55 protein-coding genes (2 of these 55 only partly in view) are annotated in these 56,356 nt (G+C 73.7%); 50 read left to right on the forward strand and 5 right to left on the reverse strand.

Annotated features, from left to right (window positions below; all coding sequences use genetic code 11):
- From dhaM to ACIQLL_RS12985, 25 genes are all read left to right on the forward strand, one after another.
- A protein-coding gene (dhaM, locus tag ACIQLL_RS12865) for a dihydroxyacetone kinase phosphoryl donor subunit DhaM (RefSeq protein ID WP_402467706.1) crosses the window boundary here: on the forward strand, positions 1–358 show its 3' end. The gene continues 404 nt to the left of window position 1, outside the view; only the last 358 of its 762 coding nucleotides appear in the window; its start codon lies beyond the left edge, outside the window; the stop codon is at positions 356–358.
- Between the two features lie 61 nt (positions 359–419).
- Positions 420–1,013 (forward strand): TetR/AcrR family transcriptional regulator, encoded by a 594-nt coding sequence (locus ACIQLL_RS12870; protein ID WP_402468127.1) that lies wholly within the window; start codon positions 420–422, stop codon positions 1,011–1,013.
- 123 nt (positions 1,014–1,136) lie between these two features.
- A complete protein-coding gene (locus tag ACIQLL_RS12875) occupies positions 1,137–2,858 on the forward strand; it encodes an MDR family MFS transporter (protein ID WP_402467708.1) in 1,722 nt (573 codons plus the stop codon).
- Positions 2,855–3,298, forward strand: a complete 444-nt coding sequence (locus ACIQLL_RS12880) for a DUF4233 domain-containing protein (protein WP_402467711.1) — start codon at positions 2,855–2,857, stop codon at positions 3,296–3,298. Before ACIQLL_RS12875 ends, ACIQLL_RS12880 begins: the two co-directional genes overlap by 4 nt.
- A 95-nt stretch (positions 3,299–3,393) precedes the next feature.
- Complete coding sequence (gene ndk / locus ACIQLL_RS12885; RefSeq protein ID WP_402467714.1) at positions 3,394–3,834, forward strand: nucleoside-diphosphate kinase; 441 nt, start codon at positions 3,394–3,396, stop codon at positions 3,832–3,834.
- Positions 3,835–4,006: 172 nt separating this feature from the next.
- Complete coding sequence (smc, locus tag ACIQLL_RS12890) at positions 4,007–7,570, forward strand: chromosome segregation protein SMC (protein WP_402467717.1); 3,564 nt, start codon at positions 4,007–4,009, stop codon at positions 7,568–7,570.
- Positions 7,571–7,580: 10 nt separating this feature from the next.
- Positions 7,581–7,922: a hypothetical protein gene (locus ACIQLL_RS12895; RefSeq protein ID WP_402467720.1), complete on the forward strand. Its 342-nt coding sequence runs from the start codon at positions 7,581–7,583 to the stop codon at positions 7,920–7,922.
- 85 nt (positions 7,923–8,007) lie between these two features.
- Positions 8,008–9,162, forward strand: coding sequence for a signal recognition particle-docking protein FtsY (gene ftsY, locus ACIQLL_RS12900; protein WP_402467723.1), 1,155 nt, complete (start codon positions 8,008–8,010; stop codon positions 9,160–9,162).
- Positions 9,163–9,371: 209 nt separating this feature from the next.
- Positions 9,372–10,649 carry an ammonium transporter gene (locus ACIQLL_RS12905; protein ID WP_402467726.1) on the forward strand — a complete coding sequence of 426 codons (1,278 nt, stop codon included), beginning with the start codon at positions 9,372–9,374 and terminating at the stop codon, positions 10,647–10,649.
- Entirely contained in the window at positions 10,646–10,984 is a 339-nt protein-coding gene (locus ACIQLL_RS12910) for a P-II family nitrogen regulator (RefSeq protein WP_402467729.1), read from the forward strand. The genes ACIQLL_RS12905 and ACIQLL_RS12910 overlap by 4 nt, the downstream gene beginning before the upstream one ends.
- Positions 10,985–10,989: 5 nt before the next feature.
- Positions 10,990–12,849, forward strand: a complete 1,860-nt coding sequence (locus ACIQLL_RS12915; RefSeq protein ID WP_402467732.1) for a [protein-PII] uridylyltransferase family protein — start codon at positions 10,990–10,992, stop codon at positions 12,847–12,849.
- Positions 12,850–12,892: 43 nt separating this feature from the next.
- Positions 12,893–14,524 carry a signal recognition particle protein gene (ffh, locus tag ACIQLL_RS12920; RefSeq protein WP_402467735.1) on the forward strand — a complete coding sequence of 544 codons (1,632 nt, stop codon included), beginning with the start codon at positions 12,893–12,895 and terminating at the stop codon, positions 14,522–14,524.
- A 21-nt stretch (positions 14,525–14,545) separates the two neighbouring features.
- Positions 14,546–15,655 carry an amidohydrolase family protein gene (locus tag ACIQLL_RS12925; RefSeq protein ID WP_402467737.1) on the forward strand — a complete coding sequence of 370 codons (1,110 nt, stop codon included), beginning with the start codon at positions 14,546–14,548 and terminating at the stop codon, positions 15,653–15,655.
- 217 nt (positions 15,656–15,872) lie between these two features.
- Positions 15,873–16,280, forward strand: a complete 408-nt coding sequence (gene rpsP, locus ACIQLL_RS12930) for a 30S ribosomal protein S16 (protein ID WP_402467739.1) — start codon at positions 15,873–15,875, stop codon at positions 16,278–16,280.
- On the forward strand, positions 16,280–16,519 hold the full coding sequence (locus ACIQLL_RS12935; RefSeq protein WP_402467742.1) for an RNA-binding protein: 240 nt from the start codon (positions 16,280–16,282) through the stop codon (positions 16,517–16,519). The genes rpsP and ACIQLL_RS12935 overlap by 1 nt, the downstream gene beginning before the upstream one ends.
- Before the next feature lie 133 nt (positions 16,520–16,652).
- Entirely contained in the window at positions 16,653–17,195 is a 543-nt protein-coding gene (rimM, locus tag ACIQLL_RS12940; protein ID WP_402467745.1) for a ribosome maturation factor RimM, read from the forward strand.
- A 1-nt stretch (position 17,196) separates the two neighbouring features.
- Positions 17,197–18,048 carry a tRNA (guanosine(37)-N1)-methyltransferase TrmD gene (trmD, locus tag ACIQLL_RS12945; protein WP_402467747.1) on the forward strand — a complete coding sequence of 284 codons (852 nt, stop codon included), beginning with the start codon at positions 17,197–17,199 and terminating at the stop codon, positions 18,046–18,048.
- A 146-nt stretch (positions 18,049–18,194) separates the two neighbouring features.
- The gene (rplS, locus tag ACIQLL_RS12950; protein WP_402467749.1) at positions 18,195–18,551 is read left to right on the forward strand and encodes a 50S ribosomal protein L19; all 357 of its coding nucleotides are present in this window, start codon (positions 18,195–18,197) and stop codon (positions 18,549–18,551) included.
- 109 nt (positions 18,552–18,660) lie between these two features.
- On the forward strand, positions 18,661–19,479 hold the full coding sequence (gene lepB, locus ACIQLL_RS12955) for a signal peptidase I (protein ID WP_402467752.1): 819 nt from the start codon (positions 18,661–18,663) through the stop codon (positions 19,477–19,479).
- Positions 19,476–20,288: a ribonuclease HII gene (locus ACIQLL_RS12960; protein WP_402467754.1), complete on the forward strand. Its 813-nt coding sequence runs from the start codon at positions 19,476–19,478 to the stop codon at positions 20,286–20,288. Before lepB ends, ACIQLL_RS12960 begins: the two co-directional genes overlap by 4 nt.
- Before the next feature lie 7 nt (positions 20,289–20,295).
- Positions 20,296–20,595, forward strand: a complete 300-nt coding sequence (locus ACIQLL_RS12965) for a DUF2469 domain-containing protein (RefSeq protein ID WP_402467756.1) — start codon at positions 20,296–20,298, stop codon at positions 20,593–20,595.
- A gap of 134 nt (positions 20,596–20,729) precedes the next feature.
- On the forward strand, positions 20,730–21,086 hold the full coding sequence (locus tag ACIQLL_RS12970; protein WP_402467759.1) for a YraN family protein: 357 nt from the start codon (positions 20,730–20,732) through the stop codon (positions 21,084–21,086).
- Entirely contained in the window at positions 21,086–22,624 is a 1,539-nt protein-coding gene (locus ACIQLL_RS12975) for a YifB family Mg chelatase-like AAA ATPase (protein ID WP_402467762.1), read from the forward strand. Before ACIQLL_RS12970 ends, ACIQLL_RS12975 begins: the two co-directional genes overlap by 1 nt.
- A gap of 67 nt (positions 22,625–22,691) precedes the next feature.
- Positions 22,692–23,939 carry a DNA-processing protein DprA gene (gene dprA / locus ACIQLL_RS12980; protein ID WP_402467764.1) on the forward strand — a complete coding sequence of 416 codons (1,248 nt, stop codon included), beginning with the start codon at positions 22,692–22,694 and terminating at the stop codon, positions 23,937–23,939.
- A 131-nt stretch (positions 23,940–24,070) separates the two neighbouring features.
- A complete protein-coding gene (locus ACIQLL_RS12985) occupies positions 24,071–25,015 on the forward strand; it encodes a tyrosine-type recombinase/integrase (RefSeq protein ID WP_402467767.1) in 945 nt (314 codons plus the stop codon).
- 7 nt (positions 25,016–25,022) lie between these two features.
- On the opposite strand, the gene ACIQLL_RS12990 is transcribed toward ACIQLL_RS12985, so the two are convergent.
- Positions 25,023–25,610, reverse strand: a complete 588-nt coding sequence (locus ACIQLL_RS12990) for a peptidoglycan DD-metalloendopeptidase family protein (protein ID WP_402467770.1) — start codon at positions 25,608–25,610, stop codon at positions 25,023–25,025.
- A gap of 448 nt (positions 25,611–26,058) precedes the next feature.
- Between ACIQLL_RS12990 and rpsB the strand changes: the two genes are divergently transcribed.
- From rpsB to ACIQLL_RS13025, 7 genes are all read left to right on the forward strand, one after another.
- Positions 26,059–26,982, forward strand: coding sequence for a 30S ribosomal protein S2 (gene rpsB / locus ACIQLL_RS12995; RefSeq protein WP_402467773.1), 924 nt, complete (start codon positions 26,059–26,061; stop codon positions 26,980–26,982).
- Between the two features lie 81 nt (positions 26,983–27,063).
- Positions 27,064–27,903, forward strand: a complete 840-nt coding sequence (gene tsf / locus ACIQLL_RS13000) for a translation elongation factor Ts (protein WP_402467775.1) — start codon at positions 27,064–27,066, stop codon at positions 27,901–27,903.
- Between the two features lie 186 nt (positions 27,904–28,089).
- On the forward strand, positions 28,090–28,869 hold the full coding sequence (gene pyrH / locus ACIQLL_RS13005) for a UMP kinase (protein WP_402467778.1): 780 nt from the start codon (positions 28,090–28,092) through the stop codon (positions 28,867–28,869).
- A gap of 42 nt (positions 28,870–28,911) precedes the next feature.
- Positions 28,912–29,469, forward strand: a complete 558-nt coding sequence (gene frr / locus ACIQLL_RS13010) for a ribosome recycling factor (protein ID WP_402467780.1) — start codon at positions 28,912–28,914, stop codon at positions 29,467–29,469.
- Positions 29,469–30,302 carry a phosphatidate cytidylyltransferase gene (locus ACIQLL_RS13015; RefSeq protein WP_402467782.1) on the forward strand — a complete coding sequence of 278 codons (834 nt, stop codon included), beginning with the start codon at positions 29,469–29,471 and terminating at the stop codon, positions 30,300–30,302. Before frr ends, ACIQLL_RS13015 begins: the two co-directional genes overlap by 1 nt.
- 106 nt (positions 30,303–30,408) lie before the next feature.
- Positions 30,409–31,503 carry a 23S rRNA (adenine(2503)-C(2))-methyltransferase RlmN gene (gene rlmN / locus ACIQLL_RS13020; RefSeq protein ID WP_402468130.1) on the forward strand — a complete coding sequence of 365 codons (1,095 nt, stop codon included), beginning with the start codon at positions 30,409–30,411 and terminating at the stop codon, positions 31,501–31,503.
- A complete protein-coding gene (locus tag ACIQLL_RS13025) occupies positions 31,500–32,054 on the forward strand; it encodes a DivIVA domain-containing protein (protein ID WP_402467785.1) in 555 nt (184 codons plus the stop codon). Before rlmN ends, ACIQLL_RS13025 begins: the two co-directional genes overlap by 4 nt.
- On the opposite strand, the gene ACIQLL_RS13030 is transcribed toward ACIQLL_RS13025, so the two are convergent.
- Positions 31,988–32,446 carry a MerR family transcriptional regulator gene (locus ACIQLL_RS13030; RefSeq protein ID WP_402467788.1) on the reverse strand — a complete coding sequence of 153 codons (459 nt, stop codon included), beginning with the start codon at positions 32,444–32,446 and terminating at the stop codon, positions 31,988–31,990. The genes ACIQLL_RS13025 and ACIQLL_RS13030 overlap by 67 nt on opposite strands.
- Positions 32,447–32,518: 72 nt before the next feature.
- Between ACIQLL_RS13030 and ACIQLL_RS13035 the strand changes: the two genes are divergently transcribed.
- The 5 genes from ACIQLL_RS13035 to ACIQLL_RS13055 all read left to right on the forward strand — a co-directional run bounded on the left by ACIQLL_RS13035 (position 32,519) and on the right by ACIQLL_RS13055 (position 38,467).
- Positions 32,519–33,736: an MFS transporter gene (locus ACIQLL_RS13035; RefSeq protein WP_402467790.1), complete on the forward strand. Its 1,218-nt coding sequence runs from the start codon at positions 32,519–32,521 to the stop codon at positions 33,734–33,736.
- Between the two features lie 8 nt (positions 33,737–33,744).
- Complete coding sequence (gene dxr / locus ACIQLL_RS13040) at positions 33,745–34,926, forward strand: 1-deoxy-D-xylulose-5-phosphate reductoisomerase (protein ID WP_402467793.1); 1,182 nt, start codon at positions 33,745–33,747, stop codon at positions 34,924–34,926.
- A gap of 58 nt (positions 34,927–34,984) precedes the next feature.
- Positions 34,985–36,250, forward strand: a complete 1,266-nt coding sequence (locus ACIQLL_RS13045; protein WP_402467795.1) for a M50 family metallopeptidase — start codon at positions 34,985–34,987, stop codon at positions 36,248–36,250.
- A gap of 113 nt (positions 36,251–36,363) precedes the next feature.
- Entirely contained in the window at positions 36,364–37,506 is a 1,143-nt protein-coding gene (ispG, locus tag ACIQLL_RS13050) for a flavodoxin-dependent (E)-4-hydroxy-3-methylbut-2-enyl-diphosphate synthase (RefSeq protein WP_402468133.1), read from the forward strand.
- A 31-nt stretch (positions 37,507–37,537) separates the two neighbouring features.
- Positions 37,538–38,467: a GNAT family N-acetyltransferase gene (locus ACIQLL_RS13055; protein WP_402467798.1), complete on the forward strand. Its 930-nt coding sequence runs from the start codon at positions 37,538–37,540 to the stop codon at positions 38,465–38,467.
- A gap of 9 nt (positions 38,468–38,476) precedes the next feature.
- On the opposite strand, the gene ACIQLL_RS13060 is transcribed toward ACIQLL_RS13055, so the two are convergent.
- Positions 38,477–39,400 carry a DNA-formamidopyrimidine glycosylase family protein gene (locus tag ACIQLL_RS13060; RefSeq protein WP_402467801.1) on the reverse strand — a complete coding sequence of 308 codons (924 nt, stop codon included), beginning with the start codon at positions 39,398–39,400 and terminating at the stop codon, positions 38,477–38,479.
- 49 nt (positions 39,401–39,449) lie between these two features.
- On the opposite strand from ACIQLL_RS13060, the gene ACIQLL_RS13065 reads away from it, so the two are divergent.
- Positions 39,450–41,288, forward strand: a complete 1,839-nt coding sequence (locus tag ACIQLL_RS13065; protein WP_402467803.1) for a proline--tRNA ligase — start codon at positions 39,450–39,452, stop codon at positions 41,286–41,288.
- Between the two features lie 11 nt (positions 41,289–41,299).
- Here ACIQLL_RS13065 and ACIQLL_RS13070 read toward each other — a convergent pair whose 3' ends face one another.
- Positions 41,300–42,448: a DUF4439 domain-containing protein gene (locus ACIQLL_RS13070; RefSeq protein WP_402467806.1), complete on the reverse strand. Its 1,149-nt coding sequence runs from the start codon at positions 42,446–42,448 to the stop codon at positions 41,300–41,302.
- Positions 42,449–42,606: 158 nt separating this feature from the next.
- Here ACIQLL_RS13070 and ACIQLL_RS13075 point away from each other — a divergent pair, with 158 nt between their 5' ends.
- The 6 genes from ACIQLL_RS13075 (at position 42,607) to truB (ending at position 49,210) form a co-directional block, all read left to right on the forward strand.
- On the forward strand, positions 42,607–43,131 hold the full coding sequence (locus ACIQLL_RS13075; protein ID WP_402467808.1) for a ribosome maturation factor RimP: 525 nt from the start codon (positions 42,607–42,609) through the stop codon (positions 43,129–43,131).
- A 2-nt stretch (positions 43,132–43,133) separates the two neighbouring features.
- Positions 43,134–44,174, forward strand: a complete 1,041-nt coding sequence (nusA, locus tag ACIQLL_RS13080) for a transcription termination factor NusA (RefSeq protein ID WP_402467811.1) — start codon at positions 43,134–43,136, stop codon at positions 44,172–44,174.
- Positions 44,175–44,187: 13 nt separating this feature from the next.
- On the forward strand, positions 44,188–44,547 hold the full coding sequence (locus ACIQLL_RS13085) for a YlxR family protein (protein WP_402467813.1): 360 nt from the start codon (positions 44,188–44,190) through the stop codon (positions 44,545–44,547).
- Between the two features lie 186 nt (positions 44,548–44,733).
- Positions 44,734–47,628 carry a translation initiation factor IF-2 gene (gene infB / locus ACIQLL_RS13090; RefSeq protein ID WP_402467815.1) on the forward strand — a complete coding sequence of 965 codons (2,895 nt, stop codon included), beginning with the start codon at positions 44,734–44,736 and terminating at the stop codon, positions 47,626–47,628.
- Positions 47,629–47,714: 86 nt separating this feature from the next.
- Complete coding sequence (gene rbfA / locus ACIQLL_RS13095; protein ID WP_402467817.1) at positions 47,715–48,158, forward strand: 30S ribosome-binding factor RbfA; 444 nt, start codon at positions 47,715–47,717, stop codon at positions 48,156–48,158.
- 89 nt (positions 48,159–48,247) lie between these two features.
- Positions 48,248–49,210 carry a tRNA pseudouridine(55) synthase TruB gene (truB, locus tag ACIQLL_RS13100; RefSeq protein ID WP_402467820.1) on the forward strand — a complete coding sequence of 321 codons (963 nt, stop codon included), beginning with the start codon at positions 48,248–48,250 and terminating at the stop codon, positions 49,208–49,210.
- Here truB and ACIQLL_RS13105 read toward each other — a convergent pair whose 3' ends face one another.
- The gene (locus ACIQLL_RS13105) at positions 49,211–50,293 is read right to left on the reverse strand and encodes a hypothetical protein (RefSeq protein WP_402467822.1); all 1,083 of its coding nucleotides are present in this window, start codon (positions 50,291–50,293) and stop codon (positions 49,211–49,213) included.
- A 103-nt stretch (positions 50,294–50,396) separates the two neighbouring features.
- Between ACIQLL_RS13105 and ACIQLL_RS13110 the strand changes: the two genes are divergently transcribed.
- From ACIQLL_RS13110 to dapB, 6 genes are all read left to right on the forward strand, one after another.
- Positions 50,397–50,990, forward strand: coding sequence for a TetR/AcrR family transcriptional regulator (locus ACIQLL_RS13110; RefSeq protein ID WP_402467825.1), 594 nt, complete (start codon positions 50,397–50,399; stop codon positions 50,988–50,990).
- 70 nt (positions 50,991–51,060) lie between these two features.
- Positions 51,061–52,089, forward strand: coding sequence for a bifunctional riboflavin kinase/FAD synthetase (locus ACIQLL_RS13115; protein WP_402467828.1), 1,029 nt, complete (start codon positions 51,061–51,063; stop codon positions 52,087–52,089).
- A gap of 144 nt (positions 52,090–52,233) precedes the next feature.
- The gene (rpsO, locus tag ACIQLL_RS13120) at positions 52,234–52,503 is read left to right on the forward strand and encodes a 30S ribosomal protein S15 (protein ID WP_402467831.1); all 270 of its coding nucleotides are present in this window, start codon (positions 52,234–52,236) and stop codon (positions 52,501–52,503) included.
- A gap of 210 nt (positions 52,504–52,713) precedes the next feature.
- Positions 52,714–54,963: a polyribonucleotide nucleotidyltransferase gene (locus tag ACIQLL_RS13125; RefSeq protein ID WP_402467833.1), complete on the forward strand. Its 2,250-nt coding sequence runs from the start codon at positions 52,714–52,716 to the stop codon at positions 54,961–54,963.
- Positions 54,964–54,971: 8 nt separating this feature from the next.
- Positions 54,972–56,300 (forward strand): M16 family metallopeptidase, encoded by a 1,329-nt coding sequence (locus tag ACIQLL_RS13130; RefSeq protein WP_402467835.1) that lies wholly within the window; start codon positions 54,972–54,974, stop codon positions 56,298–56,300.
- Positions 56,301–56,313: 13 nt separating this feature from the next.
- On the forward strand, positions 56,314–56,356 hold the start of the coding sequence (dapB, locus tag ACIQLL_RS13135) for a 4-hydroxy-tetrahydrodipicolinate reductase (RefSeq protein ID WP_402468135.1). It continues 728 nt past the right edge of the window; the window shows 43 of its 771 coding nt (coding positions 1–43); it begins with the start codon at positions 56,314–56,316; its stop codon lies beyond the right edge, outside the window.

The following is a 56,356-nucleotide window of genomic DNA, read 5'->3' on the forward strand; positions in this document are numbered from 1 at the left end:
GCTGGTCGAGGCGGCCACGGCGGACAGCCCGCCGGTGTCCTCCACCACCGCGACGGGCGAGGTGGTGCCGCCACCGGGTGCGCCGTCGTCGGACGCCGCGGACGAGGCGAGCGCGCGGGTGCGCATCCGCAACGAGCTGGGGCTGCACGCCCGTCCGGCGGCCGTCCTGGCGCGCACGGTGGCCGGCCTGGACGTGCCCGTGACGATCGACGGGGCCGACGCCCGCAGCGTGCTGGCCCTGATGTCGCTGGGCACCGTGGCGGGGCAGACGGTGACGGTGACGGCCCGGGGGGACGACGCCGCGGGGGCGGTCGCCGTCGTCGTGGGCCTGATCGAGGGCGGGTTCGGCGAGGCGTGACGCGCGTCACCGAATTTCTGCGTTGACTGCATTATTGCAGTGAGTGCATGATTGGCGGGTGATGACGGAACCGGGCCTGCGCGAGCGCAAGAAGCGGGCGCGCACCGGTGCCATCGTGGACGCGGCGCAGCGGCTCGTGCGCGACCGCGGGCTCGACGCCGTCACCGTCGAGGGGATCGCCGAGGCCGCCGGCATCTCGCCGCGCACGTTCTTCAACTACTTCGACACCAAGGACGACGCGGTGCTCGGCCAGCAGTCGCTCGACGTGGACGACGACGCCGTGACGGCCTTCGTCGCCGGTGGTCCCACCGGCCGTCTGCTCGACGACGTCGAGGTCCTGGCCACGCAGATGCTCGCCACGATGGCCGGGTCCCACGACCGCGCCCGCCGGGCGTTCGCCCTGATGGAGGCCGAACCGCGCCTGCTCACCCGGCACGTCGCCTGGCTCGAGGAGCACCGCGCGGACCTCGCCGGGCTCTTCGCGCGGCGTGCCGAGCGAGCGCCGGCGGCGGTGGACCCCGACTTCGGCTCGATGGTGCTGTTCCTCGTCCTGCGGGCCGCCGGTGACGGGTGGGAACGCTCCGGGCGGGCCGGCGAGCTCACCGACCACGTGGGCCCCGCCGTCGCCGCGCTGCGGGCGGTCGCCCGCACCTGAACGCCCTGCGCCGGAGCGCCGCCCACCGGAACGACCGGCAGCGAGCCGGCCCGCACCGAGCCGGCGCGCCGCCGGTACGCCGTACGACCCTGACCCCTCCCGCACGACATCGAGGTTCTTCCCATGGCCCACGCGCCCACCGCCCCGGCGCCGGACAAGCCGCTCGTCGTCCTGACGAAGCGCACGATCTGGCTCATCTTCGGCGCCCTCATGGCGGCGATGTTCCTGTCCTCGCTCGACCAGACGATCGTCGGCACCGCGATGCCGACCATCGTGGGCGAGCTCCACGGCGTCGCCCACCAGGGGTGGGTCATCACGGCCTACATCCTGGCCGTCGCCGTCGGCATGCCGCTGTACGGCAAGTTCGGTGACCTGTACGGCCGCCGCTGGCCGTTCCTCGTCGCCATCGGGCTGTTCACCCTCGCCTCCGCCGGCGCCGGGATGGCGGACTCGATGCTGGCCCTCGTCCTGTGGCGGGCCGTCCAGGGCCTGGGCGGCGGCGGGCTGATGATCCTGTCGCAGTCGATCATCGCGGACATCGTCCCGGCCTCCGAGCGCGGCAAGTACATGGGTCCGCTCGGTGCGCTGTTCGGCATCTCCGCCGTCCTCGGCCCGCTCCTGGGCGGCTGGTTCACCGAGGGGCCCGGCTGGCGCTGGGCGTTCTGGCTCAACGTCCCCATCGGCCTGGCCGCGTTCGCCATCGCCTGGTTCGCGCTCAAGCTGCCCTCCCACCGCTCGTCGCGTCCGGTGGACCGGGCCGGCATCGTCACCATGGCGACGGCGACCACCGGCATCGTGCTCCTGACCAGCTGGGAGTCGCTCGCCTCGGACGGGTACGACTGGTCCGACTGGCGCCTGTCCGGGCTGGCCGTGCTCACTCTCGCCGCGATCGCCGCGTTCGTCGTCGTCGAGTCGCGCGCCACGGAGCCGCTGCTGCCGCTGCGCCTGTTCAAGAACCGCACGTTCACCCTGTCCACGCTCATCGGCCTGGTGCTGGGCATGGGCATGTTCTCCGCCATGGCCATGCTGCCCACGTTCCTGCAGATGTCCACCGGGGCCGGCATCACCGAGTCCGGGTGGCTGATGCTGCCGATGATGGCGGGCATGATGCTGACCTCCATCGGGTCCGGCCTGGCGATCGCCCGGACCGGCCGGTACAAGGTCTTCCCCGTGGCCGGACTGATCCTCGTCGGCCTGGCGATGGTCTGGCTCACGACGCTGTCCGGCGACATGTCGATGTGGACCTTCGGGGCGATGATCTTCGCCCTGGGCGCCGGCATGGGGCTGGTCATGCAGGTGGTGGTCCTGGCCGTGCAGAACGCGGTGGACCCCCACGAGCTCGGCACCGCCACCAGCGCCAACAACTTCTTCCGGGAGATCGGTGCCGCCGTGGGCTCGGCACTGTTCACCACGATCTTCACCACCCGGCTCACGGACAACCTCGCCGACGTGTTCGGCGGGGCGCCCGGGGCCGGGGACGGCGAGGCCAGCCTGACGCCGTCCGCGGTGCAGGCCCTGCCCGAGCCGGTGCGGACCGGTGTGATCGACGCCTACGCGGACTCCCTGGCGCCGTCGTTCTGGTACCTCGTCCCCCTCGTGGTCCTCGGGCTCGTCCTGGCGCTCTTCCTGCCGGTCCTGAAGCTCTCCGACGTCGCCGGCATGGTGGCGCGCGGCGAGGCCGTCAACGACCCGAGCGAGCTGCCGGGTGCCCGGGCGGCCGGCGCTGCCGCGGCATCGGCGTCGACGGCGCACCCGACGTCCGGTCCGGACGCCGACCCGACGCTCGACCCGGCAGTCGACCCGACACCGGCGGGCGACCGCGCGCCGGATACCCTGGGACGGTGAGCAAGAAGGACGACCGGCCCCGCCCCGGCGACAGGATCGCGCCCCGCAAGCCCGCCAAGGTGCAGTTCGCCTCGACGATGCTGCAGATCGAGGCGTTCGTGGTGCTCTTCGCCGGCCTGGCCCTGTACGGGCTGCGCGACTCCCGGTACGAGCGCGGGCTGCTGATGCTCGACTCGACCACCGCGACGTGGGTCGTGGTCGGCGTGCTCTTCGTGGTGCTGATCGTGCTGTCGCGCCTGGTCGGCCGCCCCGGCGGGTACCTCGCCGGGTCGGTCGCCCAGGTGCCGGTGCTGGCCCTGGGCCTCCTGCTGCCGATGATGTTCCTCGTCTCGGGGATCTTCGTGATCCTGTGGGTCGTGGCGCTGCGCCTCGGCGGGCGGATCGACGCCGAGCGCGCCGCCTACGACGCCGAGCACCCCGAGACGGCCCCGAACCTGTAGCCCCGGTCGGGCCGGCCCCAGGACGGGCGAGGCTGTTCGGCCCGTCGACACCGGCCGGACACGGACCGGGCGGACGGCGCCGATAGGGTGTCGCCATGACCGAAGCCACCACTCCTGCTCCCGAGCGCACCCTCGTCCTCGTCAAGCCCGACGGCGTCCGTCGCGGGCTGTCCGGGGAGATCCTGCGGCGCATCGAGGCCAAGGGCTACACGCTCACGGCCGTCGAGCTGAAGAACGCCACGCCCGAGGTGCTGGCGCAGCACTACGCCGAGCACGAGGGCAAGCCGTTCTACGCCCCCCTCGTCGAGTTCATGCTGTCCGGACCGATCCTCGCCGTGGTCGCCGAGGGCCAGGGCGTCATCCCCGGCTTCCGCGCGCTCGCCGGTGCCACGGACCCGACGGCGGCCGCGCCCGGCACGATCCGCGGCGACCTGGGCCGCGACTGGGGGCTGAAGGTCCAGCAGAACCTCGTGCACGGCTCGGACTCGCCGGAGTCGGCCGCCCGCGAGATCGGCCTCTGGTTCCCGACCCTCTGAGGTCCCCCGGACCGACGTCGGAGCGCCGCTCCCGCACCCGCGGGGGCGGCGCTCGTCGCGTCGTGCACCGTGCGCGGGCCTCACCCGCCCCGCGGCGGCGCGCGGAGGCGGGTCGGCGCCGACTCCCGCGAGGCTGCACGGATCCGCGCCCGACGGCGGATACCCTCGGCGGGTGCACCTCAAGACGCTGACGCTCCGGGGCTTCAAGTCGTTCGCCTCGGCGACGACGCTGAGCTTCGAGCCCGGCATCACGTGCGTCGTCGGACCCAACGGCTCGGGCAAGTCGAACGTGGTCGACGCCCTGGCCTGGGTCATGGGCGAGCAGGGCGCCAAGTCGCTGCGCGGCGGCAAGATGGAGGACGTCATCTTCGCGGGCACCGCGGGCCGCCCACCGCTGGGCCGCGCCGAGGTGGCACTGACCATCGACAACACCGACGGCGCCCTGCCGATCGAGTACACCGAGGTGACGATCTCCCGCACGCTGTTCCGCAGCGGCGGGTCCGAGTACGCCATCAACGGCAGCTCCTGCCGGCTGCTCGACATCCAGGAGCTGCTCAGCGACTCGGGGATCGGCCGCGAGATGCACGTCGTCGTCGGCCAGGGCCAGCTCGACCAGGTCCTGCGCGCCACGCCCGAGGACCGCCGCGGGTTCGTCGAGGAGGCCGCCGGCGTCCTCAAGCACCGCAAGCGCAAGGAGAAGGCGCTGCGCAAGCTGGATGCGATGGCGGGCAACCTGGCGCGGCTGACCGACCTGACCACCGAGCTGCGCCGCCAGCTCGGTCCGCTGGGGCGCCAGGCCGAGGCCGCGCGCCAGGCCCGGACCGTCCAGGTCGAGCTGCGCGACTCCCGGGCCCGGCTGCTGGCCGACGACCTGGCCCAGCTCGGCGCGCAGCTCGACCAGGAGCGCGCCGACGAGGCGGCGCTCGCCGAACGACGCCAGGTCACCGAGAGCGCGCTGGACCAGGCCCGCGGCCGGCTCGCACGGCTCGAGGTCGCGGCGTCGACGGCCTCGCGCACGGCGTCCGCGGCCAACGACACGTTCCACGGACTCGGCGCCGTCCGGGAGCGGCTGCGGGGGCTCGCCTCCCTGGCCGACGAGCGGGTCCGGCTGCTGGGGACCGCCGAGCCGGAGCAGCGCGGGCAGGACCCGGAGGAGCTGGAGGCGCAGGCCGAGCGGGCGCGTGCCGCGGAGGCGGAGCTGACCAGCGAGGTCGAGATCGCCCGGCGCCGGCTGTCCGAGGCGGAGGAGGTACGGTCCGGGGCCGAGCAGGCGGCTCAGGTCGCCGAGCGCGAGCTCGCCGACCTGCTGCGCGGGGCCGCCGACCGACGCGAGGGGCTGGCCCGGCTCTCCGGCCAGGTCGCCGCGCGCCGCAGCCGGGTCGAGGCCGCCGACGCCGAGATCGAGCGGGTGCGCGAGGGGTTGGCCGAGGCCGAGCGTCGCGCGCAGGACGCCGCCCGGGAGTTCTCCGCGCTCGAGTCCCAGGTGGTGGGCGCCGAGGAGGGCGAGGAGGGCCTCGACGCCGACCACGAGGCCGCCGAGGAGGCCGTGACCGGCGCGCGGGCCGCCGTCGCCGACCTCACCGAGCGCCTGGGCGCGGCCGAGAAGGACCACGCGACCTGGTCGGCGCGGGTGGAGGCGTTGGAGCTCAGCCTGGACCGCAAGGACGGCGCCGGCGCCCTGCTCGCGGCCGACGCGCCGGGTGTGCTGGGGTCGGTGGCGGCGCTCCTCGGCGTCGAGGCGGGGTATGAGGAGGCTGTCGCGGCCGCGCTCGGTCCGTTCGCCGACGCCGTCGCCGTCGAGAGCCTCGGTGCCGCCGTCGACGCCCTGCGCCTCCTGCGCGACGACGACGGCGGCCGGGCCGGGCTGGTCGTGGGAGGGGCCGACGACGGCGCACCGGTCGCCCCGGAGGCCCCGGCCGGCGGGCGTGCCGCCCTCGACGTGGTGACCGCGACCGGACCGGCGGCCGGGGCGCTGCGCACCCTGCTGGCCGACGTCGTCGTCGTCGACGACCTGGCCCAGGCCCGTGCCCTGGTGGCGGACCGCCCCGAGCTGGTGGCCGTCACGCGGTCCGGCGACCTGCTCGCGACCGCCCGGGCGTCGGGCGGGTCGGCGGGTTCGCCGAGCGTGCTGCACCTGACCAGCGCGCTCGACGAGGCGCGAGCGGGCCTTCAGGACGCCGCGGGTCGTGGCACGCGGTGCCGCGAGGAGCTGGTGGGTGCTCGCGCCACCCTGGAGTCGGCGCAGGCCCGGTACGACGAGACCCTGGAGCGGCTGCACGAGTCGGACGCGGCGCTGGCGGCCGTCGCCGAGCAGCTCGGCACTCTCGGGTCGGCGCGCCGGGCGGCGCAGACGGAGGCCGAACGCCACCGTGCGACGCTCACGCAGGCCGAGGAACGCCGCCGCGCGGACGCCGAGGCGCTCGACGACCTGGTGCGTCGTCTGGAGGTGGCCGAGGCCGAGCCGACCCGCACCGAGGCCGACGCCGAGGAGGCGACGGCGGCGCGGGACGCGGCGTCGGCGGCGGCCTCGACCGCCCGGCAGTCCGAGACCGAGGTGCGCCTGGCCCTGCGGACCGCCGAGGAGCGTGCCCGGGCCGTCGCCGGCCGGGCGCACGGGCTGGCGAGGGCCGCCGAGCAGGAGCGGCGGGCACGGGACGAGGCCGCCGCGCGGGCGCGCCGGCGGTCGCTCCAGGCGCAGCAGGCCGCCGCGGTGCGCTCCGCCGCGGCTGCTGCGCTGGACACCCTGGCCCGCTCGGTCGAGCGGGCCGGCGCCGAGCGGGCCGCGGCCCAGGAGGAACGCGACGCCCACCGCGCCGGGCTGGACGAGGTGCGGCGCGACGTCGACCGCCTCACGGGCGAGCTGCGCGACCTCACCGACGTGGCCCACCGCGACGAGGTGGCGCGCGCCCAGCAGGTCGCGCGCCTGGAACAGTTCCGCGCCCGCGCCGTCGACGAGCTCGGGACCGATCCGGACGCGCTCGTCGAGGAGTTCGGTCCCCATCAGCCGGTGCCCGTGGCACGTCCGGCCGACGCCGCCGAGGACGAGCCCGACCCGGAGCCCGTGCCGTACGTGCGCGCGGAGCAGGAGAAGCGGCTCGCGGCCGCGGAACGGGCGCTGAAGCGCATCGGCACCGTCAACCCGTTGGCGCTGGAGGAGTTCGCGGCGCTGGAGGAGCGCCACCAGTTCCTGACCACGCAGCTCGCGGACCTCAAGAGCTCGCGCGAGGACCTGCTGCAGATCGTCGCGGAGATCGACGAGCGCGTGCAGCAGGTGTTCGCCGAGGCCTACCAGGACACGGCGGCCCAGTTCGAGCGGGTGTTCGCGCGGCTCTTCCCGGGCGGGGAGGGTCGGCTCGTGCTGACGGACCCGGCAGACCTGCTCACCACGGGCATCGAGGTCGAGGCCCGCCCGGCCGGCAAGAAGGTCAAGCGGCTCTCCCTGCTGTCCGGCGGCGAGCGCTCGCTGACGGCGGTCGCGTTCCTCGTGTCGATCTTCCGCGCCCGGCCGAGCCCGTTCTACGTGATGGACGAGGTCGAGGCCGCGCTGGACGACGTGAACCTGGGCCGGCTGCTGGACATCTTCCGCGAGCTCCGTGAGGACTCCCAGCTCATCGTCATCACCCACCAGAAGCGCACCATGGAGGTGGCCGACGCCCTGTACGGCGTCACGATGCGGGGCGACGGTGTGACCACCGTCATCTCGCAGCGGCTGCGCGAGACGGCCGAGGCGGGGTGACAATATCCCCATGCTCACGTACGTCGTCTGGATCGCGGTCTCCCTGGCCATCGCCGGGGCCGTCTTCCTCGTCGCCAGCGTGATGGAACGCGGCGACACGGCCGACGACGAGCACGGCCCGCGCTCGTTCCTGCGGGCCTTCCGCTCCGGGCTGCGCCGCCACCACGAACCACGTCAGTCGCGTCCGGTGGACACCGACATGGACGCCTTCTTCGCGGCGAACCTCGAGCAGGCGCCCGGCTACGTGGACGCCGAGGAGATCTCGACCGCCCTGCACCTGGCGCAGGTGCGGGTGAGCACCCCCGGCCGGGGCTCGCCCTCCGCGGCGGGTCGCGCCCGGCGCGAGCGCTGACGTCGCGCGGTCACCCGACCCTCGCCCCGGCGGTCCGGCCGTGCCGGCCCGCCGGTAGCCCCGCCGTCTGGGACACTGGTGGACCGTGACTGACTCTCTGTGGCTCTGGATCGTCCTCGGCATCGTCCTCCTGGTGGGCTTCGGCTCCGCCCTCGTCGTCCCCCGGCTGCGTCGGGGCCGGCACGACGACGGCGCCCCGTCCGGCGGCACCACCACGGCGGCCCCTCCGGAGGCGGGGGCAGAGCCCGACGTCGCCGGCCCCCCGGAGCCCGCGGCCGCCACCGCCCCGCCGCTCGAGACCCCCGCGCCGGCCGCCGGCCGGATGGTGCGGCTGCGCGACCGACTGGCGCGGTCCGGCTCCCCGCTGGGCGCCCGTCTGCTGGGCGTCCTGTCCCGCGACCACCTCACCGAGGACGACTGGGACGAGCTGGAGGAGACGCTGCTGCTCGCCGACATCGGCACGGGCCCGGCCGAGGAGCTGCTCGAGGCGCTCCGGACCCGCGTGCGCGTGCTGGGCGTGCGGGAGCCCGACGCCGTGCGTGCCCTGCTCCGCGAGGAGCTGCTGAAGATCGTGGACCCGAGCCTCGACCGCTCCCTGGCCACCGCGCGTCCGGTCGTGGACGGCGTGGCCAAGCCCGCCGTCGTGCTCGTGGTGGGCGTGAACGGCACCGGCAAGACGACGACGGTCGGCAAGCTGGCCCGCGTCCTGGTCGCCCAGGACAAGTCGGTCGTGCTGGGCGCCGCGGACACGTTCCGTGCGGCGGCCGCCGACCAGCTGCAGACCTGGGGTGCGCGCGTCGGGGTCGCCACGGTGCGGGCGGACCGGGAGGGTGCCGACCCCGCGGCCGTCGCGTTCGACGCCGTGCGGACGGGCAGCGCCGAGGGTACCGACGTCGTGCTGGTCGACACCGCGGGCCGGCTGCAGAACAAGGCCGGCCTCATGGACGAGCTGGGCAAGATCTCGCGCGTCATCACCCGGGAGGCACCGCTGGGGGAGGTGCTGCTGGTGCTGGACGCGACCACGGGCCAGAACGGCATGCAGCAGGCCAAGGTCTTCGGCGAGGTGGCCGGCGTGACCGGCATCGTGCTGACCAAGCTGGACGGCACGGCCAAGGGTGGCATCGTCGTCGCGGTCCAGCGCGAGCTCGGGGTGCCGGTCAAGCTGGTCGGCCTCGGTGAGGGACCGGACGACCTGGCGCCGTTCGAGCCGGAGGAGTTCGTCGACGGCCTCCTGGGCTGACGGCGGCTCCGGTCTCGCCCCGGACACGGCGGGATCACGGTCAGGTCACGAACACCCGGTAGGTGTCTCGCAGTCCGGACAGAAACGGGATGTTTACGCCAAGGCGACGTTCGTCACACGGACGTAACACACCGTCACTCCCGATGAAACCCCGCCCCGCCACGGTGGTCACCGACCGGCCACAGGGGCTGGCGAGGGGAGTAAGACACATGGTGGAGCTGGATACCGGGGCAACCGCGTGGATGCTGACGTCAGCATCGCTCGTGCTCCTGATGACGCCTGGTCTGGCGTTGTTCTACGGAGGCATGGTCCGCGGCAAGTCCGTCCTGAACATGATGATGATGTCGTTCGGCGCGATCGCGCTGACGGCCGTCATCTACGTCCTGTGGGGCTGGTCGATGTCCTACGGCAGCGACGTCGGCGGGATCATCGGCAACCCGTTCGACCAGTTCGCGCTGCAGGGGGCGATCTACAACGACGCCGGTGAGTTCCTCATCGACGACTTCGGCGTGCCGAGCATCGTCGGCGTGGGCTTCCAGTCGACCTTCGCGATCATCACCGTCGCCCTCATCTCCGGTGCGATCGCCGACCGGGTCAAGTTCGGCACCTGGATGGTCTTCGTCGCCCTGTGGGTCACCTTCGCCTACTTCCCGATGGCGCACATGGTCTGGGGCGGCGGCCTGCTCTCGGGCGACGGTCCGTTCGCCGACATCGCGGCCCCGATCGACTTCGCCGGTGGCACCGTGGTCCACATCAACGCCGGTGCGGCCGCGCTCGTGCTGGCCCTGATCGTCGGCAAGCGCAAGGGCTTCGGCACCGAGCCGATGCGCCCGCACAACCTGACGCTCGTGATGCTCGGCGCCGCGCTCCTGTGGTTCGGCTGGTTCGGCTTCAACGCCGGCTCGGCCTTCACCTCGGACGGCTTCGCCGGTCTCGCCTGGGTCAACACCACCACCGCGACCGCTGCCGCCGTCATCGGCTGGCTCGTCGTGGAGAAGCTCCGTGACGGCTCCGCCACCTCCCTGGGTGCCGCCTCGGGTGTCGTCGCCGGTCTGGTCGCGATCACCCCGGCCGCCGGCTCGGTCAGCCCCTTCGGCGCGCTGTTCGTGGGCGTCATCGCCGGTGTGCTGAGCGCCTTCGCGGTCGGCCTGAAGTTCAAGCTGGGTTACGACGACTCGCTCGACGTCGTCGGCGTCCACCTGGTCGCCGGCCTCTGGGGCACGCTGTCGATCGGCCTCCTCGCCACGGAGACCGGCCTGTTCTACGGTGGCGGCGTCAACCAGCTCGCCGTGCAGGCGATCATCGCGGTCATCGCGGTCGTCTTCTCGGCTGTCGTCACCTACGTCCTGGCGATCATCCTCAAGGCCACCATGGGCTGGCGCGTCTCCGAGGAGGTCGAGGTCAGCGGTATCGACCTCGCCGTCCACAGCGAGTCCGCGTACGAGGGGATCCAGTCGGGTTCCGTCATCAAGGAGGTCCGCGCATGAAGCTCGTCACCGGAGTCATCCAGCCCCACCGTCTCGACGACGTGAAGTCGGCCCTCGAGGCCGCCGGCGTCCGCGGGATGACCGTCAGCGAGGCCAGCGGCTACGGCCGGCAGAAGGGCCACACCGAGGTCTACCGCGGTGCGGAGTACACCGTCGACCTGGTGCCCAAGGTCCGCATCGAGATCCTCGTCGGGGACGCCGACGCGCCGTCGATCGTCGACGTCGTGGTCAACGCGGCCCAGACGGGCAAGATCGGTGACGGCAAGGTCTGGACGGTGCCGGTCGACGACGTCGCCCGGGTCCGCACCGGCGAGCACGGCGACGCCGCGCTCTGACGCCGATGGCCGACCACCCGTCCACGGGCGGCGGCCCCGCGCAGCAGGCCCCGCACCCCGGTCCCGGGGTGCGGGGCCCTGTCGTGGGGCTGCGTGACGAGCTGCTCGCCGCCGCCAGGGAGCTCACCGGGCCGGGACGCTCCGGCGTCGCGCGCCGTGCCACGCTGCAGCAGATCGTCACCGAGCGGCTCGGCGCCCTGTACGCCGAGGCCACGGCCGACGTCGACCCGGCCGGCCTCGCGCTGGCCGCGGTGGGCTCGCTGGGGCGCGGCGAGCTGGGCCCGCTGTCCGACCTCGACCTCGTGCTCGTGCACGACGGCCGCACCCACAAGCCCGACGAGCTCGCCGTCGTCGCCGAGCGGCTCTGGTACCCGTTGTGGGACTCCGGGGTCGACATCGACCACGCGGTGCGCTCGCTGACCCAGACCCGCCAGCTCGCCATGCGCGACCTGCCGGCCGCCGTGGGATGGCTGGACGTGCGGCCGGTCGCCGGGGACGCCGTCGTCGTCCACCGGGCGGCGTCGGGCATCCTCACCGACTGGCGGTCAGCGTCCCGGCGTCGGCTGCCCGAGCTGCTCTCGAGCGTGCGCGAGCGCGCCGAGCGCTCCGGTGAGCTCGCCTACCTCATCGAGCCCGACCTCAAGGAGGCGCGCGGGGGCATCCGCGACGCCGTCGTGGTCTCGGCGCTGGCCGCGACCTGGCTCACCGACCGGCCCCACGGCCGGGTCGACTCCGCCTACGCGCACCTGCTCGACGTGCGCGACGCGCTGCAGGTGGTCACGCGGCGACGGGCGACCCGGCTCCTCCTGGCCGACCTCGAGCAGGTCGCCGGGCTGACCGGCTACGACGACCCCGACGAGCTGCTGGCGAGCCTCGCGGCGGCCGGCCGCGAGATCTCCTTCGCGCTCGACTCCACGGTCCGGCGTGCCCGGCAGGCCCTGCAGCGCCCGGCCCTGCGCAAGCCGGTGCTCGTGCGCGGCCGTCGGCAGCCGCCCCGGCTGCGGTCGGTGGGCGAGGGGCTCGTGGAGCACGACGGCGAGCTCGTGCTCGGGGTGGCGGCCGCACCGGCCCAGGACCCGCTGCTGTCCCTGCGCGCCGCGGCGACGGCGGCCCGCACGGGGCTCGTGCTCTCCCCGGTGACGATGCACTCGCTCGCCCTGTGCCCGCCCGTACCGGAGCCGTGGCCGGCCTCGGCGCGATCGAGCCTGCAGACGCTCCTGTCCTCCGGGCCGGCCCAGATCCACGTCTGGGAGGCGCTCGATCTGGCCGGCGTCGTCACGACCTGGATCCCCGAGTGGGCGGACGTGCGGAACAAGCCCCAGCGTGCCGCCATCCACCGGCACACCGTCGACCGGCACCTCGTCGAGACGGCCGCGCTCGCGCCCGCCGTGCGCAAGCGGCAGATCGCCCGCGGGGTGCCCGCCGCGCTCCTGCCGTCGGAGCTGCTGAGCGTCGCGGCGATCCTGCACGACCTCGGCAAACGTCGCCGGGCGCAGAGCACCGACCACTCGGTCGAGGGTGCTCGGGTGGTGGAGCCGGTCCTGCGGCGCATGGGGTACGACGACGACTTCGTCGCCGACGTGCAGCGGCTGGTGCGGCACCACCTGACGCTTTCGCAGCTCGCGACCGGCGCCGACCCGGACGACCCGGCGACGGTGAGCAGGCTGCTGGTCGCCGTCGACCACCGGCCCGACCTGCTCGAGGTGCTCCGCGCCCTGACGGAGTGCGACTCCACCTCCCTCGGCCCGGCGGGCTGGACCGGCTGGCGGGCGAGCCTGGTGGACCAGCTCACCGCCCGGGCACGGGACGCGCTGGCGGACGGACCCGCGCCGGGGGAGGCGGGGGCGGTGTCGTCGGGCCGGTAGGCTGGGGGACCGCACGCAACCTTCCCGCGAAGAGGACCACCTGGTGTTCAACTCCCTGTCGGACCGGCTCACGTCGACGTTCAAGAACCTGCGCGGCCGGGGACGGCTGTCCGAGGCGGACATCGACGCGACCGTGCGCGAGATCCGTCGTGCGCTGCTGGACGCGGACGTCGCCGTACCCGTGGTGCGGCAGTTCACCGCCGCCGTGCGCGAGCGTGCCCTGGGCTCCGAGGTCTCCGGTGCGCTGAACCCGGCCCAGCAGGTCGTCAAGATCGTCAACGACGAGCTCGTGACGATCCTCGGTGGGCAGACCCGCGCGCTGCAGCTCGCCAAGACCCCGCCGACGGTCATCATGCTCGCGGGTCTGCAGGGTGCCGGCAAGACGACCCTGGCGGGCAAGCTGGCGCTGGCGCTCAAGGAGCAGGGCCACACCCCGATCCTCGTCGCGGCAGACCTGCAGCGCCCCAACGCCGTCACCCAGCTCTCCGTGGTCGGCCAGCGGGCGGGCGTCCCGGTCTTCGCGCCGCACCCGGGCAACACCTCCGACCACGACCCGGCGGGGTCGGCCACCATCGGCGACCCGGTCGCCGTCGCGCGCGGCGGGGTCGACGAGGCGCGGGCCAAGCAGCACGACGTCGTCATCGTCGACACGGCCGGACGGCTCGGCGTCGACGAGGTCCTGATGCAGCAGGCCGCGGACATCCGCGCCGCGATCACGCCCGACGAGGTCCTGTTCGTCATCGACGCGATGATCGGCCAGGACGCGGTCACCACGGCGAACGCCTTCCTCGAGGGCGTGGACTTCACCGGTGTGGTGCTGTCCAAGCTCGACGGCGACGCCCGCGGCGGCGCGGCGCTGTCCGTCGCCCAGGTCACCGGCCGGCCGATCATGTTCGCCTCGACCGGTGAGAAGCTCACCGAGTTCGAGGTCTTCCACCCGGACCGGATGGCGTCGCGCATCCTGGACATGGGCGACGTCCTGACGCTGATCGAGCAGGCCGAGCGCGCGTTCGACGCCGACGAGGCCGAGCGGATGGCGGCCAAGGTCGCCGGCGGCGAGGACTTCACGCTCAGCGACTTCCTGGTGCAGATGCAGCAGATGAAGAAGCTCGGCTCCATGAAGAAGATGCTCGGCATGATGCCGGGCATGGCCCAGATGCGCGACCAGATCGAGAACTTCGACGAGCGCGAGGTCGACCGCGTCCAGGCCCTCATCCAGTCGATGACGCCCGCCGAGCGGGAGAACCCGAAGATCATCAACGGCTCGCGCCGTGCCCGCATCGCCCGGGGTGCCGGGCAGACGACGGCAGCGGTCAACGGTCTGCTCGACCGCTTCACCCAGGCGCAGAAGATGATGCGCCAGATGGCCAAGGGCGGCGGCGCCCCGGGGATGCCCGGTGGCATGCCGGGGATGCCCGGTCTGCCGGGCGGCGGCAAGAAGTCGCGCGGCAAGCAGCAGCCGAAGAAGAAGGTCAAGGGCAAGTCGGGCAACCCGGCCAAGCGGGCGCAGCAGGAGCGCGAGGCCATGCAGCGCGCCCTGGGTGGCGGGGCGAAGAAGCCGTCCGCCCCGGCGGGGTCGGCGTTCGGTGTCAAGGAGCCGGACCAGCAGGGCGCCGATCTCGACAACCTCGAGCTGCCCGGCGACCTGGGCAAGCTCCTCGGCGGCGGACGCTGATTCCCCGGTAGGCTGCGGCCCATGTCGGTGCCGCACGTCCCCCTGCACGTCACGGGTCGCATCCTGCTCGACGGCGACCGTGAGGTGGGCGAGATGTGGGTGCGCGACGGACGCATCAGTCTCCTGCGGCCCACCCCGCAGGGCAGCCCCGCCGCCGAGCTGACGGGCTGGGTGCTCCCCGGGCTGGTGGACGTGCACTGCCACGTCGGGCTCGACGCCGGGGGCGCCGTCGACCGTGACGCCGCGACCAAGCAGGCCGTCGCCGACCGCGACACCGGGGTGCTCCTCATCCGTGACGCGGGGTCCCCGCTGGACACCTCGTGGGTCTCCGGGCGCACGGACCTGCCACGGCTGGTGCGCGCGGGCAAGCACCTGGCGCGGCCGAAGCGCTACCTGCGCCACTACGGCCTCGAGCTCGACGACGTCGCCGACCTCCCGCGCGTCGTGGCGGAGCAGGCCCGGGCGGGCGGGGGCTGGGTCAAGCTGGTGGGCGACTGGATCGACCGTGACCTGGGGCCGGAGGCGGACCTGCGCCCTCTGTGGCCGCGCGACGTGCTGGTGGACGCCGTCGCGGCCGCGCACGCCGAGGCGGCACGGGTCACCGTGCACGCCTTCTCCCGGGAGGTCGTCGAGGACCTGCTCGAGGCCGGCGTGGACGGCATCGAGCACGGCACCGGGATCCCCGCCGACCTCATGGCGGAGGTGGCGCACCGCGGCGTGCGGGTCACCCCGACGCTGCTGCAGGTGGCCCAGTTCGAGAACATCGCGGCCCGAGCCGACGGCAAGTACCCGGTGTACGCGGCCCGGATGCGGGCCATGCACGCGCGGCGGTACGAGCAGGTGCGGGCGATGCACGACGCCGGCGTCCCGCTGCTCGTGGGCACGGACGCGGGCGGCACCATCGACCACGGCCGCATCGCCGACGAGTGCTCCGAGCTGGTCGCCGCCGGCATCCCCGACGCGGAGGTCGTGGCGATGGCCACCTGGCGGGCACGGTCGTTCCTCGGTCACGGGTCGATGGTGGAGGGCTCCAGCGCGGACTTCGTGGTGTACCCGTCCGACCCGCGCGAGGACGTCGAGGTGCTGCGGCACCCGACCGCCGTCGTCCTGCGTGGTCGCGTGGTGGCCTGACGGTCGGTCCGGCGGGTCCGACCGGTCGTCGGCGCGTCGACCGCGGGTGTGATGCAGCCCCCGCTTGGGGGCGGCGTCCGGGTCTGGCACAATGGCGGGGTACTCGGCGTGCCCAGGCCCCTCTCACCTGGGCATGTCCGGTCCTGACCCGTCCACGCGCTGGCCCCACCTGCGGCGTGCTCGGGTCGCCCTCACAGAACCAGGAGAGTCCACACCAGTGGCCGTCAAGATTCGTCTGAAGCGTCTCGGCAAGATCCGGGCCCCGTACTACCGTGTCGTCGTGGCCGACTCGCGCAAGAAGCGCGACGGCAGCGTCATCGAGGAGATCGGCAAGTACCACCCGACCGAGGAGCCCTCGCTCATCGAGATCCAGTCCGAGCGCGCCCAGTACTGGCTCGGAGTCGGCGCCCAGCCGACCGAGCAGGTCGCCGCCCTGCTGAAGGTCACGGGCGACTGGCAGAAGTTCAAGGGTCTGGACGGTGCCGAGGGCACCCTCAAGACCAAGCAGGCCTCCGGTGACAGCGCCGCCGCGATCGAGGCCGTCCACGCCGAGGCCGAGAAGGCCAAGGCGAAGGCCGCCGAGAAGTCGGCCAAGAAGTCCGACGAGGACGAGGCCGAGGCCTGATGCTCGCGGACGCCCTCGAGCACCTGGTGCGCGGCATCGTGGACAACCCGGACGACGTCCGGGTCACCGCGAGGACCCAGCGCCGGGGCGACCTGCTCGAGGTCCGGGTCCACCCGGACGACCTCGGACGGGTCATCGGGCGAGGGGGCCGCACCGCCAAGGCGCTGCGCACCGTCGTCGGTGCGCTCGCGACCGACGGTCCGGTCCGCGTCGACGTCGTGGACGTCGACGGCCGCTGAGCGTCCGCACACGCTGATCGACGAGGCCCGGTCCCTGCACGGGACCGGGCCTCGTCGTGTTCACTGGGCGTGGTCATGGTGCACAGGGTCCGGCCGGTCGGCGACGACGGCGGGCCCGGGACGAGGAGACGACATGGAGCTGGTGGTGGCCCGGGTGGGCCGGGCGCACGGACTGCGCGGCGAGGTGGTGCTCGAGCTGCGCACCGACGTGCCCGAGGAGCGTTTCGCCGTCGGGGCGGAGCTGGCGACGGACCCGGTGGAGCGGGGCCCGCTGACGGTGGAGACGGTGCGCGTGCACCAGGGCCGCTGGCTCGTGCGGTTCGCCGGGACGCCGGACCGCACGGCGGCCGAGTCGCTGCGCGGCGTCGAGCTCCTGGTCGAGCAGGACGCCTCCTCCGAGGAGGACGCCTGGTACCCCCACGAGCTCGCGGGACTGCGGGCCGAGCTGGCCGACGGGACCGTGGTGGGGGAGGTCGTGGGACTGGAGCACCTGCCGGCGCACGACGTGCTGGTGGTCCGCGAGACGGGGGGCGAGCGCACCCTGGTGCCGTTCGTCCACGCCGTCGTCCCGACGGTCGACGTACCCGGTGGGCGCGTGGTGCTCACGCCGCCCGGCGGGCTGCTCGCCCGCGACGCCGGGTCGCTCGCCGACGACCCCGAGCAGGACGGGTCCTGACGTGCGCATCGACATCGTGACGATCTTCCCCGACTACCTCGCCGCGCTCGACCTGTCGCTGGTGGGCAAGGCGCGCCGCGCCGGGCTGCTCGACCTGCGGGTGCACGACCTGCGGGACTGGACGCGCGACCGGCACCGCACCGTCGACGACACCCCGTTCGGCGGGGGAGCCGGGATGGTGATGCGACCGGACGTGTGGGGCAGCGCGCTGGACGACCTGCTCGTGCCGGCCGGCACGGCGTCGGGCGGGGGCGCCCGGCTGGTGATCCCCACGCCGTCGGGCGAGGTCTTCACGCAGCGGCACGCGGAGGCGCTCGCCGGCGAGGGGCACCTGGTGATCGCCTGCGGCCGCTACGAGGGCATCGACGCGCGGGTCGCCGAGCACTACCGCGGTGCGGGTCACCGGGTCAGCGAGCTGTCCATCGGGGACTACGTCCTCAACGGCGGCGAGGTCGCGGCGCTCGTCATGGTCGAGGCCGTCGGCCGGCTCCTGCCTGGGGTCGTGGGCAATCCCGAGTCGCTGGTGGAGGAGTCGCACGGGGCCGCCGGACTGCTCGAGTACCCCGTCTACACCAAGCCGCCCTCGTGGCAGGAGCACGAGGTGCCCGAGGTGCTGCTCTCGGGGCACCACGCCCGTATCGACCGGTGGCGGCGCGACCGTGCGCTGGAGCGCACGGCGCAGCGACGCCCGGACCTGCTGAGCGCCCTCGACGCCGGGGACCTCGACGCCCACGACCGTGCCGTCCTGGCCGACGCGGGCTGGGAGGTCGTGGCCGGGCCGGGTGACGGCGGGTCCGGTGGTGCGTCTCACGAGTCGCGACCCGCCGTCGTGCGGCGGGGTGTGGCAGAATAGGTCGGCGGTGTGCCGCTGCCCGGACTCTGCCACAGGGGAGACCATCGGGCTGCGAGCCGGCGCACCGACACCGACGACACGATCCCGGCCCGTCCACGCGCGGGCCCAGAGCTTGTTCTGACCTGTGGCAGGGCGGGGAGACAACCATGAAGACGCTCGACTCCGTCGAGGCAGCCTCGCTGCGCTCCGACATCCCGGACTTCCGCGCCGGCGACACCGTCAAGGTCAACGTGAAGGTCATCGAGGGCAACCGCTCCCGTGTGCAGGCCTTCCAGGGCATCGTCATCGCCCGCCGCAACGGCGGCGTGGGCGCGACGTTCACCGTGCGCAAGATCAGCTTCGGCGTCGGCGTGGAGCGCACCTTCCCGGTGCACGCCCCCACGATCGAGTCCGTCGAGCTCGTCACCCGCGGTGACGTGCGCCGCGCGAAGCTCTACTACCTGCGCGCGCTGCGCGGCAAGAAGGCCAAGATCCGCGAGAAGCGCGAGACCCCGGCGAAGTGAGCCGTGGCGGGCGCGTCCCGCCGCACGCCACCACGGGCGGTCCCTCCACGATGGAGGGGCCGCCCGTCGGCGTTTCGCGGTGCCCTGGTGCGTCTGGCAGGGTGTGGACGTGGCAGACTCCGATCCTGTGACCTCCGCGCCGCGCCCCTGGGGCCCCGACGAGTCCGACGAGAACGTCGGGCGTCCGACGGAGGGTGAGCTCGCCGCCCGTGCGGACGGTCCGCCGGCCCACGGCTCCACCCAGCGGTCCGGGGGACGCCGGAGCCTCGGGTTGCTGCGGGAGACGGCGATCATCGTGGTCAGCGCGCTGGTGCTGTCCTGGCTGATCAAGACCTTCCTCGTCCAGGCGTTCTACATCCCCAGCTCGTCGATGGAGGACACCCTCCAGGTCGGTGACCGTGTGATGGTCTCGCGGCTCGTCCCCGACGCCCTGGACGTCCACCGCGGGGACATCGTCGTCTTCAAGGACCCGGGTGGTTGGCTCCCGCCGTACGAGGCGCCCGACGACGGCCCCGTCGGCAACGCGGTGCGCGACGTCGCGACCTTCGTCGGCCTGCTGCCGCAGGACACCGGGGAACACCTCATCAAGCGCGTCATCGGCCTGCCGGGCGACACGGTGGAGTGCTGCGACGCCGAGGGCAGGCTGAGCGTCAACGGGGTGGCGATCGACGAGTCGGAGTACCTCGCCGCCGGGGCGGTGCCGAGCCAGGTGGCGTTCGACACCACGGTCCCGGCCGACATGCTGTTCGTCATGGGTGACAACCGGCAGAACTCCCAGGACTCGCGGTTCAACACCGGCAAGCCGGGCGGCGGTTTCGTCCCTCTCGACAACGTCGTGGGCAGCACGTTCGTCATCGTCTGGCCGTTCGCGGACGCCACCGTCCTGCGCAACCCGGGCGACGTCTTCGCCGAGGTGCCCGAGCCGTGACCGTCCGGACGCGACGCAGCCCGACCCTGCGGCAGGAACGTGCGCTGCTCGGGGACGGCGCCGTGCTGGTGGGCGGCATGGACGAGGTGGGCCGGGGTGCGCTGGCGGGGCCGGTGAGCGTGGGCCTGGTCGTGGTCGACGCCTCGACGCCGACGGCGCCGCGCGGCGTCACGGACTCCAAGCTGCTCTCACCTGCCGCGCGGGAGGCGATGGTCGGTCCGCTGCGTCGTTGGGCGGTCGCCTGGGCGGTGGGGCACGCCGGCCCCGCCGAGATCGACGCGCACGGCATCGTGGCCGCGTTGCGGCTGGCGGGCCGCCGAGCGCTGGCCCAGGTGCGCCGCAGCGTCGGCGACGTGGACGTGGTGCTGCTCGACGGCTCTCACGACTGGCTCAGCCGGCCGCACGCGGACCTGTTCGAGGCGGCCGACGCCGATCCTGCCGGTGGTCTGGACGCGCCGGAGCCCGGGGTGCGCACGCTCGTCAAGGCGGACCGCCTGTGCTCGTCGGTGGCGGCCGCGAGCGTCCTGGCCAAGGTCGAGCGCGACGGGCTGCTCACGCGGCTCGCCGCGCAGTATCCTCACTTCGCCTGGGACCAGAACAAGGGGTACGCCGCCCCGGCGCACCTGGACGGTCTGCGCAGGCTCGGGCCGACGCCGCAGCACCGTCGGTCGTGGAACCTGCGGGTGCTCGAGGACGACCCGTCACCCGCCGAGCCCGACGCCGGGCCCGAGGTCGCGGCGGGCTCCGTGGTGACGTTGCAGACCGCCGTCGACCCCTCCGGCTCGACGCCGCGCGCCCGGGTGGGATGATGTCCGGGTGAGCGCTGAGGACCTCGAGGACTACGAGACCGACATGGAGCTCGCGCTGTACCGCGAGTACCGCGACGTGGTGGGTCTGTTCTCCTACGTGGTGGAGACCGAACGCCGCTTCTACCTGGCCAACCAGGTCGACCTGCAGGTGCGGTCGGCCGCGGGTGAGGTGTACTTCGAGCTGCAGCTCGCCGATGCCTGGGTGTGGGACGTGTACCGCTCGGCGCGGTTCGTGAAGTCGGTGCGGGTGGTCACGTTCAAGGACGTGAACGTCGAGGAGCTCGCCAAGGCCGACATCGCCCTCTAGGTACTCCGAACGGCCGGACGGGTCCGCCGTCGGCCACCCCCAGGTGACGTCGACGGCTGGTCGTCCACAGGCACCGGCGCCTCGTGCGGTCCGGGCGCCCTCGTCCGGCCACGGTGGGTCGCGGAGGTGGTTCCGTGCGAGCCGAGGACGCCGTGGGGCGACATGGGGAAGAGGTGGCGGCGCGCCACCTGGTGGAGCGTGGCTACGAGCTGCTGGACCGCAACTGGCGGGGGACCGCCGGCGAGCTCGACCTGGTGGCGCTCGACGGCGGCACGCTCGTGGTCGTCGAGGTCAAGACGCGTCGGGGCACGGCCTACGGGCACCCGGCCGAGGCCGTCACACCCGCCAAGCTGCGCCGGATCCGGCGGCTGACCGCGCAGTGGCTGCACGAGCACCCGGGCCCGCGTCGAGCGGTGCGCGTCGACGTCGTCGCGATCGTCCTGCCACGACGCGGTGCCGCCCAGGTCGAGCACCTCACCGGGGTGCTCTGATGGCGCTGGGGACGACGGCGGCCGTCGCGCTGAGCGGCATGGAAGGACACCTCGTGGAGGTGCAGGCGCAGCTGGCGGCCTCCGTCCCGGGGTTCACCCTGGTCGGGCTGCCGGACGCGGCGCTCGCGGAGTCGCGGGACCGGGTGCGGGCCGCCGTGCTGTCGACAGGGATCGAGTGGCCGCACCGCAAGATCACCGTCAACCTGTCACCGGCCTCGCTGCGCAAGTCGGGATCCTCGTTCGACCTGGCGGTCGCGGTGGCCGTGCTGGCGGGGCACCGGGTCCTGCCGACGAGCGGCCTCGACCGTGTCGTGCACCTCGCCGAGCTCGGTCTGGACGGCCGGCTGCAGCCCGTGCGCGGGGTGCTGCCCGCCGTGGTGTCCGCCGTCGCCGCGGGTTGTCCCGACGTCGTGGTCGCGGCCGGGGACGCGGACGAGGCGGGCCTCGTGCCCGGCGCGCGCGTCCACGGTGCCGCCGACCTGGGCGACGTGGTGCGCCTGCACGGCGGCACGCTGCGGCACGAGCGGCGGGCGCAGCCGGTGGCGCCCGCACGGCCCGCCGTGCCCCGCCGGCCGGTGGGCGACCTGGCCGACGTCGTGGGCCAGGGCGAGGCGCGGATCGCGCTGGAGGTCGCGGCCGCGGGCGGGCACCACCTGCTCATGACCGGTCCGCCCGGTGCCGGCAAGACGATGCTCGCGGCCCGGTTGCCCGGGATCCTGCCGGACCTGACCGAGGCCGAGGCCGTCGAGGTCACCAGCGTCCATTCCGTGGCCGGCACGTTCGACCCGGGCGCCGGCCTGCTCCGGCGCCCCCCGTTCGAGGACCCGCACCACACGGCGACCCCCGCGGCGATCGTGGGTGGGGGCACGGGCATCGCCCGCCCCGGGGCGGTGTCCCGGGCGCACCGCGGCGTGCTCTTCCTCGACGAGGCACCGGAGTTCGCGCCGCGCGTGCTGCAGACCTTGCGTCAACCCCTGGAGGCCGGCGAGCTGGTGCTGCACCGGACCGGGGGAGCGACGCGGTACCCGGCCCGGTTCCAGCTCGTGCTGGCAGCGAACCCGTGCCCCTGCGGGATGTCGACCACGAACGCCGGCGCGGAGTGCACCTGTTCCCCGCTCGCCCGGCGGCGGTACCTGGCGCGACTGTCGGGGCCGCTCCTCGACCGCGTCGACCTCCAGGTGCACCTCGCAGGGCTCAGCCGCGCCGAACGCGTGCTCGCGACCAGCGGTGAGCCGTCCGCGACGGTCGCCGCCCGGGTCGAGGCCGCCCGGGAACGTGCCCGCGCACGCCTCGCGGGCACGCCCTGGCGCACGAACGTCGAGCTCCCGGGACCCTGGCTGCGCGAGCACCTGCGCGGGGAGCCGGGCGTGCTGACGCAGGTGGAGCGCCAGATCGACGCCGGTGAGCTGTCGATGCGCGGCGCGGACCGCGTCCTGCGCGTGGCCTGGACGCTGGCGGACCTGGACGCGCGTGACGTGCCGGGCGTGGACGACGTGGACGCCGCGATGCTGTTCCGCACCGGTGGTCGTCATGGATGAGCCGACGCTCGACAGCCGGTCCGGAGCCGATCCCGCCGCGCGCGGCGAGCGACGGCACGCTCCGCGCGTGCGGTTCGACGTCGACGACCCCTGGCTGGCGGCCGCCGCCTGGTCCCGGCTCGCCGAACCGGGGGACGTCGTCGCCGGGTCCCTCGTGGCGCACCTCGGAGCCGCGGGTGCGCTCGCCTGGCTCGTGGAGGCCGCGGCCGACCCGGTGGCGACGCTCCGGGCCCCCGTCCTCGACGGTCTGGACGTCCCACCGTCGGCGAGCCCGTCGGCGAGCGCGGCACCGAGCCGGGCCGCGACGGGTGAGCCGAGGCACCGGAACGCGGCGCTCCGACTGCTCGACGCGGTCGGACGGTGGGTGCCGCGGTTGGACAGCCTCGACCCGCGACGCGAGCTGCGCGTGCTCGAGAGGCTCGGCGGGGCGCTCCTCGTCCCGGGTGACCCGGACTGGCCCGGTCAGCTGGACGCCCTGGGGGCGGCCGCGCCCTTCGCCCTCTGGGTGCGCGGGCGTGCCGACGTCGCCGACTGGGCCCGGGGGTCGGTGGCCGTCGTCGGTGCGCGGGCCGCGACCGCCTACGGTGAGCGCGTCGCCGAGGACCTGGCGGCCGGGCTCGCCGACCAGGGGTTCACCGTCGTCTCCGGCGGCGCCTACGGCATCGACGCCGCGGCCCACCGAGGGGCGCTCGCGGCCGGGGGCAGGAGCGCCGCCGTCCTGGCCGGCGGGGTGGACCGCTACTACCCGCAGGGCAACGACGGCCTGCTGCGTCGCCTGGTGGAGCACGACGGCGCGGTCGTCGCCGAGGTCCCGCCCGGCAGCGCGCCGTTCCGTCAGCGCTTCCTCGCCCGCAACCGGGTCATCGCCGCCCTGACCAGCAGCACGGTGGTCGTCGAAGCGGCGCGACGTTCCGGGGCCCTGTCCACGGCCCGCCGGGCCGTCGAGCTGCTGCGCCCGGTGGGTGCGGTGCCCGGGCCGGTGACGTCGATGGCCTCGACCGGTTGCCACGGGTTGCTGCGGGACGGCGTCGCGGTGTGCATCACGAGCGCTGCGGACGCCGTCGAGCTCGCCGGACCCGTCGGGTCGTCCGTGCAGGGCCCCGAGGAGACCGCGCTGGTCGATCCGGTGGACGCCCTCGGGCCCGACGAGCGGCTGCTGCTCGACGCGCTGCCGGTCCGGCAGAGCGCGACGGTCGACTCGCTGGTGCGGTCGGCGGGGCTGCCGGCCCGACGCGTCGTGACACTGCTGGGCGCGCTGGAGCGGTGCGGGCTGGCCCGGCGCGACGGCGCTCGCTGGCGGCGGGCACCGTCCTGAGACGGCCTCGGGCTCGCTGTCGCGGATCTGCACGCTCGGAGGCCCTGCGCCGCGCGCCCGGCCCCGGCCGTGCCACGAAACGCCGCGCGACCTGCGCGGTCGTCCGTCCTGCCGGGGTCACACTGGCGACGATGACGGCCTCAGACGTCCTGCCGCTGCCCACCGACCTCGCCGAGGCGGTGGACGGCTTCTCGCGGTACCTGGCGGCCCGACGCGGCCACTCGGTGCACACGCGGCGTGCCTACCGGGCCGACGTGACGGGGCTCCTGCGCTACGCGGTGCGGCACGGTGCCGGGGGCCTCGGGGGCATCGACCTGGCCGTCCTGCGGGGCTGGTTGGCGGTGCAGGCCGACCGCGGGCTGAGTCAGGCCACGCTCGCGCGGCGCGGCGCGGCGGCGCGCGCGTTCCTGCGGTGGGCCCACCAGGAGGGCCTCGTGGCGACCGACCCGTCGGCGCGGCTCGCGAACCCCAAGGTGCGCAGGAGCCTGCCCACGGTCCTGTCGGAGCAGTCCGCCGCCCTGCTGCTGGACACCGCGCGGGCGACCGCTCAGGAGGCCGAGCCCGGGCAGCGGCCGGGCGCGCTGCGTGCCTGGGCGGCGGCGGAGCTGCTCTACGGGTCCGGAGTCCGGGTGGGCGAGCTCGTCGCCACGGACGTCGGCGACGTCGACCTCGCCGACCGGCTCGTGCGCGTGCTGGGCAAGGGAGGCAAGGAACGGGTCGTCCCGTTCGGACTCCCGGCTGCCCGAGCCCTGCAGGCCTGGACGGGGTCGGGTCGCGGGGAGCTGGTCAGGGCGGACTCTCCGCCGGCGCTGTTCCTCGGAGACCGGGGCGGCCGGTGGGGGCAGCGGCAGGCCCGGGAGGCGGTGCACCGCCTGGCGGCCACGGCCGAGGTGGACGACGTCGCCCCGCACGCCCTGAGACACTCGGCGGCGACCCACCTCCTCGCGGGTGGCTCCGACCTGCGCTCGGTCCAGGAGGTCCTGGGTCACGCGGACCTGGGTACGACCCAGCGATACACGCACGTCGACGCCGAGCGCCTGCGGCAGGTCTTCCAGCAGGCGTTCCCGCGAGCCTGAGGCCAGGTCAGCCCAGGGGCAGGAGCACGATCGGCCCGGCGGCGCCCAGCAGCAGCAGCGGGTCCAGGTAGGCCTCGCCGCGGCGCACGCCCCAGTGCAGGCAGCGCGTCGGCGCGCAGTGCGCGGCGCCGGCGTCGGACGCGACCCGAGCCACGGGCTCGCCGGCGCGGAGCGCCGTGCCGACGTCGAGCTCCGTGACCGCGGGCTCGAAGGTCGAGCGCAGCTCGCCGTGGGTCAGCACGACCACGGGCTTGCCGCCGACCTGCCCAGCGAAGGTGATCACACCGGGCGCCGGTGCGACGACGACGTCGTCGGTGACCGCCACCAGGTCGACCCCCCGGTGGCCGGGCAGCCAGGGCCGCCGCGGTCGGTCGAAACGAGCGACGACGTCGCCGGCCACCGGTGCGGTCCAGGACCGGGCCCCGGGCAAGCGATCGGCCGGATCAGGTGGCGCGGCCCGGAACGCGTCGGCCACGGAGCCTGTCGGCGCCACGAGGAGCGTCGACGCACTGAGCGCGGCGGCGACGACGAGCCGTGGCAGGGATCGGGTGCGCCGCCCGCGACGGCGGGGAGCGGTGCTGGTGCGGCCGGACATGCGGACATCGTGGCGCCGGTCCACCTGGGGGAAGGACCGCCGGGACGAGCCCTGTGGATGCCGCGGCATCCGGCCGCTCTGGGGGTGCGGGACGCCACGTCACGGGGCGGCACCGGAGCGCGATGCCGTCAGGTAGACTGTTCGCTGCGACCAGTGCTGTCCACCCCCTTCCTGCGCCCAGGCGTCACGCCTGCCCGGGTCCGGTGGTGCGGCGAGGTCGACATCGCGCGTCACGAACGTGCTCGCCACGGCCTCGGCCAGGTGGGCGCTGCCGTGTCGGCTGCGGTCCGCGCACAGGGTGCGCGGTGCCGGCCGGGGTGACGCCAGGGGTGCCGGGCCCGACGCCCGTCACCGACAACCGAAGCACTGCGACCGCCGCACTCGTGGGCGGTCGCCTGATGCGCACGGCACCGGGAGGATCCCGGACCGTGCGGCGAAAGGACCAGTCATGGCCGTCGTGACCATGCGCCAGCTCCTCGAGAGCGGTGTCCACTTCGGGCACCAGACCCGCCGTTGGAACCCGAAGATGAAGCGATTCATCTTCACCGAGCGCAACGGCATCTACATCGTCGACCTCCAGCAGTCGCTGTCGTACATCGACCGCGCGTTCGAGTTCGTCAGCCAGACCGTCGCCCACGGTGGCACGATCCTGTTCGTCGGCACCAAGAAGCAGGCGCAGGAGCCCGTCGCCGAGCAGGCCTCGCGCGTCGGCATGCCGTACGTGAACCACCGCTGGCTCGGTGGCATGCTCACCAACTTCTCCACGGTCCACAAGCGCCTGCAGCGCCTCAAGGAGCTCGAGGAGATCGACTTCGAGGACGTCGCCGCGTCCGGGCTCACGAAGAAGGAGCTGCTGGTCCTGCGTCGCGAGAAGGACAAGCTCTCGCGCACGCTGGGCGGCATCCGGGACATGGCCAAGACGCCGTCGGCGGTCTGGGTCGTGGACACCAACAAGGAGCACCTCGCCGTCAACGAGGCCCGCAAGCTGGGCATCCCCGTCGTGGCGATCCTCGACACCAACTGCGACCCCGACCTGGTCGACTACGCCATCCCGGGCAACGACGACGCGATCCGCTCCGTCACGCTGCTGACCCGCGTGGTCGCCGACGCCGTCGCCGAGGGCCTCATGCAGCGCGCCTCGGGCAAGAAGGGCGAGGTCGCGGAGTCCGAGGCCGAGCCGCTGGCCGAGTGGGAGCGCGAGCTCCTCGCCGGCGCCGAGGCCGACAAGGCAGCCGACGCCCCGGCCGCGGAGAAGCCCGCGACCGAGGACGCCGCGCCGGCCGAGGCCCCTGCCGAGGCGCCCGCCGCCACGGAGGAGCCGGCCGCGGAGACCGCGGAGCCGGCCGCCGAGAGCACCGAGAAGTCCGAGTGACGCGAGGCGGGCCGGTCCTCCACGGACCGGCCCGCCGTCGCCCGCCGCACACCGATCGAACAGCACGGAGGACATCCCCCCATGGCGAACTACACCGCCGCTGACATCAAAGCGCTGCGTGAGCGCACCGGCGCCGGCATGCTCGACGTCAAGAAGGCTCTCGACGAGTCCGACGGCAACACCGAGCAGGCCATCGAGATCATCCGCAAGAAGGGCCTGGCCAAGGCCGCCAAGCGCGAGGGCAACACGGCCTCCGAGGGTCTCGTCGCGGTGAAGATCGAGGACGGCGCCGCCGGCCAGGTCGCCACGATGATCGAGCTGAACGCCGAGACGGACTTCGTCGTCAAGAACGAGAACTTCATCGCGCTGGCCGAGACGGTCCTCGAGTCCGTCGCCGCTGCCGCGGCCACCGACGCCGAGTCCGGCCTGGCCGCCTCGGCGGGCGAGGGCACCGTCGCCGACACGATCGCCGCCCAGGGCGCCACCATGGGCGAGAAGGTCGTCCTGCGTCGCGTCGCGCGGGTCGAGGGCCCGAAGGTCACGGCGTACCTGCACAAGACCGCCAAGGACCTGCCGCCGTCGATCGGTGTCCTGGTCGTGACGGACGAGGCGGCCGAGCCGGTCGCCAAGGACGTCGCGCAGCACATCGCGGCGCTGGCCCCGCAGTACCTGACCCGCGACGACGTCCCGGCGGACGTCGTCGACAAGGAGCGCGAGATCGCCCGTGAGCGGTCGATCGCCGAGGGCAAGCCCGAGGCCGCGCTGCCGAAGATCGTCGAGGGTCGCCTCAACGGCTTCTTCAAGGAGGCCGTGCTCGTGGACCAGCCGCTGGCCAAGGACACCAAGACGACGGTCGGCAAGCACGTCGCCGCCACCGGTGGCACGCTCACCGGCTTCGTGCGCTTCCGCGTCGGCAGCTGAACCCCCGTCGGCCCGGCCGTACCGTCCGCGGTGCGGCCGGGCCGACGCATGCTCGCCCCGGGGTGACGCCGTCGCCTCCGGTGGGCGGGCACGCGCATCCGGTGCCAGGATGCGCCAGGAGACCTCGATCCGGGACCCGCGCCCGGGCGACGCACAGAGATGGACGGTGGCATGACGGACGGTGGCATGACGGACGCGCGCACGAACCCGATCGACCAGACCGGTCTCGCGACCAGCCAGGTCCCGCAGAAGGACTCGGGCACGCGAAGGGTCCTGCTCAAGCTCTCCGGCGAGACGTTCGGGGGCGGCAGCGTGGGCCTGGCCGCCGACGTGGTGCGCCGCGTCGCCCAGGAGATCGGCGACGCCGTACGCCAGGGCGTCCAGACCGCGATCGTCGTCGGCGGTGGCAACTTCTTCCGTGGCGCCGAGCTCTCCCGTGCCGGCCTGGACCGGGCCCGTGCCGACTACATGGGCATGCTCGGCACGGTGATGAACTGCCTCGCCCTGCAGGACTTCCTCGAGCAGGACGGCGTCAAGACGCGCGTGCAGACCGCCATCACCATGGGTCAGGTCGCCGAGCCGTACATCCCGCTGCGTGCCATCCGGCACCTGGAGAAGGGCCGCGTGGTCATCTTCGGTGCGGGTGCCGGCATGCCCTACTTCTCGACCGACACCGTCTCGGTCCAGCGGGCCCTGGAGACGCACTGCGACGAGGTCCTCATGGGCAAGAACGGCGTCGACGGCGTCTACACCGCGGACCCGCGGACCGACCCCGCCGCCGAGAGGCTCGACCACCTCACCTACACCGACGCCCTGGTGCGCGGCCTGAACGTGATGGACGCGACCGCGCTCTCCCTGTGCCGCGACAACGACGTGCGGATGCGCGTCTTCGGGCTCGAGGAGACCGGTAACGTGACCCGTGCACTGCTCGGGGACCGGATCGGGACCTCGGTCACGACCCGCTGAGCCCGCACACCACCACCACATCTGACGAACAAGGAGCACCGGGTGATCGACGACACCCTCCTCGAGGCCGAGGAGAAGATGGACACGGCGATCGAGGTCGCCAAGGAGCAGTTCGCCGGGATCCGCACGGGCCGGGCGAACGCCGGGATGTTCTCCTCGCTCGAGGTGGACTACTACGGGGCTCCCACGCCGCTGCAGCAGCTCGCCTCCTTCAACATCCCGGACGGCCGCACCGTGCTGATCTCTCCGTTCGACAAGAGCTCGATGGCGGCGATCGAGAAGTCGCTGCGCGAGTCCGACCTGGGGGTGAACCCGTCCAACGACGGCAACGCGATCCGCGTCATCATGCCGACGCTGACCGAGGAGCGTCGCCGTGACTACGTCAAGCTCGCCAAGACGAAGGCGGAGGACGCCCGGATCTCGGTGCGCGGCGTGCGCCGCAAGGCCAAGGAGCAGATCGACCGCCTGGTCAAGGACGGCGAGGTCGGCGAGGACGAGGGTGTGCGGGCGGAGAAGGAGCTCGAGGCGCTGACGAAGAAGCACGTCGACCTGGTCGACCAGCTCCTCGCCGGCAAGGAGAGCGAGCTGCTCGAGGTCTGATGTCACCTGTCGACGCGCAGCGCAAGCCGTCCCGCGCCGGTCGCAACCTGCCGGCGGCCGTGGCGGTCGGGGTGGGGCTGCTGGTGGTGTTCGGCGCGTCGCTGTTCTTCCGCCCCGAGCCGTTCGTGGCCCTCGTGGTCGTGGCCCAGAGCGCCGCGCTGTGGGAGCTGCGCACGGCGTTCGCCCGCCGGGACATCCACATCCCGCTCACGCCGCTGCTGGTCGGCGGCGCGGGGATGGCCGTCTCGGCGTACGCCGCCGGGGCCGAGGCGCTGCTCGTCGCCTTCGTCCTCACCGTCGGGGGCGTCGTCGTGTGGCGCGTCCTGGACGGTTCCGGGCCGCGGGCGCTGCGCGACGCCGCCGCCGGGGTCTTCGCCGCGACCTACCTGCCGTTCCTGGCCGGGTTCGTCCTGCTGCTGCTCGACCAGCCCGACGGCGAGCTGCGCGTGGTGCTGTTCGTGCTGCTGGCGGTGGCCAACGACGTCGGGGGCTACGCATCCGGTGTCATCTTCGGACGGCACCCGCTCGCCCGCTCGATCAGTCCCAAGAAGAGCTGGGAGGGACTGGCGGGCTCGGTGCTGCTCGCCGTCGCCGTCGGCGTCGCGGGTGCGCTGCTGGTGCTGGACGTGTCATGGTCGTGGGGGGTGGCGCTCGGTGTGCTCACCGCCGTGACCGCGACGGCGGGCGACCTGGCGGAGTCGCTCGTCAAGCGCGACCTGGAGCTCAAGGACATGGGGACGCTGCTCCCCGGGCACGGCGGTGTCCTGGACCGTCTGGACTCGCTCGTGATCACCGCACCGTTCGTCTATCTCGTGCTCGCCGCGACCGTCTGACCGCGAAGGAACTCTCATGGCACCACCGACCGCCTCGCCCGGGCCGACCGATCTCGGCGTGCCCGCGGTGCGCCCCGGCGACGAGACGCGGCCCATCCCGCTGCAGATGGCACCCAGGCGCCGCGGCAAGCCGCCGAAGCACTTCGCCGACCTCTCGCCCGAGGAACGGGCCGAGTCCGTCGTGGCTGCGGGGGAGAAGCCCTTCCGCGCCAAGCAGCTGGCCGCCCACTACTTCACGCACTACACCTCGGACCCGGCCGAGATGACGGACCTGCCGAAGGCCAGCCGCGAGAGCCTCGCGACGACGATGTTCCCGCCGCTCATCCGCCCGACGCGCCGCATGGAGGCGGACGGCGGCACGACCGTCAAGACGCTGTGGCACCTCTTCGACGACGCCCGGGTGGAGTCGGTGCTGATGCGCTACCCGCACCGCACGACCCTGTGCGTCTCGTCCCAGGCGGGGTGCGGCATGGCCTGCCCGTTCTGCGCCACGGGCCAGCTCGGCCTGACGCGGAACCTGTCGACGGCGGAGATCCTCGAGCAGGTGCGTGCCGCGTTCCGGGCCTTGGACCGTGGTGAGATCCCGGGTGGTCCGGCGCGGCTGAACAACCTCGTCTTCATGGGGATGGGCGAGCCGTTGGCGAACCCGCGGGCGGTCATCGAGTCGGTCAAGGCGCTCGTGGCGCCGCAGCCGGAGGGCTTCGGCATGTCGGCGCGGAACATCACCGTCTCGACCGTCGGGCTCGTCCCGGCGATGCGCAAGCTCGCCGATCTCGGCATCCCGGTCACGCTCGCGCTGTCCCTGCACGCGCCGGACGACGACCTGCGCAGCGAGCTGGTGCCGATCAACACCCGGTTCAGCGTCGACGAGGCGATCGACGCCGCGAGGCACTACTACGAGGTGACGGGGCGACGGGTCTCGATCGAGTACGCCCTCATCAAGGACATGAACGACCAGGGCTGGCGTGCCGACCTGCTGGGGGAGAAGCTCAACGCCCGCGGCAAGGGCTGGGTGCACGTCAACCCGATCCCGCTCAACCCGACCCCCGGCTCCATCTGGACCGCGAGCGAGCGTTCCGTCGAGGACGAGTTCGTGGCACGATTGCGCGGGCACGGGATCCCCACCACGATCCGTGACACCCGCGGGAGCGACATCGACGGCGCCTGCGGGCAGCTGGCCGCCGAGGAGGACGACGAGTGAGCAGCACGCTCTTTTCGACCGTGTCGAAGATGCGGAACGGGTACGACCAGGACGAGGTCGACGACTTCTTCGACCATGCACGCCAGGCGTACGAGGGCCGCACGCCCGAGCCGATGACGAACGCGGACATCGCGACGTCGACGTTCGAGCTGGTGCGGGGCGGGTACAACACCCACGAGGTCGATGCGGCGCTGGACCGGCTCGAGGGAGCCTTCATCGCGCGGCAGCGGGCGGACTTCGTGAACGCCCAGGGCCAGGAGGCATGGATGGCGGCGCTCGCCGAGCGGGCGCGCACCCTGTACGGGCGGCTCGGGCGCCCGGACGGGCAGAAGTTCGCGCCGGCGGAGCGCGGTCGTCAGGGGTACGACATGGACGACGTGGACGCGGTCTGCGACCGTCTGGTCGGCTACTTCGACCGGCAGGAGCCCTTGACGGCGGCGGAGCTCCGCTCGGCCACCTTCGGCCGGTCCAAGGGAGCGGGCGCCTACGCGGAGGAGCCGGTCGACCGCTTCCTGGCCCGCGCCATCGAGGTGCTGCTCGGCGTCGAGTAGGACGCCGCCGGGTCCGCGGCCGCCTCGGAGACCAGCGCCGCGTGCTCGGTGCGCTCCAGGAAGTCGCGGATCGTGTCGCGGCTGCGCGTCAGGCAGGAGATCCGCTCGTCGATCCCGGTGAGGGCCTCGGCGAGCAGGGTCGCGACGGTGCGCGGGCACGTCGGATGGTCCTGCGCGGCGGCGTCCTCCATCTCGACCAGCGCCTTGACCAGCCTCGTCGACAGCCCGGCTCGCACGAGCCGCGCCACGTGAGCGACGCGATCGACGTGCTCCTCCCCGTAGTCGCGGTAGCCGTTGGCTGCGCGCGGGGCCACGAGGAGCTCCTGCTGCTCGTAGTACCGGATCAGTCGGGGCGCCACCCCGGTGCGTCGGGCCACCTCACCGATCTTCATCGCCACCTCGCTGTCGGGGTCGGAACAGTGCGCTTGACATTGACATCAATGTCAAACTCTAGCGTCGTCAGCATGACGACCGACACCCGCCACGACGCACTTCCCCGGACCTCGCTGCTCGTCCTCGGCGCCGCGACCTTCACCATGGTCACCGCCGAGATGCTGCCCACCGCCGTCCTGCCGCAGATGAGCACCGGGCTCGGCGTGGACGAGTCCCGGACGGGCCTGCTGGTGTCGTTCTGGGCCGCCGTCGTGGTGGTGCTGAGCTTCCCGCTGGTCCGTCTGACCGCCCGGTTCGACCGGAGATCGGTGATCGCGGGTGCGCTGGTGGTGCTCGCGTCGGCCTCGGTGGTGACCGCCCTGGCGCCCACCTACGCGGTCGCGCTGGGCGCGCGGATCCTCGGCGCTGCGGCGGTGGGGCTGCTGTGGGCGACGGCCAACGCGCACACCGCCGAGATCGTGCCCGACCGGCTGCTGGACCGGGCGGTGGCGGTGGTCCTGGGCGGCGCCACGGCGGGGATGGTGCTCGGCACCCCGGCGGCCAGCCTGGTCGCGCGAGCCGCGAGCTGGCGGGTGGCCTTCGCCCTCCTGGCGGCCGTGGTCCTCGTCGTGGCCCTGCTGGTGCGGCGGCTCGTCGTCGCGGGCCCGGGACGCCGTGCCGAACGGGTCGCGGCCGAGTCGTCCTCCCCGAGCGGTGCACCCGAGCGACCCCACCCCGGCCGGTGGGTCGCGGTCACCGAGCTGGTGGGTGTCGCGCTCATGGGCCACTACGGCGCCTACACCTACGTGACCCGGCTCGTGGAGGAACCCGCGCGGGCCGTTCCCGGTGGCACCAGCTCGGTGCTGCTGCTGTTCGGCGTCGCGTCGTGGGTCGGCGTCGTGCTGGCCGGCCGGGCCGGCGGGCGTACGGTGATCGCGCTGCTCGTGAGCAGCGCGGTCACGGCCGCGGCCCTGGCCGCACTGACCACGGTCACGGGACCGGCGCCCGCGCTGGGGGTGGTCGCGGCGTGGGGGCTCGGCTCGGGTGCCCTGGGTCCGTCGGCCCAGACGCTCGTCCTCCGGCTCGGCGGACCCGGACGGCGGGAGACGGCCGGCGCCCTGATCCCGGTCGTCTTCAACGGGGGCATCGCCCTCGGCGCGGCCGCGGCCTCGCTCGTCGTGACCGGCGCGTCACCCGCGGCGCTGCCGCTCCCGGCGGCGGGACTCGTCGGGGTCTCGGCGGCGCTGCTGGCGGTCGTGCTGCGTGGCAGCTCGTCCCGCGCCCGGAGCAGGCCCGGGGCCCTGCGATGATGGCGCCCATGAGCACGCTCCGCACCGTCACCCTGCTCGGCTCGACCGGGTCCATCGGCACCCAGGCGATCGACGTCGTCGAGGCCCATCCGGGCCGGTTCGTCGTCGAGGCATTGAGCGCCGGCGGCTCCGACGTCGCGCTCCTCGCCGACCAGGCCGCCGCCCTCGGTGTGCGGACCGTCGCGGTGGCCGACGCCGCGCGGGCGGAGGACCTGCGCGCCGCGCTGTCCGCACGTCTGGGTCGGGGCGCCGCCGACGTCGAGGTCCTGGCCGGACCTGACGCCGCCACCCAGGTGGCCGGCCGGGGGAGCGACGTGGTGCTCAACGGCATCACCGGGTCGGTGGGTCTGCGTCCCACGCTGGCGGCCCTGCAGGCCGGTTCCACGCTGGCGCTGGCGAACAAGGAGTCGCTCGTCGTCGGCGGGCCGTTGGTCAAGGCACTGGCGGCGCCGGGCCAGATCGTCCCGGTGGACTCCGAGCACTCGGCCATCGCGCAGGCGCTGCGCGGGGGGAACGCCGAGGAAGTGCGTCGCCTGATCCTCACGGCGTCCGGCGGGCCGTTCCGCGGCCGGACCCGCGACGAGATCGGGACCGTCACCGCCGAGCAGGCCCTCGCCCACCCGACGTGGGCGATGGGACCGGTCGTCACGGTGAACTCGGCGTCCCTGATGAACAAGGGCCTCGAGCTCATCGAGGCGCACCTGCTCTTCGACGTGCCCACCGACGACATCACCGTGGTGGTGCACCCGCAGTCGGTGGTGCACTCCATGGTCGAGTTTCGCGACGGATCGACGATCGCCCAGGCGTCCCCGCCGGACATGCGGCTGCCGATCGCGCTGGGGCTCTCGTGGCCGGAACGTCTGGACGCCGTCTCCCCGCCCTGCGACTGGACGCAGGCGGTGGGCTGGACCTTCGAACCGCTGGACGACGCCACGTTCCCCGCGGTCGGCCTGGCACGGGCGGCGGCCGCGGCCTCCGGGACCCACCCGGCCGTGTACAACGCGGCGAACGAGCAGGGCGTCGCGGCCTTCCTGCGCGGTCGGATCGCCTTCACCGACATCGTCGACACGGTCGAGCGGGTGCTGGGCGAGCACGACGGCGTCGCGCCGGCCGCGGTGACGCTGGACGTCGTCGAGGAGGTCGAGCGCTGGGCGCGGGCCCGCGCCGACGAGCTGCTCGCGCGCAGCTGAGCCGCGGGCCGGGCGGCGGCCGTCCCCGGCGTCCAGGAACGTCGCCTACCCTCGAGGCGTGGACATCCTTCCGGTCGTCGTCGGCATCGTCGTCATCGTGCTCGGCATCCTCGTCTCGATCGCCCTGCACGAGGTCGGCCACATGGTGCCGGCCAAGAGGTTCGGCGTGCGTGTCAGCGAGTACATGGTCGGGTTCGGACCCACGCTGTGGTCGCGCCGCAAGGGCGAGACCGAGTACGGCATCAAGGCCATCCCACTGGGTGGCTACGTCCGTCTGGTGGGCATGATGCCCCCGGCCCGTCCGGGCGTGCGCGGGGGCGGCGGGTTCTTCGGCCGGGTGATCGCCGACGCCCGGGATGCCAGCGTCAGCGAGATCCGGCCGGGGGAGGAGCATCGCGCCTTCTACCGCCTGTCGACCCCGAAGAAGCTGGTGGTCATGCTGGGTGGCCCGGTGATGAACCTCGTCATCGCGGTCGTGCTCCTCGCGGTGGTGTTCCTCGGTATCGGCATGCCCACGGCGACGACGACGGTGGCGGACGTCGGTGAGGACTCCGCCGCGGCCGCCGCCGGCGTGGAGCCGGGCGACGAGGTCGTCGCCTTCGACGGTGCCCCCGTCGAGGAGTGGTCCCAGCTCGTCGGCCTGATCAACGACAGCGCCGGGCAGGAGGTGCCTCTGACCGTGCTGCGCGACGGCGAGGAGGTCACCCTGGCGGTCACGCCGACGCCCGCCGAGCGGCCCCTGACGGACGACGACGGCTATCCCGTCACCGACGACGACGGTGAGCCGGTCATGGTCGACGGCGCCCTGCTGGGGGTGTCGTCCAGCGTGGAGCGGCAGGCGCTCCCCGTGTCCTCGGTGCCGGAGGCGGTGTGGTTGCAGGTCTCGGGCACGGCCGACGCGATCGTGACCCTGCCGGTGCGGGTCTACGACGCGGCGTACCAGGCCTTCACCGACGAGCCGCGCTCCCAGGACTCGGTGATGTCGGTCGTCGGGGTCGGCCGCGCCGCCGTCGACACCGCCGGGGCCGAGGACTACTCGGTGCTCGCCAGGGTCCAGCTGATGCTCATGCTGCTGGCCTCGCTGAACATCGCGCTGTTCATGTTCAACCTCATCCCGCTGCTCCCGCTGGACGGCGGGCACGTGGCCAACGCCCTCTACGAGGGCGCCCGGCGCTCGGCGGCCCGGGTGCGGGGCCACGCGCTGCCGGGGCCGGCCGACGTCGCGAGGATGATGCCGGTGGCCTATGTCGTCTTCGTGGTCCTGATCGGCGTCGGCGCCGTCCTCATGGTGGCCGACCTGGTCGATCCCGTCCGGCTCTTCTGAGGTGTGAAGGCGCGGTGAGCGTCACGGTCCCGATCAGGTGACGATGCCGCGCCAGGTGTGTCGCACGGGCTCGGAGGCGCGATACTGACCCTGTGACTGCAGTGAATCTCGGCATGCCGGCCCCGCCCGCGCCCACCCTGGCCCCGCGCCGCAAGACCCGCAAGATCCGGGTCGGCGACGTGTACGTGGGTGGCGACGCCCCGGTCAGCGTCCAGTCCATGACCACGACCAAGACCACGGACATCAACGGAACCCTCCAGCAGATCGCGGAGCTGACGGCCGCCGGCTGCGACATCGTGCGGGTGGCGTGTCCCACCCAGGACGACGCCGACGCGTTGCCGATCATCGCCAAGAAGTCGCAGATCCCCGTGATCGCGGACATCCACTTCCAGCCGAAGTACGTGTTCGCGGCCATCGAGGCGGGCTGCGCGGCCGTGCGCGTCAACCCGGGCAACATCAAGAAGTTCGACGACCAGGTCCGCGAGATCGCCCAGGCGGCCAAGGACCACGGCACCTCGCTGCGCATCGGCGTCAACGCGGGCTCGCTCGACAAGCGCCTCCTCGAGAAGTACGGCAAGCCCACGCCGGAGGCCCTGGTGGAGTCGGCCGTGTGGGAGGCGAGCCTCTTCGAGGAGCACGACTTCCACGACTTCAAGATCTCGGTCAAGCACAACGACCCCGTGGTCATGGTGCGCGCCTACGAGCTGCTGTCCCAGCGCGGCGACTGGCCGCTGCACCTCGGCGTCACCGAGGCCGGTCCGGCGTTCCAGGGGACCATCAAGTCCGCCACCGCGTTCGGTGCGCTGCTGAGCCAGGGCATCGGTGACACGATCCGGGTGTCGCTGTCCGCACCGCCGGTCGAGGAGGTCAAGGTGGGCCTGCAGATCCTGCAGTCGCTCAACCTGCGCGAGCGCAAGCTCGAGATCGTCTCGTGCCCGTCCTGCGGTCGTGCCCAGGTCGACGTCTACGAGCTGGCCGACAAGGTCACCGCCGGGCTGGAGGGCATGGAGGTCCCGCTGCGCGTCGCCGTGATGGGTTGCGTCGTCAACGGGCCCGGCGAGGCGCGTGAGGCGGATCTCGGGGTGGCCTCCGGCAACGGCAAGGGGCAGATCTTCGTCAAGGGTGAGGTGATCAAGACCGTCCCCGAGGCGATGATCGTCGAGACGCTCATCGAGGAGGCCCTGCGCATCGCGGAGTCGATGCCGGCCCCGGAGAACGACTCGCAGGCCGGCGCGCCGGTCGTCTCGGTGTCCTGAGGCGCCCACCGGGCGCGGGCGGGAGGAACACATGGGGTGGCGACCGGCGGTCCGCGGCCCACGTCCCGCCGCGTCCGACGGCGGCCGCCGTGGCCCGTCCGCGCGGGTGCTCGGCCCGTCGGCGCTCGCCGAGGCGCGGCACGTGTGCGCCCTCGACCCCGTGGCCTCCGTGCTCGCGGCCGCCCGCCTCGACGTCGCCGACCGGGCGGGCCTGGCCGCGGCCGGGGGGCAGCTGTGGGGGTACCCCGACTCCGGGTCCCTGCGCGCCGTGTGCTGGGCCGGCGCGAACCTCGTGCCGGTGGTGCCGGGGTCGGTCCCGCGCGACGACGCCGACGACGCCGTGGCGGCGTTCGCCGGTCTCGCCCGCGAGCAGGGGCGCCGGTCGAGCTCGATCGTCGGCGAGCAGCGGGCGGTCCTGCGGATGTGGGAGATCCTCTCCCGCGTGTGGCCGCCGCCGCGCGAGGTCCGTACCGAGCAGCCGTCGCTGGTCATCGACCGGGATCCGGACGTGGAGCCGGACCCGGCGGTGCGGCCGTCGACGCTCGCCGAGCTCGACCTGGTGCTGCCGGCGTGCGTGCGGATGTTCACCGAGGAGGTCGGGTACTCGCCCGTCGCGGGCGGAGGCAGCGCGTACGCGGCCCGGGTGCGCTCGCTCATCGCCGACCGGCGCTCGTTCGTCCGGATCGACACGGACGCGGCCGGGGAGTCCCGGGTGGTGTTCAAGGCCGAGCTGGGTGCCGTCTCCCAGGGCGTCGCCCAGGTGCAGGGCGTCTGGGTCGAGCCCGGCCTGCGCGGCCAGGGCCTCGCCGCCCCGGGCATGGCGGCCGTCGTCGCCCTGACGCGGCGGCACGTCGCGCCGGTGGTGTCGCTCTACGTCAACTCGTTCAACTCCCCGGCGCTGGCGGCCTACCGGCGCGTGGGGTTCGAGCAGGCCGGGACCTTCGCCACGGTGCTCTTCTGAGCGCTCCTCTCAGCGCAGGAACTTCGACGTCCGGCGGTCGGCGAGCACGGTGCCGCCGGTCTGACAGGTGGCGCAGTACTGCAGGGAGCTGTCGGCGAAGCTGACCTCGCGCACCGTGTCCCCGCACACCGGGCAGGCGGCCCCGGTCCTTCCGTGCACGCGCATCCCGGCCCGCTTGGCGTCCTTCAGCTCGGCGGCCGGGCGTCCCGAGGCCGCGGCCACCGCCGCGCGCAGCGTCGCGACGACGGTCGCGTGCAGGTGGGCCACGCCGTCGTCGTCGAAGGACCGGGTCAGGGCGAACGGCGAGACGCCGGCGGCGTGCAGGATCTCGTCGGAGTAGGCGTTGCCGATGCCGGCGACGGCGTGCTGGTCGCGCAGCAGACCCTTGACCTGCTGGTTGCGGGCGTGCAGCAGGTCGCCCAGCCGCTCCGCGGTGAAGTCGGCCGACAGCGGCTCGACGCCGAGGGTACGGATCGCCTCGACGTCCTCGGGTGCGGTCACGACGTGCACGGCCAGGCGCTTGCGCGTCCCGGCCTCGGTGAGGTCGACGCCCGAGCCGTCGTCGAGCCGCAGCCGCAGCGCCAGGCTCGCACCGCGGGACGAGCCGCCCAGGCGTGGCCGCACCGGCGTCGTCGGCGCTGTCTCGTGGCGGCGGACCCATCCGCCCCGGGCCAGGTGCGCGGCGAGGTGCAGCGGACCCGCGGCGTCGGGGTCGGCGTCGACGGCGGCACGGGCGTCGGCGTCGACGGTGAGGACCAGCCACTTGCCCCGGCGGGACCAGCCCTGCACCCGACGGCCCACGAGCGCCGAGACCGGTGGGCGGTGGGTCTTGAGCGCGGCGATCGCGGCGACGTCGGCCGCCACCACGGTGCGGCCGGCGGTGGCGCCGTCGAGGAACCGGACCAGGGCCTCGACCTCGGGCAGCTCGGGCATGGGACCAGTGTCGCCGAACCACCGCCACGGCGCCGCTAGGCTGGGGCGCATGTCGATCGCGTCCCCTCGCAGCGCCTCCCGCGGTGACCTGCTGAGGCTCTCCCACCTGTTCGTCCGTACCCTGCGCGAGGACCCGGCCGACGCCGAGGTCGCCAGCCACCGCCTGCTGGTGCGGGCCGGCTACATCCGCCGCGCCGCCCCCGGGGTCTACTCGTGGCTGCCGCTGGGCCTGCGGGTGCTCGCCAAGGTCGAGGCCGTCGTCCGCGAGGAGATGGACGCGATCGGCGCCCAGGAGGTGCACTTCCCGGCGCTGCTGCCGCGCGAGCCCTACGAGGCCACCGGCCGGTGGTCGGAGTACGGGCCGAACCTGTTCCGGCTCAAGGACCGCAAGGACGCGGACTACCTGCTGGCGCCCACTCACGAGGAGATGTTCACCCTCCTGGTCAAGGACCTGTACTCCTCGTACAAGGACCTGCCGCTGGCGCTGTACCAGATCCAGACCAAGTACCGCGACGAGGCCAGGCCCCGTGCGGGCCTGATCCGGGGCCGCGAGTTCATCATGAAGGACGCCTACTCCTTCGACCTCGACGACGACGGCCTGGCGGAGGCCTACGAGAAGCAGCGCGGCGCCTACCAGCGGGTCTTCGAGCGCCTGGGGCTCGACTACGTCATCGTCTCGGCGACGTCCGGCGCCATGGGCGGCTCCCGCTCCGAGGAGTTCCTCTCCCCGTCACCGATCGGGGAGGACACCTTCGTCCGTTCCGCCGGCGGCTACGCGGCGAACGTCGAGGCCGTCGTCACCACGGTGCCCGAGCCGCTCGCGTACGACGACGCCCCGGCCGCGCACGTCGAGGACACCCCCGACACCCCGACCATCGCCACGCTCGTCGACGTGGCGAACGCCCGGCACCCGCACCCGGACCGGCCCTGGACGGCCGCCGACACCCTGAAGAACGTGGTGCTGGCCGTCACCCAGCCCGACGGGACCCGCGACCTGGTCGTCGTGGGGGTGCCGGGCGACCGCGAGGTCGACGTCAAGCGCCTCGAGGCCGCCCTCGCCCCGGCCGAGGCCGAACCGGCCACCGAGGCGGACTTCGCCGCGCACCCCGAGCTCGTCAAGGGCTACATCGGGCCGGGCGTGCTCGGGCCCCAGGGCGCCCAGGTGGTCGACGACGCGACGGGGGAGTCCCGGTCGGCCGTGCGGTACCTCCTCGACCCGCGGGTGGTCGACGGCACCCGGTGGATCACCGGCGCCGACGCGCCCGGCCGGCACGTCTTCGACCTCGTCGCCGGACGGGACTTCACCGCGGACGGCACGATCGAGGCGGCCGAGGTGCGCGCCGGTGACCCCGCGCCGGACGGCTCCGGCCCGCTCGAGCTGGCCCGCGGCATCGAGATCGGTCATATCTTCCAGCTCGGCCGCAAGTACGCCGAGGCGCTGGACCTCAAGGTCCTCGACCCGAACGGCAAGCAGGCCGTGGTGACCATGGGGTCCTACGGCATCGGGGTCACACGGGTGCTCGCGGCGCTCGCGGAGGCGCACCACGACGACAAGGGCCTCGCCTGGCCCGCCCACGTGGCCCCGGCGCACGTGCACGTGGTGGCCACCGGCAAGGGGGAGGAGGTCTTCGCCCGGGCCGAGCAGATCGCGACCGCCCTGGTGGCCGACGGGGTCGAGGTCGTCTACGACGACCGCCCCAAGGTCTCCCCGGGGGTCAAGTTCGCCGACGCGGAGCTGTTCGGGGTGCCGCTGCTGGTCGTGGTCGGCCGTGGCCTGGCCGACGGGGTCGTCGAGGTCCGACCGCGTGCCGGTGAGGCCGTGCAGGTGCCGGTGGACGACGCCGTGGCGACGGTGACCGAACGGGTCGCGGAGCTGTTGGCCCGCTGACGACTCTCGGGTCAGTCCTGCTGCTCGGGCAGCCCCGGGAACGGCGTCGGCTCGGCGCCCCACGCGTCCAGCGTGAGCGCGGTGTCGAACAGCAGGTCGACCAGGGCCGTCCGGCTGTCCGCAGCGGTGGTGCCGACCAGCGTGGCGTAGGTCGTGGCGAGGTCGTTCTCGACCGAACGCACCAGGGCGGCGTCGCCGGGCCGGCGCGGGACCGCGTACGCGGTCCGACGCGGGTCCTGGTCGGTCCCGGCGGTGCCGGCGAGGCCGGACCAGGCCCGCGACCGGTCGGTGTGCACGTCGGCGCGGTCCGCGAGGCGGGTGCGGCGGCCGTCGGTCCGCAGGGCGGCACGCAGCCGCAGCGCGTAGCCCGCCGAGTCCTCGGACTCCACCAGCGTGCTCAGCTCGCCGGCGGTCAGCCCTCGTGGGACGGGCACCGGCTCGTCGGAGCCGGGTCCGGTGCTGGTGACGGTGTCGGCGGCCCCGTCGGCGCTCTGCTCACCCGGGTCCTCGGAGGCGGTCGCAGCAGCCGGTGGGCTCTCCCGGTCCGTCCCGTCGGTGCCGTCCACGTCCTCGGCGGGCGGGTCCTCCGGGCCGGGGGAGGGCACGGTGGGCACGACGGTGGGCGGCGGGCCGGCCCGGGTGTAGTCGCCCACGCGGCTCGCGGACACGGTCTGCGCCGCACCGATCGAGGCGATCAGCCGGGCGAGGTCGCCGTCGGCCGTCGTGCTCGCCGCGGTGCGGCTCCGTCCGGCCGCCTCGACGAGCGCCACCACGACGTCGGACGGGCGCACCGGGCCTTCGCTGGGCGCCACCTGCGGCGACCCGCTGGGGGAGGCCGTGGGCTCCAGGCCCGAGTCGTAGACCCCGCCGAGCTGGTCGGCCTGCTCGCGCGAGTCCGCGGCGACCCGTTCCAGCTCCTCGGCCAGCCCGGGACGGGTGCCGCCGAGGACGTCGACGGCGGCGTCGGCCTGCTCGGCGACGTAGAGCGCGTCGGAGACGGCCGTCCGGCGCACGATCTCCAACGCGTCGGGAACCGGCTCGGCAGGTGGCGGCGTCTCGAGCCGGAGTCCGCACCCGGACACCAGCAGCGCGACCGCCAGCAGCCCGGCGGCCGTCCGGCGGCGCCGTCGCAGCGGTGGGGCAGCGGTGTGCGGTTCCATCGGGGACGATCTTGCCACGTCACGATGTGACGTTCGTCCACCTCGTGGGGCGGGTCGTTCGGCACGCGGGGCACGAGGGGTTCGTTACGCTGGGACGACGCACAACGACACACCGGCCGCGGGACGTCCCGGCGCGGAACGACCCACGGGAGGCATCGATGGCAGCAGAGCGTGGCCATGCGCTGGACGAGCGCGTCCGGTCGGTGGTCTCTCCGGTGGTCGAGGAGGCCGGGCTGTCGCTCGAGGAGGTGCGCACGACCCGCGCGGGCGACCGGTCGGTCGTACGCGTCACGCTCGATCTTCCCGACGACGCCGTGGGCAGCCTCGACTCGGACACGCTCGGTGAGGTCTCCCGCGCGGTCTCGGCGGCCCTCGACGACTCGGACGTGGTCCGGGGCCGGTACACGCTCGAGGTGTCGACCCCGGGTACCTCCCGCCCGCTGACCGAGGTACGGCACTTCCGCCGGGCCCGGACCCGGCTGGTCCGCCTGCAGCTCGACGACGGCGAGGAGGTGCGTGGCCGTCTGGCCGACGTGACCGGGGACGGCGACGACGCCGAGCTGGTGCTCGACGACGGCCGGAGGGTGGCGGCGTCGGGCGTGCGTCGGGGCAGTGTGGAGGTCGAGCTGAGACGGCTCGAGGACGACGAGGCGGGCACCGACCGCGAGGGTGAGGAGAGCTGACGATGGACATCGACATGAGCACGCTGAGGCTGTTGGAGCGCGAGAGGGAGATCAGCCTGGACGTCCTGGTCGAGGCCATCGAGCAGGCGCTGCTCTCCGCGTACCACCGCACCCCGGAGGCCTACCAGCAGGCGCGGGTCGAGCTCGACCGCCGCTCGGGCCACGTGACCGTGTGGGCCCGCGAGCAGATCCGGACGCCGGACCCCGAGGACCCGGACGGGCGCGAGCTCGTCGAGGCCGGCCCGGAGTTCGACGACACCCCGGCGGACTTCGGGCGGATCGCCACCGCCACCGCACGCCAGGTGATCGTGCAGCGGCTGCGGGACGCCGAGGACGACCAGGTCCTGGGCATGTTCCGCGGCAAGGAGGGCGAGGTCCTGGCCGGTGTCATCCAGCAGGGTCGCGACCCTCGGGTCGTCCTGGTGGACGTGGGCGGCACGGAGGCGGTGCTGCCCCCGCACGAGCAGGTTCCGGGCGAGGTCTACACGCACGGCGAGCGGCTGCGCGGTTACGTCGTCGAGGTCGCGCGCGGCATGAAGGGCGCCCAGGTCACGCTGAGCCGCACCCACCCGGGCCTGGTGCGCAAGCTGTTCGAGCTCGAGGTGCCCGAGATCGCGGACGGGTCGGTGGAGATCACCGCGGTGGCGCGTGAGGCGGGGCACCGGACCAAGATGGCGGTGCGGTCGAAGGTCTCCGGACTGAACGCCAAGGGCGCGTGCATCGGGCCGATGGGGTCCCGGGTGCGCGCGGTGATGGCCGAGCTGCACGGCGAGAAGATCGACATCGTCGACCACAGCGACGACCCGGCGCGCCTGGTGGCCAACGCGTTGTCGCCGGCTCGTGTGAGCTCGGTCACGGTCGTGGACCCCGACGCGAAGGCGGCCCGCGCGGTCGTCCCGGACTACCAGCTCTCGCTCGCGATCGGCAAGGAGGGGCAGAACGCCCGCCTCGCCGCCAAGCTCACCGGGTGGCGGATCGACATCCGTTCCGACGAGGGCGGGGACGCCCCCGTGGTGGCTGCCGACCCGGACGAGAGTGCCTGAGCTGTCGGGCACGATGCGCAGGCGCGGTAGACTGGACACGACCGGGTCGCGAACCCAGGCCGAGGCCTGCCCACCGGAACCCCCGCCACGAGTGCTGGGTGCGGTGCGCACGTGCGTCGGCTGCCGGGGGCGCGACCTGCGGTCGGACCTCCTGCGGCTGGTGCTGGCGCCGTCGGGTGATCGTGCCGGGGATCAACCCCGGGTCGTCGCCGACGTGCGAGGGTGCCTGCCGGGGCGAGGGGCCTGGCTCCACCGGGACCTCGCCTGTCTGGACCTCGCCGTTCGACGGCGGGCCGTGCCTCGCGCGCTGCGCGCCGCCGGTCCGCTCGACCTGGCCGAGGTCCGGGCATATCTGGAGCAGCAGGACCGTTGAGCCCTCGGGCGGGTGCCGCCGGCACCCCCCCGACGACGCGACCGGACGTCACCGTCCGGCCGCACCACGCGTACGTCGACAAGGAAGCGGGTCAGAAGCCGATGGGCACCCGATGAGTCCCCAGCGATGAGTACTCGGTACTAACGACGGTCCTACCTGTCTCGGTGGGGCCGAGACAGGAGAGATGTGGCGAAGATCCGCGTCCACGAGCTGGCCAAGCAGCTCGGGGTGGAGAGCAAGACCTTGCTGGCCGAGCTGAAGGCCTCAGGGGAATTCGTCCGTTCGGCGTCCTCGACCCTCGAGGCGCCGGTCGAGCGCACCATGCGCACCAAGTTCGCGTCCCCGGGCGGCGGTGACCAGGCGAGCCCGAAGGCTTCCCGGCCCGCGTCCGGCAGGCCCGCGCCCAAGCCGGGCGCCCAGAAGTCCCCGGCCGACGCTGCCCCGAAGCCGGGCGCTGCGCCGACGCCGACCGAGGCGCCGAAGGCGGCCGCACCGGCACCGAAGGCGTCCGCCGAGGCGTCGCAGCCGGCCGCCACCGAGGCGGGTTCCGGCACGTCGACCCCGGCCGCCAAGCCGGGTGCCGCGCCGAAGCCGGGTGCCGCGCCCAAGCCGGGTGCCGCGCCCAAGCCGGGTGCCGCGCCGAAGCCCGGTGCCGCGCCGAAGCCCGGTGCTCCGGCGCCGGCTGCCAAGGGTGGTCAGCAGCGGGGCGGAGGCCGCGGAGGTCGGCCGCCGCGTCCGGGCAACAACCCGTACGCGTCGCAGCAGGGCATGCAGCGGTCCGGCGGGCCGCGTCCGGGCAACAACCCGTACGCGTCGCAGCAGGGTATGCAGCAGCGCCCCCAGCGCGGCGAGGGCGGAACCGGCCAGGGCGAGCGCAGCGGTGGCCCCCGTCCGGGCGGCCCGCGTCCCGCGCCCGCCGGTTCCGGCGGCCCGCGCCCGAACCCGGGCATGATGCCGGGCAAGACCAGCATGCCGCGTCCGGGCGAGCGCCCGGCGGCCGGTGGCAGGGGCGGCGGCCGTGGCCGCGGCGGTCCCGGAGGCGCCGGCGGTCCCGGTGGCGCTCCCGGCGGCGGCCGCGCCGGCGGCGGGTTCCGCCCCGGTGGTGGCGGCGGGTTCCGCGGCCGCGGCGGTGCGGGTCGCGGCAGCACCCAGGGTGCGTTCGGTCGCGCTGGCGGCCGGCCGGTCCGCGGACGCAAGTCGAAGCGGGCGAAGCGCCAGGAGTTCGAGCGGATGCAGGCTCCGTCGCCGGGCGGCGTCACCGTCCCGCGCGGCAACGGCAGCACGGTCGTGCGCCTGCGTCACGGATCCTCGCTGAACGACTTCGCCGACAAGATCGACGCGAACCCGGCCTCGCTCGTCACGGTGCTCCTGCACCTGGGCGAGATGGCCACGGCCACGCAGTCCCTCGACGAGGACACGTTCGCGACGCTGGGCTCCGAGCTCGGCTACGTGATCGAGATGGTCTCGGCCGAGGAGGAGGACCGTGAGCTGCTGGAGTCCTTCGACATCGACCTCGCGGCCGAGGAGGCCGGCGAGGACGACGACGACCTGGCACCCCGTCCGCCGGTCGTGACCGTGATGGGTCACGTCGACCACGGTAAGACGAAGCTCCTGGACGCGATCCGGTCCACGGACGTCGTCGCCGGGGAGGCCGGCGGGATCACGCAGCACATCGGTGCCTACCAGGTGCGTGCCGAGCACGAGGGCGTCGACCGTGCGGTCACGTTCATCGACACCCCGGGTCACGAGGCGTTCACCGCCATGCGTGCCCGTGGTGCCAAGGCGACGGACATCGCGATCCTCGTGGTGGCCGCCGACGACGGCGTGATGCCGCAGACGATCGAGGCACTGAACCACGCCCAGGCGGCGGACGTGCCGATCGTCGTCGCGGTCAACAAGGTGGACAAGGAGGGTGCGAACCCGGCCAAGATCCGCCAGCAGCTGACCGAGTACAACCTGGTGGCCGAGGAGTACGGCGGCGAGACGCTGTTCGTCGACGTCTCCGCGCTCCGTCGCAAGGGCATCGACGACCTCCTCGAGGCCGTCCTGCTCACGGCGGACGCGGCGCTGGACCTGCGTGCGAACGCGGAGAAGGACGCTCGCGGCGTGGCGATCGAGGCTCACCTCGACAAGGGTCGCGGTTCGGTCGCCACGGTGCTGGTCCAGTCCGGCACCCTGCGGGTCGGGGACGCGATCGTCGCCGGCACCGCCCACGGCCGGGTCCGTGCCATGTTCGACGAGCACGGCGAGGCCGTGAAGGAGGCCGGGCCGGCCCGTCCGGTCCAGGTGCTCGGTCTCGCGTCGGTGCCGAGCGCCGGCGACACGTTCCTGGCGGCTCCGGACGAGCGCACCGCTCGCCAGATCGCCGAGAAGCGTGAGGCCGCCGAGCGTGCGGCTCTCCTGGCCAAGCGCCGCAAGCGCATCAGCCTGGAGGACTTCACCAAGGCGCTCGAGCAGGGCAAGGTCGAGACCCTCAACCTGGTCCTCAAGGGCGACGTGTCCGGTGCCGTCGAGGCGCTCGAGGACGCGCTGCTCAAGATCGACGTCGGCGACGAGGTGGACCTGCGCGTCATCCACCGCGGCGTCGGCGACATCACGCAGAACGACGTGAACCTGGCCACGGTGGACAACGCCGTGATCATCGGCTTCAACGTCCGGTACGGCGAGCGGGTCGAGGACCTGGCGGACCGCGAGGGCGTCGAGGTCAAGTTCTACTCGGTCATCTACCAGGCGATCGACGACATCGAGGCGGCCCTCAAGGGCATGCTCAAGCCGGAGTACGAGGAGGCGACGCTCGGCAGCGCCGAGATCCGCCAGGTCTTCCGGTCCTCGAAGTTCGGCAACATCGCCGGTTCGATCGTCCGGTCGGGCACGATCCGACGGAACACCAAGGCGCGTGTGCTGCGTGACGGCAAGGTCATCGGCGACGACCTCACGGTGGAGTCGCTGCGGCGCGAGAAGGATGACGTCACCGAGGTCCGCGAGGGCTTCGAGTGCGGCATCGGGCTCGGGTCGTACAACGACGTGACCGAGGGTGACATCATCGAGACCTTCGAGATGCGCGAGATCCCGCGCAGCTGAGGTCCGGACCGTCGACGGCGCCCCGTGCGTCCCGCTGGCACAGCGAGGACGGCGGGGCGCCGTCGACGTCATGAGAGGGAGCAGGAATGAGCGAGAACCCACGGGCCCGCAAGCTGGCGGACCGCATCAAGGAGATCGTCGCGCGGATGCTCGACACGCGGATCAAGGACCCGCGCCTCGGCTTCGTGACGATCACCGACGTCCGGGTCACGGGTGACCTCCAGCAGGCCTCGGTGTTCTACACCGTGTACGGGAACGAGGAGGAGCACGCGGGCACGGCGGCGGCGCTGGAGAGCGCCAAGGGCATGATCCGGTCCGAGGTCGGCAAGCAGACCGGCATCCGGCTCACCCCGACCGTCGAGTTCCACCTCGACTCGGTGCCGGAGACGGCGGCGCACCTGGACGCCGCGCTGCTCGAGGCGCAGCGGCGCGACGCCGAGCTCGCCGCGCTGCGCGAGGGCAAGCAGCCCGCGGGCGAGGCGGACCCGTACCGCACCACCGCCGACGACGAGGCCGCCGAGGACGCCTGAGACCCCCCGTCGCTGTGGGTATGAAATCTGCAGCGCCGGGGCGCCAGGGCCTGCAGAATTCATACCCACAGCAGCGTGAGGGAGGCGCCGTGCCTGAGCGCGTCAAGGAACGCCCACCCCGCCGGCCGACGGCGCCGGACGGGTTCGTCGTCGTCGACAAGCCGGCGGGTTCGACGAGCCACGACGTCGTCGCCCGGTGCCGGCGTCTGGCCGGCACCCGCAAGGTCGGGCACGCGGGCACGCTGGACCCGATGGCGACGGGCGTGCTGGTGATCGGCATCGGGAGGGCCACCCGGCTGCTGACCTACGTGGTCGGGGCGGACAAGGCCTACGAGGCCACGATCCGGCTCGGCGTGGGGACCAGCACGGACGACGCCGAGGGCGAGGTCGTCGCGACCCCGGGTGTCGGTGCCGACCTCGGGCGCGACGCGCTGGACCGTGAGGTCGCGGCGCTGACCGGCGCCATCCAGCAGGTACCCACCACCGTGAGCGCGATCAAGGTGGACGGCAAGCGGGCCTACGCCCGGGCACGAGCGGGCGAGGACGTCGAGCTGGCCGCCAGGCCGGTCACGGTCTCCCGGTTCGAGGTGCTGGCGACGAGGCCGGCGACGGCCGAGGACGGCACGCCCGTGCTCGACGTCGACGCCACGGTGGTCGTGTCCTCCGGGACCTACGTGCGGGCGCTCGCCCGCGACCTGGGCGCGGCGCTCGGCACGGCCGGGCACCTCACGGCGCTGCGCCGGACGCGGGTGGGCGGCTACGACCTGACCTCGGCGCGCACCCTGGAGCGGATGGAGGCGCAGGCGGACGCCGACGGCGTGCTCGCCACGCTGCCGCTGGCCGACGCCGCGCGGGCCACGTTCCCGGTGCGGGACCTTACCGCGGACGAGGCCCGCGCGCTCGGGTACGGGCAGTGGGTGGCGCCGTCGGGCGACGCCACGACCGTGGCGGGCATCGGCCCTGACGGGAACCTGGTGGCTCTGCTGGAGGACACGACCCGCCGCGGCGAGCGGCTGGCGAAGCCGGTGCTGGTGCTGGCGCCGGCGTCCTGATCAGTCCTCCAGGGCGGCCTGGGCGTCCGGCTCGGCGCCGCCGGCGGTCCGGAAGTGGCCGATCAGCGAGAGCACGACGCCGAGGGCGGTCCAGCCACCGAGCGCGATCCAGGCCGGCGCGACGTCGGCCGCGGGGAAGTACGAGAGGTCGCGCAGCAGCGTGCCGCTGGCGCCGGGCGGGAACCACTGCCCGATCGTCCCCCAGTGCCACGGCAGGAACTCCGGCGGCACGGTCGCCCCGGAGATCGGGTTGGCGACGAGCATCATGGTCACGGCGCCGACGGCGATGCCCGCGGTGCCCAGGACGGCGACGCATCCGGTGATCAGCGCGGCGACGGCGGCGAGAGCCAGCGCGATCGCGCCGGCGTCCACCCACCAGTCGCCCTGGAGCGAGCCGAACCAGGACTGCAGGACGGCGGTGAGGACGAGCCCGCCGGCGACGGCGTGGACGGCGACGGCGAGCACCCGGCGCCCCGCACCGACGACGGCCAGGGAGATGGCGATCCCTCCGGCCATACCACCGAGCAGCAGCGGGAAGAGCGCCGCCGTCAGTCCGGTGCCACGGGGGTCGTCGGGGGACAGCGGGACGACCTCGGTGACGGTGACGGTCGGCAGCGCGTCCTCGGTCGGGGGCGTGCCCTGTGCCGCGGACTCCTGCAGGGCGGCCACGGCCTGGGCGCTGAGCCGGCTCTGCAGCTGTGCGGCGATGCCGCCCAGGAGCTGGGCGGGGGCGGCGCCCGCCGCGGGTGCGGTGAGAACCTCCGGCGACTCGCCGAGCACGACGGCGCCGTAGACGTCGCGCCGCTCGATCGCCTCCACGGCGGCGTCGCGGTCGTCGAGCTCGACGAGGTCGACGGCGCCGGGCTGCTGGTCCTCGAGAGCCGTCGCGAGCTGCTCGAGGGCCGGGTCGGGGCCGACGGCCCCGACGGGCAGGTCCCGGGGCTCGGCGGTGACGGCCGGCCAGGAGAAGGCGAGCACGATCAGCGTGACGACGGCCGCGATGGCCACCCCGACGGCGACGACGCGGGACCAGGGGGTGTGCGGCGTGCGGGGATGCTCCGGCGCCGGGGTGGTGGACGACATGAGGCGCTCCTGGTGCTCATAAAAAACGAATGTTCATTCTTTATAGTAGCCTGAGGCGTCGAGGCCGTGTCAACCGCTCGCTCGGCCGGGGAGGGGAGCATCGATGCCACGCGTCAGCGCCGCGCACCGCGAGGAGCGGCGGCGGCAGATCCGGGCCGCCGCGCTGCGGGCCTTTGCCACGAAGGGCTACCAGTACGCCTCGATCGCCGACGTGGTCGCCGAGTCGGGCCTGTCCGCCGGGGCCATCTACACCCACTACTCCGGCAAGCAGGAGCTGTTCGCGGCCGTCGCGGAGGAGGTGCTCTCCCGGCGGGGTGCCGAGCTCGGCGCGGCCGCGCGGGGCGACCAGCCGCCGTCGCCCACCGAGGTGCTGATGATCCTGGCGCGTGGCATGGCACGTGACCTCGTCGACGGCCGCGTGCTGCTGCAGCTCTGGGCGGAGTCGACCGTGGACCCCGAGATCCACCAGGTCGTCCAACGGGTCGGCGCGTCGTTCCGCGGGGTCCTCAGCGAGGCGCTGACGGCCTGGTACCGCACCCGACCCGACCTGGCGCCCGACGGTCCCGAGGCGGCCACCGCCGCGCTGCTGCCCGTCATGATGGCCCTCGGACAGGGTTTCCAGACGCAGCGCGCGATGTTCGACGACTTCGACGCCGAGGCGTACTTCACCGCGGCGCGTGCCGTGCTGCCGTCCTGAGCGGGACTATCCTGGTCCGTCGGCGCCGGACGTGGCGTCTGCCCGGAGGCGAGCGAGGAGCGCGATCGGCGTGCAGGTGTTCACGGACCTCGACGAGGTTCCCGCAGGCTACGGCCCGTCCGTGGTGACGATCGGCAACTTCGACGGCGTCCACCGCGGTCATCAGGCGGTCCTGGGGCGCCTCGTGCGGTTGGCGCGTGGTGACGGCCGCGCCGCCGTCGCCGTCACGTTCGACCCCCACCCGGCCACCGTCCACCGGCCGGACTCTGCTCCGGAACAGCTCACCGGCCTGGCCGAGCGGCTGGACCTGCTCGCCGCCACCGGCCTCGACGCGGTCCTGGTCATCCCGTACACGCTCGAGTTCGCGGCGCAGAGCCCCGAGGAGTTCGTCACGCGGTACCTGACCGGCGCGCTCGGCGCCCGCAGCGTCGTCGTCGGCCACGACGTGCGCTTCGGGTCCGGCAACGCCGGCACGTTGGCGACGATGGTCGAGCTCGGTGGCGAGCACGGGTTCGAGGTGGTGGCCGTCGACGACGTGGGGGACTGCCTGCCGGCGGCCTCGGGGCCCCGGCAGCGCTGGTCGAGCTCGGCGGCCCGCGCCCTGCTCGCCGAGGGCGACGTCGCCCAGGCCGCGGACACGCTCGGCCGGCACCACCGCGTGCGCGGGACCGTCGTGCACGGTGACGCCCGGGGCCGCGAGCTCGGGTTCCCGACGGCCAACCTCGGGGACGTCGTCGGGATGGTCCCCGCGGACGGCGTCTACGCCGGCCGGCTGCTGCGACCCGGTCTGGCCGGTCGGGAGCCCGGGAACCCGGACGTCCGGCTGCCCGCCGCGATCTCGATCGGCACCAACCCGACCTTCGACGGCGTGGAGCGCCGCGTGGAGGCCTACGTCCTGGACCGCACCGACCTGGACCTGTACGACGAGGACGTCGTGCTCGAGCTCGTCGCCCGGCTGCGGCCCACGCTGCGGTTCGACGGCGTCGAGCCGCTGGTGGCCCAGATGCGAGCCGACGTCGCGGCCGCCCGGGAGATCCTCGCCCGGCCTGACGGTGACGGTCCCCGCGACGCCCCCCTCCGGGCGTCCGGGGACGCCTGAGTCGCGGTCCGACGTGGCGAGCAGCACATGCGGGGACCGCGTGCTGCGCTGGTACGATGGTCGGTGCCGTAGAACGGCCGCGGATCCAGAGCGCCCCGGTGAACGAGTCCCGGAGCACCGCGCAACGACACCAGAAGGAGAGCCATGCCGCTCGACGCTGCCACCAAGCAGAAGATCATGTCCGAGTACGCCACTCACGAGGGCGACACCGGCTCGCCGGAGGTGCAGATCGCGATGCTCACGCAGCGCATCACCGACCTCACCGAGCACCTCAAGGGTCACAAGCACGACCACCACTCCCGTCGTGGTCTGCTGCTCCTCGTCGGCCAGCGCCGTCGTCTGCTGAGCTACCTGCAGCGGGTCGACATCGAGCGCTACCGCGCGCTGATCCAGCGCCTCGGTCTGCGCCGCTGACACCGCCGACCAGCCCGGTCCCTCTCGCAGGGGCCGGGCTGGTCTGGTGTGATGTCCTAGTCACCACCACACACCGCGCCACCGGGCCGTCGTCCGGTCCTCGGTAGTGGCTCCCCGAACCCGTCCGGTACGCCCGGGCCGTGGCTCCGTGGGCCTCGATCGAAGACCGTCGCTCGGGCGGTGGCGCACCTGAGAGACAGGAGGGCACCCGTGGAGGGTCCCGAGATCCAGTTCGCCGAGGCCGTCATCGACAACGGCCGCTTCGGCACCCGTACCGTCCGCTTCGAGACGGGCCGCCTGGCCCGCCAGGCCGCCGGCTCCGTCGCGGCCTACCTCGACGGCGAGACCATGCTGCTGTCGACCACCACGGCCGGCAAGCACCCCAAGGAGCAGTTCGACTTCTTCCCGCTGACGGTGGACGTCGAGGAGCGCATGTACGCCGCGGGCCGTATCCCCGGCTCGTTCTTCCGCCGCGAGGGCCGCCCGTCCACGGAGGCGATCCTCACCTGCCGCCTCACCGACCGCCCCCTGCGCCCCCTGTTCGTCAAGGGCCTGCGCAACGAGGTGCAGATCGTCATCACGGTGATGGCCCAGCACCCCGACGACGCGTACGACGTGCTCGCGATGAACGCCGCCTCGGCGTCGACGCAGATCTCCGGCCTGCCGTTCTCCGGCCCGGCCGGTGCCGTGCGGATCGCGCTCATCGACGACCAGTGGGTCGCGTTCCCGAAGTACTCCGACAAGGAGCGCGCCGTCTTCGAGATGGTCGTCGCCGGCCGGTCCGTGACCAACGCCGCCGGTGAGACCGACGTCGCCATCGCGATGATCGAGGCCGAGGCCACGGACGACGCCTGGAACCTCGTCAAGAACGAGGGCGCCACCGCGCCGACCGAGACCGTCGTCGCCGAGGGCATCGAGGCGGCCAAGCCGTTCATCAGCGCCCTGTGCGACGCGCAGTCCTCGCTGGCCGCGCAGTCGGCCAAGGAGGTCAAGGAGTTCCCGCTCTTCCCGGACTACGCCGACGACGCCTACGCGGCCGTCGAGTCCGCGGTGTCGGGCACCGCCGGCGAGGCCCTGGCCATCGCCGACAAGCAGGAGCGCGAGAACCGTCTCGACGCCGTCAAGGCCGAGATGCTCGAGCAGCTCGGCGGCCGGTTCGAGGGTCGCGAGAAGGAGCTGTCGGCCGCCTACCGCTCGCTGCAGAAGCAGCTCGTGCGCCAGCGCGTGCTGACCGAGGGCGTGCGCATCGACGGCCGTGGGCTCGCGGACATCCGCACCCTGTCGGCCGAGGTCGAGGTGCTGCCCCGCGTGCACGGGTCGGCGCTGTTCGAGCGGGGCGAGACCCAGATCCTGGGTGTCACCACGCTGAACATGCTGCGCATGGAGCAGCAGATCGACTCGCTCGGTCCGGTCACCCGCAAGCGCTACATGCACAACTACAACTTCCCGCCGTACTCGACCGGTGAGACCGGTCGCGTGGGCTCCCCGAAGCGTCGCGAGATCGGTCACGGTGCGCTCGCCGAGCGTGCCCTGGTCCCGGTGCTGCCGAGCCGCGAGGAGTTCCCCTACGCGATCCGCCAGGTCTCCGAGGCGCTGGGCTCCAACGGCTCGACGTCGATGGGTTCGGTCTGCGCCTCGACGCTGTCGATGCTCAACGCCGGTGTGCCGCTCAAGGCGCCGGTCGCGGGCATCGCGATGGGCCTCGTCTCCGACACGGTCGACGGCGACACCCGCTACGCCGCGATGACCGACATCCTCGGGGCCGAGGACGCCTTCGGCGACATGGACTTCAAGGTCGCCGGTACCCGCGAGTTCGTCACGGCCATCCAGCTCGACACGAAGCTGGACGGCATCCCGGCGTCCGTCCTGGGCGCCGCCCTGGACCAGGCCCGCGACGCGCGCCTGACGATCCTCGACGTCCTGGCCGAGGCCATCGACGTCCCGGACGAGATGTCCCCGAACGCACCGCGCGTCATCGCGGTCAAGGTCCCGGTGGACAAGATCGGTGAGGTCATCGGGCCCAAGGGCAAGATGATCAACCAGATCCAGGAGGAGACCGGCGCCGACATCTCGATCGAGGACGACGGCACGGTCTACATCGGCGCGACCGACGGGCCGTCGGCCGAGGCCGCTCGGGCGGCGATCAACGCGATCGCCAACCCGCACGTGCCCGAGGTCGGCGAGCGCTTCGTCGGCACGGTCGTCAAGACGACGTCGTTCGGCGCGTTCATCTCGCTCTCCCCGGGCAAGGACGGGCTGCTGCACATCAGCCAGCTCCGCAAGCTCGTGGGCGGCAAGCGCGTGGAGAACGTCGACGACGTGCTGTCCATCGGCCAGAAGATCCAGGTCGAGATCGGTGAGATCGACCCGCGCGGCAAGCTCTCGCTCGTCGCGGTCACCGAGGAGGACGACAAGCCGGCCGAGGGCGACGCCGCGGCCGAGCAGCCGAGCGAGGCCTGATCGCCCGCATGGGTCAGCACCTCCCGCTCGTCGGAGCGGGTCGACCCGGTGCCGAGCTCACCGTCGGGCAGGACGGAGCGACGATCCGTCGTTCCGTCCTGCCCGGCGGCGTCCGGGTGCTCACCGAGCAGATGCCGGGCCTGCGCTCGGCCACGGTGGGCGCCTGGGTCGGTGTCGGCTCCCGCGACGAGACCGACGGCCACCACGGCTCCACGCACTTCCTGGAGCACCTGCTGTTCAAGGGCACCTCCCGGCGCACCGCGCTGGACATCGCCGAGGCGTTCGACGCCGTCGGTGGCGAGGCGAACGCAGCCACGGGCAAGGAGCACACCTGCTACTACGCCCGGGTGCTGGACGAGGACCTGCCGATGGCGGTCGACGTCATCGGTGACATGGTCACCTCGGCCCGCCTGGACGCGGACGAGCTCGAGACCGAGCGCGGCGTCATCCTCGAGGAGATCGCGATGACGGAGGACGACCCGGGCGAGGTCGTCCACGAGCAGATCGCGGCCGCCGTGCTGGGTACGCATCCGTTGGGGCGCCCCATCGGGGGCACCCCCGACACGATCCGCGCCGTGCCGCGTGACGCCGTCGTGGAGCACTACCGCTGGCACTACCGCCCGTCCACGCTCGTGGTGGCGGCGGCCGGTGGGGTCGACCACGACCGCCTGGTCGCGCAGGTCGGCGACGCCCTGGTCGCCGGCGGCTGGGACCTCGACCCGGACGGCGTGCCGCGCGACCGCCGGCCGGGCGTCCCGGAGTCCGACGGCGTGCCCACCGAGGGCGTCGAGCTCACGGTGCACCGCCACGTCGAGCAGGCCAACGTGGTGGTCGGGACCACCGGGCTGAGCGCCACGGACGACCGCCGGTTCGCCATGACGGTGCTCAACGCCGTGCTGGGCGGCGGCATGTCCTCCCGCATGTTCCAGGAGATCCGCGAGAAGCGCGGGCTCGCGTACGCCACCTACTCGTTCTCCCAGGGCCACGGCGGTCTCGGGCTGTTCGGGCTGTACGCGGGCTGCACGCCGGCGCGCGTGGACGAGGTGACCGCACTGATGGTCGCGGAGCTGGAGCAGCTCGCCGACGGCGGCATCACGGACGCCGAGCTGGAGCGCTCCGTCGGACAGCTCTCCGGTGGCCTGGTGCTGGGGCTGGAGGACTCCGGTTCCCGCATGAGCCGGCTCGGCCGCTCCGAGCTGGTGCTGGGCGAGCTGATGACGCTCGACGAGTCCCTGGCGCGCATCCGCGCCGTCACCGCCGACGACGTCCGCGAGCTGGCGGCAGACCTCGCGTCGCGCCCGCGTTCCGTGGTGCGCGTCGGCCCGTTCGGAGAGTGAGGCAGCAGTGAGCATCAACGGTGCCCTCAAGGTGGCCGTCGTCGGCGCGGCCGGGC

Origin of the sequence: Isoptericola aurantiacus, assembly GCF_044769875.1 — a bacterium.
Taxonomy (GTDB): domain Bacteria; phylum Actinomycetota; class Actinomycetes; order Actinomycetales; family Cellulomonadaceae; genus Isoptericola; species Isoptericola aurantiacus.

Coding starts and splice junctions, on each gene's coding strand:
- ACIQLL_RS13015 (WP_402467782.1), top strand. CDS start 29,469: ATGTCACCTGTCGACGCGCAGCGCAAGCCGTCCCGCGCCGGTCGCAAC.
- tsf (WP_402467775.1), top strand. CDS start 27,064: ATGGCGAACTACACCGCCGCTGACATCAAAGCGCTGCGTGAGCGCACC.
- ACIQLL_RS13060 (WP_402467801.1), bottom strand. CDS start 39,400: ATGCCCGAGCTGCCCGAGGTCGAGGCCCTGGTCCGGTTCCTCGACGGC.
- ACIQLL_RS13105 (WP_402467822.1), bottom strand. CDS start 50,293: ATGTCGTCCACCACCCCGGCGCCGGAGCATCCCCGCACGCCGCACACC.
- ACIQLL_RS13085 (WP_402467813.1), top strand. CDS start 44,188: ATGCGCAGGCGCGGTAGACTGGACACGACCGGGTCGCGAACCCAGGCC.
- ACIQLL_RS12985 (WP_402467767.1), top strand. CDS start 24,071: ATGACGGCCTCAGACGTCCTGCCGCTGCCCACCGACCTCGCCGAGGCG.
- ACIQLL_RS12895 (WP_402467720.1), top strand. CDS start 7,581: ATGCTCACGTACGTCGTCTGGATCGCGGTCTCCCTGGCCATCGCCGGG.
- ACIQLL_RS13130 (WP_402467835.1), top strand. CDS start 54,972: ATGGGTCAGCACCTCCCGCTCGTCGGAGCGGGTCGACCCGGTGCCGAG.
- rplS (WP_402467749.1), top strand. CDS start 18,195: ATGAAGACGCTCGACTCCGTCGAGGCAGCCTCGCTGCGCTCCGACATC.
- ACIQLL_RS12925 (WP_402467737.1), top strand. CDS start 14,546: ATGTCGGTGCCGCACGTCCCCCTGCACGTCACGGGTCGCATCCTGCTC.
- ACIQLL_RS12915 (WP_402467732.1), top strand. CDS start 10,990: ATGGCCGACCACCCGTCCACGGGCGGCGGCCCCGCGCAGCAGGCCCCG.
- ACIQLL_RS13030 (WP_402467788.1), bottom strand. CDS start 32,446: ATGAAGATCGGTGAGGTGGCCCGACGCACCGGGGTGGCGCCCCGACTG.
- dxr (WP_402467793.1), top strand. CDS start 33,745: ATGAGCACGCTCCGCACCGTCACCCTGCTCGGCTCGACCGGGTCCATC.
- ispG (WP_402468133.1), top strand. CDS start 36,364: ATGCCGGCCCCGCCCGCGCCCACCCTGGCCCCGCGCCGCAAGACCCGC.
- rpsO (WP_402467831.1), top strand. CDS start 52,234: ATGCCGCTCGACGCTGCCACCAAGCAGAAGATCATGTCCGAGTACGCC.
- ACIQLL_RS12990 (WP_402467770.1), bottom strand. CDS start 25,610: ATGTCCGGCCGCACCAGCACCGCTCCCCGCCGTCGCGGGCGGCGCACC.
- ACIQLL_RS12905 (WP_402467726.1), top strand. CDS start 9,372: ATGGTGGAGCTGGATACCGGGGCAACCGCGTGGATGCTGACGTCAGCA.
- ACIQLL_RS13110 (WP_402467825.1), top strand. CDS start 50,397: ATGCCACGCGTCAGCGCCGCGCACCGCGAGGAGCGGCGGCGGCAGATC.
- ACIQLL_RS13075 (WP_402467808.1), top strand. CDS start 42,607: ATGGCAGCAGAGCGTGGCCATGCGCTGGACGAGCGCGTCCGGTCGGTG.
- ACIQLL_RS13065 (WP_402467803.1), top strand. CDS start 39,450: ATGTCGATCGCGTCCCCTCGCAGCGCCTCCCGCGGTGACCTGCTGAGG.
- nusA (WP_402467811.1), top strand. CDS start 43,134: ATGGACATCGACATGAGCACGCTGAGGCTGTTGGAGCGCGAGAGGGAG.
- rbfA (WP_402467817.1), top strand. CDS start 47,715: ATGAGCGAGAACCCACGGGCCCGCAAGCTGGCGGACCGCATCAAGGAG.
- rlmN (WP_402468130.1), top strand. CDS start 30,409: ATGGCACCCAGGCGCCGCGGCAAGCCGCCGAAGCACTTCGCCGACCTC.
- ACIQLL_RS12935 (WP_402467742.1), top strand. CDS start 16,280: ATGCTCGCGGACGCCCTCGAGCACCTGGTGCGCGGCATCGTGGACAAC.
- ACIQLL_RS13035 (WP_402467790.1), top strand. CDS start 32,519: ATGACGACCGACACCCGCCACGACGCACTTCCCCGGACCTCGCTGCTC.
- pyrH (WP_402467778.1), top strand. CDS start 28,090: ATGACGGACGCGCGCACGAACCCGATCGACCAGACCGGTCTCGCGACC.
- ACIQLL_RS12910 (WP_402467729.1), top strand. CDS start 10,646: ATGAAGCTCGTCACCGGAGTCATCCAGCCCCACCGTCTCGACGACGTG.
- ACIQLL_RS13070 (WP_402467806.1), bottom strand. CDS start 42,448: ATGGAACCGCACACCGCTGCCCCACCGCTGCGACGGCGCCGCCGGACG.
- ndk (WP_402467714.1), top strand. CDS start 3,394: ATGACCGAAGCCACCACTCCTGCTCCCGAGCGCACCCTCGTCCTCGTC.
- ACIQLL_RS12975 (WP_402467762.1), top strand. CDS start 21,086: ATGGCGCTGGGGACGACGGCGGCCGTCGCGCTGAGCGGCATGGAAGGA.
- ACIQLL_RS13055 (WP_402467798.1), top strand. CDS start 37,538: ATGGGGTGGCGACCGGCGGTCCGCGGCCCACGTCCCGCCGCGTCCGAC.
- rpsB (WP_402467773.1), top strand. CDS start 26,059: ATGGCCGTCGTGACCATGCGCCAGCTCCTCGAGAGCGGTGTCCACTTC.
- rimM (WP_402467745.1), top strand. CDS start 16,653: ATGGAGCTGGTGGTGGCCCGGGTGGGCCGGGCGCACGGACTGCGCGGC.
- ACIQLL_RS12870 (WP_402468127.1), top strand. CDS start 420: ATGACGGAACCGGGCCTGCGCGAGCGCAAGAAGCGGGCGCGCACCGGT.
- ACIQLL_RS12875 (WP_402467708.1), top strand. CDS start 1,137: ATGGCCCACGCGCCCACCGCCCCGGCGCCGGACAAGCCGCTCGTCGTC.